This is a genomic window from Nonomuraea sp. SBT364 (assembly GCF_001083785.1).
In the GTDB taxonomy this organism is placed as follows: Bacteria; Actinomycetota; Actinomycetes; order Streptosporangiales; family Streptosporangiaceae; genus Nonomuraea.
On record NZ_LAVL01000004.1, the window covers coordinates 111,313 to 160,834 of the forward strand.

A 49,522-nucleotide genomic window follows, 5' to 3' on the forward strand; every position below is an offset into this window, starting at 1 on the left:
GCTGGGGGGCGAGGGCGTCGATCAGACCGTGGTGGCGAGCCAGGGCAGCCAGCTGGGTCCGTTCTATCTGGGCGCGACCGACCGGTGGGTGATGCTGGTCCCCTCCCGGGAGACCGACGACGGGCAGGTCGTGTGGTGGCATGCGCGATCTGCCACCGTTCCGCGGGTGGGTGTGTGGACGCATCTGGCCGGGACCTACGATTCGGCCGCCAAGACGCTGCGCCTGTACGTCAACGGTGTTCTCGAGGGCACGGTGACCGGCGTGACCACCTTCGACGCGTCCGGTGAGGTGTGGGTGGGCAAGGGCGGGACGCCGTTGCGGGGCTCGGTGGCCGACGTCCGGGTGTGGGACCGGAAGATCACCGACGCGGAGGTGTTCGATCTCGCCGATCCGATGATCACCGGCCGGGCCGGGGAATGGGATTTCGACGAGGTCTATTCGCGCTCCGCGACCGACACCTCGGGCAAGTTTCGCGACATGCCGTTGTTCGGCGGGGCGCACATGCCGCCGGGCGGCGGCCATCCGGGATCGGCGTTGCACCTGAACGGCAAGGACGCCTATGCCGCCGTCGACGGGCCGGCACTGCGTACCGACCAGTCGTTCACCGTGGCGGCGTGGGTGCGGGTCGCGGATCTGAGCCGCGCGCAGACGTTCGTGTCACAGCAGGGTGCCGGAGCCGGGCCCGGGTTCGCGTTGTCGTACGATCCCGCGGACAACGGCAGGTGGGTGTGGTCGGTGCCGGCCTCGCCCGCTGACACCACCAACGTCACCTCCGCGGCGGTGGCGGCGGTGACCCCGGCCGATTACCACCATCTGACGGGGGTGCTGGACGTCCAGACGCGGTCGTTGCGGCTGTACGTGGACAGGAAGTTGCAGACGACCGCGCGGCTGAACGCGGCCTGGCAGCCGTGGCAGGCCGAAGGCGCGCTGCTGGTGGGGCGGGCGCATCAGGGCACCACCCCTGCGGCGTTCGTCGACGGCGCTGTGGACGGCGTCCGCCTGTTCCAGGGCGTGGTGTCCGACGTGTCCCGGATCGGGAGCGTGAACCGGTCGACCTTCACCGACACCTTCAGTGACGGCTCCACCGGCGGGTGGAAGCACTACAACGGCGCCTGGTCGGAGTCCGGGGGTGTCCTGTCGGTGAACTCCGGTGAGGGGCACCGCGCGGTGGTGGACGGCGCGTGGGTGGACTTCGCCGACTTCACCTTCGAAGCTGACGTCCGGATCGCCTCGGCGTCGGGCGAGGCCGGCGTCGTCTTCCGCAACACGGCCGACGACTACGGCTTGGACGCCTACCGGGGCTACTACGCCGGGTTCGACGGGACGTCCATGGTGCTGGGCCGGATGGACACCGCCTGGAAGGTGCTGTCACGGGTGCCCGTAGCCGCGGCGGCGGGGGCGTTCCATCACCTCAAGGTGGTGGCGCACTCGGGGCGGATCCAGGTGTTCTTCGGCGACGCGGCCACCCCGCAGATCGACGTGGTCGACACCGGCTTCCGGTCCGGCGGGATCGGGGTGCGAGCGGTCCGCACCGGAGCGGCGTTCGACAACGTGTCGGTGGTGAGGAACACCGTTCCGAAGGCCGGCACGCTGTCGAGCCGGAAACCGGCTGTCGGGTCCGGTGCGGTCCGGCCCGGTCCCGCGATACGGCCTGTCCCGCCACCGGCGGGCTCTGTTTCCTGACCGCTCCCATCCAGCGTCGCACGCTTCGTGAGCGGGCGGCGGACACCTGACCGACCCGGTCCTCATTTTCACCCCGGCGGGGACGTGCGCCGGGCATGTCAGCACGCAGTTCGGTTCGAGGCAAGGACAGACATGGCACACCATCGACCCCTGCAGTTACGAACTGTCTCTGTGGTCATCGCCCTGGCGACAGGCATCGCGACCGCGATCATCCCATCCCAGGTAGCCGTGGCAGCCGAATCTCCGATGTCGGGTTCCGTACAGAAGGAGACGATCGTGCCGGCTCGGTACGCCGAGTCGGCGAAGGTCAACGCCACGGCGGTGAAATCGTGGCGGGCTCCCGCGCCGGTATGGCCGGCGAAGGGCACCGCCGAACTCGAGGTCCCCGCCGCGGGGGCAAGGTCCGACGGCAAGCGTGGCGCCCGTGCCGGTGACCTGCCGGTCTGGGTGGATTCGGCCGGTGACGGGGCGACGGCGGCAGGCGGCCCTGCCAAGGTCCGGGTTGAGTCGCTCGGCACGGTCGAGACGTCCGCGGCGAAGGGGCTGGCGTTACGGGTGACGCGCGCCGACGGCGTGGCGGCTGCCGCGCCGGCCCGGGTAACCGTCGACTACGGGGCGTTCCGGCACGCCTATGGCGGTGACTGGGCGTCGCGGTTACGGGTGTGGAGCCTGCCGGAGTGCGCGCTCCGCACTCCGGAGGAGGCCGCCTGCCAGGGGACCATGGTGGCGTCGGTCAACGACGTCGGTGCGGGCACCGTGTCGGCGCAGGTCACGCTCGCCGGAGTGGAGGCGCAGGCGTCCGGGGGGTCGTTGCTGGCGGTCGCGGCCGAGCCGTCCGGTCCGGCCGGCGACTACACGGCCACGTCGCTGTCGCCGTCGTCGACCTGGACCGCCGGAAGCAACAGCGGCGGCTTCACGTGGTCGTATCCGATGCGGGTGCCGCCGGGGCTGAGCGGGCCGGAGCCGGCGCTCTCGCTGGAGTACTCGTCGTCCGGCGTCGACGGGCAGACGGTCGCCGTCAACAGCCAGCCGTCCTGGATCGGCGAGGGGTTCGACTGGCATCCGGGATTCATCGAGCGGCGGTACATCGGCTGCGCGCAGGACATGGCTGCCAAGAACAACCAACCGGCCAACAACACGGTCAAGACCGGGGACATGTGCTGGGCAACCGAGAACGCGATGCTGTCGCTGCCGGGACACGCCGGTGAGCTGCTCAAGGACGGCTCCGACGGCGACCGGTGGCATCTGCGCGGCGACGACGGCACGCGGGTCGAGCGCAAGACCGGCGGGGCGAACGGGGACGCCGACGGCGAGTGGTGGCTGGTCACCACGACCGACGGAACCCAGTACTGGTTCGGCGGCCGGTCCGGGTCGCAGTCGACCCTGACGATGCCGGTGTTCGGCAACCATGGCGGGGAGCCCTGCTATCAGGCGTCGTTCGCCGCCTCCTCCTGCACCCAGGCCTACCGCTGGCAGCTGGACCATGTGGTGGACACGCACGGCAACACGATGCGGGTCTCGTATACCAAGGAGACGAACCGCTACGGGCGCAACCTCAAGCCGGCGGACGCGGTGGAGTACGACCGGGCCGGCTATCCGCAGAGCATCGAGTACGGTACGCGCGGTACCACGGACGTGGCACCGATGCGGGTGACGTTCGGCCTGGCGGACCGGTGCCTGGCGGCCTGCACGGTCGACAAGAACTGGCCGGACGTGCCGATGGACCTGAAGTGCACGGCGTCCCCGTGCGGGTACACGCAGGCATCGCCGTCGTTCTGGATGACCAAGCGCCTGGCTTCGGTCACCTCCCAGGTGTGGGACGCTGCTGCGGGCGCGTACGCCGACGCGGAGTCCTGGACGCTGACCCACGCCTTCCCCCCTGTGGAGGACCTGGGCACGCCGGCGATGTGGCTGGAGAAGATCGGGCACAAGGGTCAGGCCGGTCCGGAAGCCGACGTGATCCTGCCGGAGATCAGGTTCGTCCCCACGCTGCTGTCCAACCGGGTCGACACCCGCGACGACCAGTACCCGGCGATGAACCGGAACCGGATCAAGACGATCGCCACCGAGACAGGTGGCCTGATAGACGTGAACTACGCCGACTACGACTGCGCGGCCGGGGCGCGGGAGCCCGACAGGAACAAGCTGTACGACAACCCGCTGCGGTGTTACCCGGTGCGCTGGACTCCGCAGGGTGCCACGGCGCCGATCAACGACTACTTCCACAAGCACGTGGTGAAGTCCGTCGTCACGACCGAGTCCGGTACGGAGCTGACGGCGTCGTCGCCGAAGGTGATCACCAGCTACACCTACAACGGAGCCCCGGCGTGGCACTACACCGATGACAACGGGATGATCAAGCCGGAGTACAAGACCTGGTCGGTGTGGCGTGGCTACAGCTCGGTGACCACCACTGTCGGCGAGGGCAGCGAGCAGATGCGCACCGAGAAGCGGTACTTCCGCGGCATGCACGGTGACACGCTGCCAGATCTGAACGGCGACGCGCAGCTCGACAAGCGGGAGGCGTACCTGCCGGCGGTCACCGCGAACGGTGTCGGGGCGGCCGCCGACGAGGACACCTTCGCCGGCAGGGTGCGGGAGTCCATCGTCTACGACGGCGAGGCCGAGGTGTCGGCCACGGTGAGCGAGTACGCCCAGTCCGCGCCGACGGCGTCGCGCACCATCGGCGGCACCACCGTGCACGCGCGTTTCGTGCACGAGTCGGCCACCCACTCGCGTACCACCCGTGACGGGGCGCGCGCTCCGCGCACCACCACGGCGAGCACGCAGGTGGACGGCTACGGCATGCCCATCCGCGTGGACGACCGAGGCGACACGGACGTCACCGGGGACGAGAAGTGCAAGCTGACCGAGTACGCGCGCAACACCGGCACGTGGCTCGTGGACAGGGTCTCCCGCGTCCAGACGTTCGCCACTGACTGTGCCACCGCGGCCGCCGCCGTCGAGGCCGGCACCCTTCGCGAGGACCAGGTCATCGCCGAGGAGCGCACCTCCTACGACCACCAGGCGTGGCGGGGCGCCCCCGGCAAGGGCGACGTGACGAAGGTGGAGACCATCGCCGAGTTCAAGAGCGGCGCGCCGAGCTTCGTGACGGAGAGCCAGTCGTCCTACGACCAGTACGGCCGCGTCGTCGAGGCCACGGACGTGCGGGGCGGCAAGACCACCACCGACTACAGCCCGGAGACCGGCGGGCCGGCGACCCGCGTCACCGTCACAGGGCCGTTGAACTGGACCACGGTCACGGAGCGGGACCCGGTGTGGGCCCAGCCGATCACCATCACCGACCCCAACGGGCGGGTCACCGACCTGGCCTACGACAGCCTGAACCGGCTCACCGCCGTCTGGCGTCCCGGCTGGGGCAAGGCCACCTACCGGGACACGCCCAGCGTGCGCTTCTCCTACCGCATCGGCGAGAACGCCGCCAACGTGGTGACCACCCAGACGCTCACCCCGACGGGCGGCGGCTATGTCAGCAGCCACACGGTCTACGACGGGCTGATGCGCGAGCGGCAGACCCAGGCGCCCGACGCCGCCGGAGGCGCGGGAGCGGTGGTCACCGACATTTTGTACGACTCGGCCGGCCGGGAGGCCAGGAGGAACAACGCCTATCTCGCGTCGGTCGCGCCCAGGCCCGAACTGATCAAACCTGCGGAGATCACCACACTCATCCCGTCGGTGGAGGTCACCCAGTACGACGGAGCCGGGCGGGTGACGGCTGAGATCCTCAAGCGGGACATGCCGGCGGGCAGCCCCGGAGGCACGGAGATGTGGCGCACCGGGCACGGCTACGGCGGCGACCGCGAGGACCTCACCCCGCCACGGGGCGGCATCGTCACCTCCACCGTGACCGACGCCGCCGGCCGGCCGAAGCACCTGCGCCAGTATCAGGCGGGCAAGGCGGCGGGCGCGGCCGACGGCTTCGACCAGACCGCCTACACCTACAACGCCAAGGGACAGCTGATCGGGCTGGTCGACGCCGAGGGCAACAGGTGGCAGTACGGCTACGACATCCGGGGCAACCGCACGCGGACCACCGACCCCGACACCGGCACCGCCCTGACCGTTCACAACGCGGCGGGCGACCTGGTCTCCAGGACCGACAGCAGGGGCGAGACCACCGCCTACACCTACGACCTGCTGGGCCGCCCGGCCACGGTGCGCGACGGCAGCACCACCGGTGCCGTCCGGATGGAGCGGACCTACGACACCCTGGCCAACGGCGTGTCCGTCAAGGGGCACCCGGTGAGGTCAACCCGCTACGTCGGCGTCGACGCGTACACCAAGCAGATCAACGGCTACACCATCGACTACAAGCCCACGGAGGTGACCCACAAGATCCCCGCATCGGAGACCGGCCTGGCCGGTGACTACACGTACAAGATGACCTACAACCCCGACGGGTCGGCCAAGACGCTGCGCCTGCCCGCGGTCGGCGACGTGGGCCAGGAGGAGCTGAGGTTCGGATACACCGCCCTGGGCAAGCCGACGACGGTCTCCACGACGCTGGGCGGCACCCTCGTGACGGCCACCGGCTACACCAGCTTCGCCGAACTGGGCAAGATCGAGCTGAAGAACGCCGCCGGCCAGGCCGTCCACATGGTGCGTACGTACGAGGAGGGCACCCGGCGGCTGGAACAGATCGCGACCACCCGGCAGACGGCGCCGACCGGTGTGAGCGACCTGCGCTTCGCCTACGACGACGACGGCAACGTCGCCGAGCTCTCGGACGAGATCTCCGGCGACCGGCAGTGCTTCACCACCGACTACCTCAAGCGGGTCGAGGAAGCGTGGACGCCCTCCACCGGCGACTGCACGACGGCGCCCGCCGCGAACGGGCTGGGCGGGCCGGCCAAGTACTGGCACACCTACGAGCACGACGCCGTCGGCAACCGCGTCAGGACGGTCCAGCACGCCACCTCCGCCGGTGACCGCACCACCACGTACACCGTGCCCAGTGGCCACAAGCTCGCCGGCACCTCCACGGTGGACGGGACCGGGACCAAGACGGGGTCGTACGCCTACGACGCCTCGGGCAACGTGATCTCCCGGCCCACCGGCACCGCCGGGGAGCAAATTCTCACCTGGGACCCGGAGGGCAAGCTCGCGCGGAGCGTCGACGCGAGCGGCATCACCTCATACGTCTACGACGCCGAAGGGGAGCGGTTGATCCGAAGGGACCCGACCGGCAAGACGCTGTACCTGCCCGAGCAGGAGTTGCGCTACACCACCGCCACCGGGACCAAGGCGGGGGCGCGGTACTACACGCACGCGGGCCGGCTGGTCGCGACCCGGGCCGCGGGAAAGCTGCACTGGGTGAGCACCGACCAGCACGGCACCCCGAGAGCCAGCGTCGCCGCGTCGACCGGCCAGGCGGTGGCCCGGCGGCTGGACACTCCCTACGGTGAGACCCGTGGCGTCACCGGCACCTGGCCCACCACTCTGGACAAGGGCTTCGTCGGAGGAACCAAGGACAACACCGGGCTGACCCATCTCGGCGCCCGCGAGTACGATCCGGCGCTCGGCCGGTTCGCCTCTGCCGACCCGCTGCTGAACCCCGGCGACACCCAGCAGATCAACGGCTACAACTACGCCAACAACAACCCGGTCACCCTCGCCGACCCCGAGGGGCTCATGCCGGGGCCGATGTGTCCTGACGGCGAATGTTCCAAGCCGAACAGTCCGAACGCGCCTCCCAAACGCGCCTCCAACCCCGCGACGAGCTACAACCCGCCGGTCGTATGGCAGCCGGTCAAGGTCAGGCCGAACGGGTGGCGATGCGCCGACGGCGCGCGGACCTGCGCTCCGGCGAAGGGCAGCGCGAAGGGCGACCTGCGGCCTCTCACCTTCAGCAGCGACCCGCAGCGCGCGGCCGCGCTGACGGATGCCCTGGCCGCCGCCGGCGCGAAACTGGGCATGCCGCTCGACGAAGTCCTCAAATGGCTCGACGAGAACAATGGTTCGATCTCGATCTGCGCGGAACAGAGCGGTGGTGTGATCTACGGCTGGAACCATTTCGCCTGCACGAACATGGATGAGTACGGCTACACCTTCAGCGGCAGCAAGCGAAGGGGCTGGGTCGCCGGTGCGGAGATCACCGGAGCGGCCGTCGGCGTCTACCTGAACACCGATGCCAAGGCGAACCAGGTCCACACGGGAAGGGTGCGGGCCTTCTACAAGGGCTGGTCGCTGCATCTGGGCGGCTCCAGCGTCGGTGTCCTGGGAGTCGAGACGCTCGACGGCAAGCCCGCCGGGACGTCCTATGCCATCGGGCTCGGCTGGGGTTACGGCATGAGCGCCGGTAGCTGGATGACGACCTTCGAGGACCCGGAGGCCACCTGGAACAGCGGATACAACTACTGGGGCCGATAGGCGAAGCGCTCAGGAGCGGGGCACCGTCCCCGCTCCTGGCAGCCTCAGGCCGGGGCGTCTCGTCCGTTCCAGCGGCGGACGAGCGCCAAGCCATAGCCAGTGGCTATGGCCGCAGGTATTGGACGTCTCCGCGAAGCCGCTCCCACAATGCATGGCAGGGGGCGGCGGACAGCCACTCCTTCGGGGGCACCACAACTCTCAAGGGGCGATGACATGGGCAGCCTTATCGGCAGGACGGCATTGGTGACCGGGGCTTCGCGAGGCATCGGACGGTCGATCGCGTTGCGGCTCGCGGCCGATGGTGCGCTTGTCGCGGTGCACTACGGCACCGGCGAGGCCCAGGCGAAAGAGACGGTGACGGCGATTCAGGATGCCGGTGGGCAGGCGTTCGCGGTGCGTGCCGAGCTGGGCGTGGACGGCGACGTGGACACCTTGTTCGCCGAACTCGAAGCGGGTCTGGACGGGCGGTCACTGGACATCCTGGTGAACAACGCCGCGATCATCGATTACCGCGCCACCATCGACCAGGTCACCCAGGACCTCTATGACCGGATCTTCGCGATCAACGTGCGAGCGCCGCTGTTCATCACGCAGCGAGCTCTGCCGATGATGCGTGAAGGCGGGCGCATCATCAACATCTCCTCCGGTGTCACCTGGTTCGCGACCCCCGAGGTGGTGTACGCGATGACGAAGGGCGCGCTCAACGTGCTGGGCCGCTCGCTGGCGAACAGCCTGGGCCCGAGGGGCATCACGGTCAACACGGTGTCTCCGGGTATCACGGAGACGGACATGAACTCATGGCTGCGTGACAGTCCTCAGGCCGCTGAGCAGGTCGCCGGCATGATCGCGCTTCGCCGCCACGGGCAGCCGGCCGACATCGGGGATGCCGTGGCGTTCTTCGCCTCGGATGACGCCCGCTGGATCACCGGCCAGGTCCTGGAGGTCAACGGCGGGCTGTTCCTCGGGCCGGCGGTGCCTTGAGCTTGTCCTCAGCGCGCCGCACATCGAACCCCACACGGTCAACTGCTGCGCTTCGGCGTATCCATGCGAAGCGGTGAGGAGGACGCAGGCGTCACGACCTGGGGGTCGTGGCTGTGGCCTTCGCCCCCGAGGAGAGGTTCGAACTCGCCGTGGAGCGGCCCGCCGGCGGGATCGAGCTGAGCATCGTCGAGCTCGACGGCGCGGCCATCGCGGCCGCTGCTCAGCAGGCGGTCGGTACTGGCCGGATTCCCCCACAGGCTCCTCGGCGCCGTCCTGGGGGTCTTCCCGGGAGGCTTCCGTGCTCGTGGTGGCGGCGCTCACCTCTGTTCCCGCCCACCTTGGCGGCCGCCGTCCCGTGACCGAGCCCCTTTGAGGCCGGCCGTCACGGAAGCCCGGTGATGCCGCAGATTCGTTGGAAGGCGGGCTCGGCCACCGACCAGCGTCGTCGTCTGCCTGGAGGGTCAGCCGATCTTGGGGGTGGCGCGCATGCCGACGTACACGCAGGCGGTGCCGTTGGACAGGGTGGAGAAGACGACGGGCATGTAGTCCTCGCTGAAGGCCGCTCCCGCGCCGGAGGCGGCGAACACGGTCGGGGTCACCGGGGCGAGGGCCATGTCCAGGGGCGGCGACATGTCCTTCATGCCGTCGACGAACTCGTAGAGCATGCGCGGGCCGCCGTCCGCGCCCCGGCTGACCGTGATGACGACGCCTTCGCGCCGGTAGGTGCCCAGGAGCGGGTCGAGGTCGACGGCGGGCGGCTGGGCGGGCGGCCCGAACGGGGCGGGCATCGTGACCCCGGCCAGTTCGGCGAGCAGTTCGCGGAACAGGTCGGCGTACAGCAGGCGGGCGCTGCCGCCGTTGGTCATCAGGACCAGGGCGAGCCCGGCGTGCGGGACGACCCGCAGGTAGGCGTACTGGCCGATGGCGGCGCCGTCGTGGCCGTAGCCGGCGATGCCGTCCCAGTCGTAGAGGGTCCAGCCCAGGCCCCAGCCGTCGGCCGAGACGGTCCACTTGTCGGGCACGTCGGTCTCGCGGTGCTGCATGGCGGCCACGGACGCCGCGGACAGTACGCGGGTGCCGTCGGGGGCCAGGCCGCCGTCCAGGTGCAGACCGGCCACGCGCGCCATGTCACCGGCGGACACGATCACTCTGCCGTACGGCCCTGCGGAGCGCGGCATCAGGTCCCAGGCGGGCGCGGGGGCGGGGTCGATGCCCGGCTCGCCCAGGTGGCTCATCGCGACGGGGAAGCGGAGCGCCTGCTCCGGCAGGGTGACGGAGCGCTCCAGCCCGAGCGGGGTGAACAGCAGGTCCTGGAGCGCCTGGTCCCAGGTCTTGCCGGTGAGCACCTCGATGAGGCGGCCGAGCACGACGTAGCCGAGGCTGCCGTAGGAGACGGCGGTGCCGGGCGGGCAGTCCAGCGGCACGTCCCTGGCGGCCTGGACGTACTTTTCGAGGCAGTCGTCGCCGCGGCCGCTGTCGTGCATGAAGTCGTTGGTCACGCCGCCGGTGTGCGACAGCAGCTGCCGCACCGTGATCGTGGCGGTGGCCATCGGGTCGGGCGTGGCGAACTCCGGCAGCACGTTCGCGACCGGCGTGTCCAGCTCCAGCTTGCCCTCGTCGACCAGCTTCATCACCAGAGTGGCGGTGTAGACCTTGGCGATCGACCCGGACAGGAAAACCGAGTCGGTCGTCACCGGCCACCCGATGCCCCGGTGCAGCACCCCGCTGGCAAGCTCGTACACCTGCCCGTTCACCAGTACTGCCAGCTGGGCGCCCGGGATGTGGTGCGCGGCGCGCAGCTCGTCCAGGCGGTCCTGCCAGCGGGCCAGGTCGAAGCGGCGGCCCTGCGAGTCGCGCAGACCCCAGTCGCCCTGCGCGGTCCAGTTCACTTTTGTGGTGGTCATCAATGTCTCCTCAGTGATGTGTCGATGGCGGGAAGGGGAGGTCAGGAGTGGGTGGCCGGCACGAGTACGCGTTCCGGCGCGTCGGCGGGCGCCGCTGAAGGCGGAGCTGCGGCCTTCTCACGGCGCAGGACGATCAGGGCCAGGACAGCCGCCGCCAGCACGCCGGCGGCGCTGATCACGAACGCGGACGACATCGCCGTGGTGAAGGCCTCGCGGGCGGCCTGCGCCAGCGTCGCGTCCCCGGTGGTGAGCGCGTCGGCGATCGAGCGGCGGGCCGCCTCAGGGGCGTCGGCCGGCATCGCGGCGGTGTAGGTACCGGCAAGGACGCTGCCCAGCATCGCGATGCCGAGGGCGGCGCCCATCTGCTGGATGGTGTCGTTGAGCGCGGAGCCGACGCCTGCCTGCTCCGCGGGCACCGTGCCCATCAACGCGGACACGGCGGCGGGCATCGCCAGACCGCCGCCGGCGCCCAACAGGAGCAGGGCCGCGGCCGGCAGGACGAAGCCGTGCTCGGCGGAGGCCGCCGACAGCAGGCCGAATCCGCAGGCCGACACGGTCAGCCCGGCGACGATCAGGGCCCGGTTGCCGATCCTGGAGCCGAGGGTGGCGCCCAGCGTGTTGAACGACAGCGAGGCGATCGCCATCGGGATGAAGGCCAGACCGGCCTGGGTGGGCGTGTAGCCGAGCACGTACTGCAGGTACTGGGTGAGCACCAGCAGCAGACCGCCGTTGCCGATCTGCACCAGGGTCAGCGAGAAGCTGCCGCCGCTGAAGGTACGGTTGCGAAACAGGCCGAGCGGCACCATCGGATGCGCGGTGCGCAGCTCCCACATCACGAAGCCGGTCAGTGCGAGCACGGCGAGCCCGGCGGTGACGGCGGTGGCCGGGTGGGCGAGCCCGTGCTGCGGTAGTTCGATGATCGTCCAGACCAGGGCGGTCATGCCGACCACCGACAAGATCGCCCCCAGCGGGTCGGGCTTGGTCCACGGGCCCTTGGACTCCGGCATCAGCGTCAGCGCGGCGACGATCGCCAGCACCGCGATCGGCACGTTGATCAGGAAGACCGCGCCCCACCAGAACCACGCGATCAGCACTCCGCCCAGCACCGGGCCGCCGATCAGCCCCACCATCGCGACCGCGCTCCAGGCGGCCATGGCCTTGCGCCGTTCGGCGTCGTCGAACACGGTGATCAGGATGGACAGCGTGCTCGGCATGATCAGCGCACCGCCGACCCCCATGAGGGCACGGGCGGCGATGAGCTGGACCGGGTCACCGGCATAGGCGGCGACCAGGGAGGCGGCCCCGAACACCACCAGCCCGATGACCATGACCCGGCGCCGGCCGTACCGATCCGACAGACCGCCCGCGGTCAGCAGCAGCCCTGCGAACACCAGCACGTAGGACTCCAAGATCCACTGCGTGTCCTGGGCGCCGGCGCCGAGATCGGCTGCCAGCGGCGGGATCGCCACCGTGAGCACCATGTTGTCGACCACCAGCACCAGCGTGCTCAGGCACAGCACCACCAGGATCAGCCAGCGGCGCGGATGACGCCCTTGTGTCGATTCCATCGAAAACCCTTCATAACGATGTACGCCGCGCGCTCGGGTGAGCGCCGGCCGCAAGAATGAATGCCGCCCGCGCAGGCAGGTGGGACGGGCACCGGGCACCGGTCAGGCGCCCGCCGGAGGCTGCCACTCGACGAGCTGGACCACGACGCCGTTGGGATCGGTGAGCCGTAGCACCCACTCGCCCCAGGGCTCCTGCCTCAACGGCTCGGTGATGGTGACGCCCTCGCCGAGGAGCCGCCGCTGCTCCGCGGCGATGCCCCGGACGGCGAAGGACACGGTCACCTCCGCCGGGCCCTCCCGGTGCAGTGACCCGCCGGGGCGCGGCAGCAGGACGATGTCGGCCGCGGCGTCGTCACGGCCGAGCCAGACGATGCCCTCGGCGGCCACGAGTTCCCGGAAACCGAGATGGGTGGTGAAGAACCGGCTGGCGGCCGGGATGTCGGCGACATTCAGCGACACGGTAGTGGCGACGACGTTCATGAGGTCATCGCAAGCGTCCGGCGCCGTAGTACCGCGTCGGGATCAATGATCATGCAGGACCGCCCTTCGGTGATGGGTTCAAGATTGGCCCTGGCCAGGGCGGGGAACAACGGGAGATCCCGTAAGGTCGGTTAACACAGAGGTTTACGAACGGGGCCGGGGTGGAACTGCGCGACATCGAGATCTTTCTGGCCTTGGCCGAGGAGCTCCATTTCGGCCGCACCGCCGAGCGGCTCCACGTGTCCCCCGCCCGCATCAGCCAAGCGATCAGAAAGCAGGAACGCGGGCTCGGCACCACGCTGTTCGAGCGCACCAGCCGGCAGGTGAGCCTCACCCCTGCCGGGCAGCAGCTCCGCGACGACCTGCTTCCCGGCTACCAGCAGATCCAGGAGGCGCTCGCCAAGGCCGCCGCGGTCGGTCGCGGCATCACCGGCACCCTGCGCGTGGGATTCTCCGCCGCCTGGTGCGGCGACCTCATCGTCAAGGCCGCCGACGCGTTCAACGCCCGCCACCCCGGCTGCGAGATCCAGATCCAGGAGCTGCCGCTCAACGACGGATTCGCGCTGCTACGAGGACGTGAACTCGACCTCCAGCTCACCGAACTCCCGGTCGACGAGCCCGACATCACCACCGGGCCCACCATCTTCTCCCTCCCGCGCGCCCTCGTCGTCCCGGCCGGGCACCCCTTCGCCGGACGCCCGTCCATCTCGCTCGAAGACCTCGCGGACGCTCCGCTGATCACGGTCACCGGCCCGCCGCAGTACTGGCTGGACCTCCACCTCCCGAGCCACACCCCCTCAGGCCGGCCCATCCCGCGCGGGCCCGCGACCGTCGCATGGCAGGAAGTCCTCTCCCTGGTCAGCGCGGGCAAAGGCGTCTGCCCCACCTCCGCCCTGGCCGCCGACTACTACTCCAGGCCCGACCTCGCCTTCGTCCCCTTCCACGACGCCCCGCCCTTCGACTACGCCCTCCTGTGGCCGGCCACCGGACAGACCCCCAAGGTGCGCGCATTCGTCCAGACCCTTCTCACAGTCGCCGGCAACCGTGGCCAGTAGCGTCGCCCGGCGGCCATCGCGATGACGGCTGGTCTCGTCGCCGAAGGGGCTTGCATTCGGTACCCAGGTACAGGTTTATCGTCGAGGTATGACCAACGACCTCGCCCTTGACCTGGGATGGGCGCCCTCCGCCTGCACCCTGCCCACCGCCGAGCAACCGTTGCGCGTGGCCGAGTTCGACGCCTTGTTCGCCGAGGCGGTGCAGGGCGTGGCGCGGCCGGATCGTACCCGGCTGCGCCTGGACCTCGTCTTCAGCCCGGGCAACGCCGCCCGGGCCGCCGAACTGGCGGCCCGGGAGAACGGCTGCTGCTCCTTCTTCACCTTCGTCCTCACCATCGCCGACGGCAGCCTGGCGTTGGAGGTGGCGGTGCCGCCCGAGCAGGCCGAGGTGCTGGACGCGCTGCACGTCCGTGCCGGCACCGCGACAGACACCGCGGCCGCGCTTCGAGCCCGGGGAGCCGAGGCGGGGCCGGCCTTCGAGGGCAGTCGCGCGCCCATCGGGGTGGGGCGGCCGGCGTGAGGCAGGACATCGCGTTGCAGGGGCCGAGCCGGCCGTACCTGCGCAGCGGGCAGGTGGCCGAGCAGGCCGGGGTCAACCTGCAGACGTTGCGCTACTACGAGCGGCGCGGCCTGATCGCCGAGCCGGTGCGCAGCCCCGGCGGCCACCGGGCCTACCCGCCGGATACGGTCACATTGCTGACGGTGATCAAGGCGGCGCAGCGGCTCGGGTTCACGCTGGAGGAGGTCGCCGAGCTGCTCGACACCGGGCGGCGCGGCCATCCGACCCCGGATCTGCGTACCCGCGCCCAGGCGAAGATCGCCGAGGTGGATGCGAAGATCGCGGACCTGACCACCATTCGCGCCGCGCTGACCGACGTGGTCTCGGCGGGCTGCGACAGCCTGACGAACTGCACCTGTCCCGACTGCCCACTGCCCTTCGCCGACCTGGCCGAAGGCCGCCGCCCGAAGGAGAAGTGATCACGGAGGCGGCCGCGCTGAACACATCGCGCGCCGGTCCCCTCTTCGCTTCCTCGGGTTCCCGGCGGCCGAGGCGCCTGGGACGCCGGTACGGTACGCCCCGCTTACCCCTTCTCGAAGCGAATGACCTCTTCCAGCGCCAGGCGCATGCCGGCGATCCGATCTCGGCCGAGGTGCTGTGCCCATCGCCGCTCGATGTCCCCGAGGAGCCGAGCGGCGGCGGCCTGGGCCTGCATCCCCCGTTCGGTCAATCGGATGATCTTCGCACGCTGGTCGTCCGGATCGGTCGTCCGCTCGACGTAGCCCTGCCGTTCGAGCTCGGTAACCACCTCGCCGAGCGCCTGCTTGGAGAGCCCTGAACGCTCGGCGAGCACGGTCAGGCGCGAGCCCCCGGCGTCGATGAACCGGAAAACGGCGCCGTGGCTGTAGCGGATCCCCTCGAACCCCTCCTCCTCGAGCCGCCGGTGCAGCTCCGCGAGGGTGACGTCCTTGGCCTGCGTGAACAGGGCGGGAAGTGGGATCCCGCTCATCCTTCGCCGCCCTGTCTTCCGGCGCGCGTCGTCATCCGGGTCCCTCCTTCGAAATTCGTCAGGCGACTTGACAATACCGCGCCGCAAGATAGTACGGTCACCTTACTATCTTTGGCCGCTCCGGCCGATCGAGCGTCAAACCGACAACCCGGAGGAAATGATCGTGAGTAGTTCACCCCCACAACGCTTCCGGCCCGCCGGCATCGACCCCGCCGAGGTCAAGACCCTGGCCAAGCGGGTGAGAGGCCCGGTGCTCACACCCGAGGACGAGGACTACGACACCGAACGGGCCGGGTACCAGCTCGCCCGCCAGCATCGGCCCGACCTCGTGGTCGGCGCGACCGGAGCCGCGGACGTGCGGGCCGCAGTGGACTTCGCGAGAACCCACGCGCTCCCGGTGGCCGTGCAAGGCACCGGGCATGCGTCAGCCGGCATCGCCGGGGTGGGCGGGGTGCTGATCAACACCGCTCGGATGACGGGTGTCCGGGTGGATCCCGAGGCGGGGACGGCCTGGGTGGCAGCCGGAACCCGATGGGACGAAGTGATCCACGAGGCCGCGCCTGCCGGGTTGGCGCCGCTGTCGGGCTCCTATCCGGGCCTCGCCGTGGTGCCCTACACCCTGGCCGGAGGGCTCGGCCTGCTCTCCCGGCGCTACGGCTACGCCGCCGATCACGTACGCAGCATCGACGTCGTCACAGCGGACGGCCGGCTCCGCCATGTCACCGAGGAGTCGTACCCGGACCTGTTCTGGGGACTACGGGGCGGCCGGGACAACTTCGGCGTGGTGACCGGCATCGAGATCGGCCTCGTGCCGATCACCACCATCTACGGTGGATCACTGCAGTTCCCGGGCGAATTGTCCGCCGAAGTGTTCGACACCTATCTGCGCTGGACGGCCACCGTGCCCGACGAGATGAGCTCGTCGATCATGCAGATGTCCTACCCGGACATCCCCGCGTTCCCGGAGTCCTTGCGGGGTCGGCAGGTCGTCCATGTCCGCATCGCCTACGCCGCCGACGTGCTCGACGCCGCCGAGAACCTGGTCGAGCCGCTACGGGCCCTCGGCCCGATGAGCGACACTCTCGGCGAACTGCCCTACACGGAAGCCGGGTCCATCTACGCCGATCCGCCCTTCCCCGGATCCATCGAGGCCGGCACCGCCCTGCTCGGCGAGCTCGACTCCACGGCGGTACGTGCCATCCTCGACCTGGCCCCGCCCCGCACAGCCGTGCCGCACATTTTCGAACTGCGGCACCTCGGCGGCCGGCTTGCCCTCCCCCCGGCCGCGGCCAACGCCGTGGGCAACCGGGAGGCGCGATACCTGTTCAACGTGGTCTCCCGGCTGGAACGGGCCGACATCACCGAAATCCGGCCTGCACACCGACGTATGCTCGAAGCACTCCGCCCGTGGAGCACCGGCGGCCGGCTCCTGAACTTCATGAATGGCGAGGACTCCGCCAAAGAGGTGCGCTCGGCGTACGAGCCCAAGGACTACCAGCGCCTCACCGAAATCAAGGCCGTCTACGATCCGGACAACACTTTCCGGCTCAACCACAACATCCCACCCGCCAACCCCGGGCCCCATTCGTCCTCTTCCGGGGCCGAGGATCGACGCGACAGCCATTAGCTGTTCGACCAGGCCAAGGGCGCCCGGCTCGCTGCTGCCGGGTGGAACGGGCGCGGCGCTTCTCCAGCAATCCTGCGGCAAAAATCCGCACCACATAGGAAGCAGGCAAGGTGGTGGCTGATGTACGAACAGACCCACTTGCGAAGAAGGTCCGGATTCGCCCGCCCCACCGGTCAGTCAGGTGGCCGGCGCAATAGCGGTCAACGCCTCGCGCAGGGCGGTGCTGTCGCCACCGTGGCGCCGGGCACCTGCTCGGCGAAGGTGCCCGGTGTCGCGGCAGAAGTACCGGGCGGCCTGCAGGTGGATCACAATCTCGTGACCGGCCGGCGCCTGGTCGAACAATCGCCGCTCGTAGCAGAACAGGCGGTCGATGTGGACACCGGCCAAGTGGGGAAAGCAGATCCCGAGCAGCTCAGAGACGATCATTCGCCATGATCGGCGTTAGCCTGAGCCGCCTGCCTGAAGAATCACGGAAATCGGGCCAGAGCCCATTTCAGACATCGTTGACAATCCCCCGAACGGGGGAGCCACGTGGCTCCCAGGTGTGAGGCACGTCCCCGGTGGCATCGCCATGATTGAGGACGTGAGATCAACATGGTTCGGAATCGCCGCTCTGGCCCCGTACATCGCGATGAAGACCTACTGGGCCTTCGGCGGGAACGCCGGCCGACCGGCCGGTGACCTGGGGGCGGAGATGCTGGCCAACGGCGCGCCCGAGGCGCTGGTCTGGATGGAACGCCACGGGATCGACTTCACCGTCCTGGGCGCCCTCGTGGGCGTGCTCTTGCTGGTCGCACTGGCCCGCCCGTGGGGCGAACGGCTGCCGCGCTGGCTGCTGCTGGTCCCGGGGTGGGCAGGCTCCTTGATCCTCATCCCGTACGGCACCATCACCTTGATCGCCTCAGCCGTGGGCTTCATGGCCGTCGCGGAAGGCTGGTCGCCCTGGGTCGGTTACGTGGGCGGACTGGCCTTCGCGGGCCTGGGAACGGCCCTCGCATTGGGCACCCGCTCCTATCAGCGCCGTACCCGCTCCGCTCCTGTTCTGGCGTGAGTCCGTCCAGCAGGATTCACCATGGCCGCCCGCCTGGAGATCCGCAGCCACCTGCCAGGATCGTCAGTGGCTGGCGACCAGGATTTTTGATGACCGTTGAGAGAGATCTTGTGGATCGGTCACTGTGTGTTGTCGGGGGCACCTCCACGGACGTGGCGTATGAATCGATGGCGATCCGGAGACAAGGAGTTCCATGTGGCCGATGAAGTCGTATCCGCCGGAGTTCAAGTCGGACGCCGTCGCGTTGTACCTGTCCGATCCGGGACGGACGCTGGCCTCGGTGGCCGAGGATGTGGTGATCAGCCGGGAGACGCTGCGTAACTAGGTGCGTCAGGCACAGGCGGACGGCAGCGCGGGCGCCAAGGTACGGGCCCGGCAAAGAAGCCTGCGCGAGGCCCGCTATCGTCCGACGACGTGCTGGAAGGGGAGAAAAAGCGCTCAAGGCTCGGGTCCGGGAGCTGGAACGCGACAACCTGCGCCGGGCGGCGAAAATATTCGCGGGAGAGACGAACTGGTGAGCCGCTACGCGTTCGTTGACGACCAGCGCGACGCCTTCGGCGTCAAGCGGCTGCGCCGGGGCCGCCGGGTCAATCACAAGCGGGTGGCGCGGGTGATGCGCTGTTCCGGCATCGTCGGGCTGCACCTGCGTAAGAGGATGTTGCTGAACCCCTGCACATCACTGTTGATCACGCGAGCGATGTGACGCCTTGTGAATCGTCTTCAAGCGGAAACGATCGCTGTCGCAGGAGAAGCGGCAAACGCTGTCACTTGTCGAGATCTCCATCAGGTGCATGCTCTAGCGATCAAACGCGCCGGAGAGGGTGTGCTGATCAGCACTCGGACTCGAGCCGACGAGCGCCCCTCCCGCCGGGTAGACGCCATAGCCGCTACCGGCGACGTTTTCATGACCTGACTACGGTGGGGCGGCCTGTACTGATCGACCTGGAGGTTCGGGCGTCTTCAGGGCGAACGCGGTTTCATGGGTCGGTGCAGACAGACAGCTGTGTGAATCGCTCCCGTGAAACACTTCCGCGGTGCGTGACGGCCTCTACAGACGCCGAACCTGCGGGGCACGTACGGATCGGCTACGCCCGCGCCTCCACCGTCCGCCAGTCGCTCGACACGCTCCAGGCCGCGGGCGTCACCCGCGTCTTCGCCGGGTAGATCTCCACCCGCGCCACCATCGGCCCCGAGCTCGGCAAGGCCGTCCCCCGCCCCGCGGAGGCCGCCTCGCATTCGTGTGTCGAAGCGGCCGATCACCACGGAAGCAGCCCATCCGCACGCTGAACTCATCACACAATCGGTCCCTACCCCAGCGAACGCGCCCAAGCGCTCCAGTAAGCCGCCTTGGAGCAAGGCATCCGCGGGAGCTTGGACGCCGCCCGGGCCCCGGGCCGGCGGTCCCGCAGGTTGTGCCTTTCCCCGAGAAGACCAGCATGGTGGTCCGGCTGACGGCCGCCGCCGGAGCGCCCGGCGTGGGCCGGGTGCTGGTGCCCACCGGCAGATCAGCCGTCCTCGCCCAAATGGGTCAGCCGCGAGTGCCGCTGCTGGTGCGGGGTGCAAGCCCTCTCCCACCGGGTGGCCTGCTTGAACAGGTATGACGAAGTGGCCGCAGCGCCTCGCCCCAGGCGATCACTTGATCCAGCATCGTGGCGAGGATGTCCTCACGCTGGGCCGCCGGTCGGAACGTGCTGTAGTTCTCGAAGTCGGTGACCAGCGACAGTCCGACCTGAGCGCGTACATCCGCGACCTGGAGTTCGCCCATCACCAGTCGCAGCGCCTCCACGGCGCGGTTGCCGCCGTCGACGCCGTAGCTGACGAACCCCGCCGCCTTGTTGTTCCATTCGGTGTAGAGAAAATCGATGGCATTCTTCAGCACACCGGATGTCGAGCGGTTGTACTCAGGTGTTACGAACACGTAGGCGTCGAAGGAAGCGATCTTCGCAGCCCATTTCTGGGTGTGCGCCCGGCTGTACTGGCCGGTCGCCGCCGGCATCTCCTCATCCAGATGCGGCAGGTCGAAATCCCTGAGGTCCACCAGCTCGAATTCTGCGTCGGTGCGTCTGGCCGCGACGTTGTGGACCCATTGCGCCACGACCTCCCCATTACGTCCTGGGCGTGTGCTGCCGATGATCACGGCTACTTTGAGCACGAGTCTTCTCTTCTCTTCTGGATGCTCGCTCGGTCGAGGTTCGGTCGAGGTTCGGGGAGCTCGCCTACGACGCCCGTGTCCCGGCTCCGACGTTGTCGATCATCCGTTGCAGCACCTTGAGCGTAGTCACGTAGTCGGCGTCGTCGATGCCCTGGTGGATGCGAGCCCGGATCGCCGGCGCATGCTGCTTGAGATCGGCACGAGCCTCATCCCCCCGCTCGGTGATCCACAGCCGCCCCTCGGCGTCACGGGTGAGCCAGCAACGTTCCACCAGGACTTCCGACTCTGCCTCCAGGTCGTCTTCGGGCCTGATGTAGGAGCTCATGGCCTGCTGGAGTTCGGGGATGGTCATGCCGTGGCCGTCGGGTGAGATGTCGTTCTTCGACAGGTTGCGCAGCAGCCAGAACTGGGGCTGGGTGAAGCCCAGTTCGGCCTGCCGGGCTCGGATGAACGTGATGATGGCCTCGTGGGCCACCCCGGTCCAGTACCCGGCCGGCTGTGCGGCGAGTTCGGCGTCGGTGTCCGGCATTTCCTCGTCCTTTCGTCGTCGTTGGGTACGACGCTAAAAGAACAGGGGACCCGGCCGAATCCGTGGCGTCACGGTAGTCGCCACTGGCGGCGGGCGAGCTCGCTTCGGGAACCGATGCCGAGCTTGGGATAGGCCTTGTAGAGGTGGTATTCGACGGTTCGGTGGCTGAGGAACAGTTGCGCGGCGATGTCGCGGTTGCTGAGTCCCTCGGCGGCGAGCCTGACGATCTGCAACTCCTGCGGTGTCAGGCGGCCGAGCGCGTCTGCCCCGCCGGCGTCGGCCGGTGCGACGTCACCCGAGGCTCGCAGCTCGGCCCGCGCGCGTTCCGCCCACGGTTTGGCCCCCAACCGCTCGAAAATCGCCAAGGCGGAACGCAGCGGCACACGCGCATCCGACCGGCGACGGCTCCGGCGCAGCCATTCCCCGTACAGCAGTTCGGTGCGGGCGCGCTGGAAGGGCCGCCCTCCCCTCTCGTGCAGGCGCACTGCTTGCGTGTACGACCCCTCGGCCTCCTCATCGGGACCGAGCAGGGCCTGGCAACGCAGCGCGACGGCCGTTGCCCACGGCTTGTTTCCTGCTTGGGCCCACGCCAGGAACCGGGCGAACGGATGCTGAGCCCGTTCCGGCACACCGGCACGGACGGCGGCTTCGACCAGCTCGGTAATGGCGAACAGGGCGGCGGCCGTATGAGAGGCGGGCCCGGTGACGGTTTCCTCCAACCTGCGCAAGGCCTGCTCGTACCGGCCCGAACCCAGGTCGAGCAGGCCCAACGCGGAGTTCGCGGATGCCCCCACCTCCGCGACACCGCCGAAGCCCCCGAGACTCGCTCCCGCATCCCTGGCCGACGCATGGCAGCGGTCCTCGTCGCCCTGAACGGCCGCGATCTGGGCCGTGATTGCGGCGAGCCCGCCGATCCGGTGACCTTGACCGGTGTCGCGGGCGAAGGTGAGAGCTTCCGCGACGGTGGCGCCGGCATCGTGGTGCAGGCCGGCCATGACCTGTGCTTGCGCCAGGATCCGCAAGGTCGCGGGCAGGGCGCCCGCCTGCCCGCGTCTACGGCTGCGCGCCACATCAGCGGCGGCCAGTTCCAGCGCTGCCTCATCGTCGCCGAGCAGCAGGGCAAGGTTGCCCGCCAGGAGGCGGACGTAAAGACTGCCGGCAGGCTGAGCGCGTACCGTCGTGACGAAATCATCGAGTACGGGCAGCGCCCGCGCGTAGTGGCCGTCGACGAGGAATCCGAGCACGGCGACCGCCTCCGCGGTCCGCGCGTCGCCGACGCCAGGAGTCAGGCCGGTGGCGAGCGCCGCCACCTGGCGCAGTTCGGCGTACTCGCCGGTGGACCAGGCACTATCGGCCGCGGTGATCAGCAGAGACAGCGCCAACCCTGGATCATCGCCCACGATGGGCTCGGCGTTGTCGATCAGAAGCCGTGCGGCACCCCGTGGGGTGGCACGCTGCGACTCCACGCTCGCCCGGACCATCGCCAGCCCGGCGCGCAGGAACCGGTCCTCGCTCAGCTCGACAGCACGCTCGGCCAGCGCGGCCGCCTGCTCGATCCGGCCCGCCGTGATCGCCGACTGCGCGGCGAGCGTCATCCGCCTGGCCCGCTCGGCCCGGTCAGGGCTGAGCCGGGCGGCCTGTTCATAGGCGGGGACCGCCGCCGCAGGCGCGCCACGCTCCCGCGCGCGTTCGGCGGCCCGCTCCAATTCGGTCGCGACGCTCTCGTCGGGCGCCGCGGCGGCCGCGGCGAGGTGCCACACTCTCCGATCCCCGTCCACGACGTCCGTGAGCGCCTCGTGAACGGCCAGCCGGGTGGTGAGGGGCACCCGCTGGTAGGCCGTCGAGCGGATCAGCGGATGGCGGAAGGTGATCACGTCCCCGGTGACCCGCAGCAGGCCGGCTTCCTCGGCGGCGTCCAGATCCCCGGCGGATCCGCCCAAGATCCGGGCTGCCTGCAGCACCGTACCGAGATCGCCCGTTCCCTCGGCGGCGGCGATCGTCAGCACGAGCCGGGACGTGGGAGGCAAGCGATCGATCTGACCGCCGAACGCGGCGAGGACACGCTCGGTGACCGGCAGCGCGGGCGGCGGCTCCGCCCGCCCGGCTCGCTGCTCGGCGCTGAGCCCGGCCGTCAACTCGATCAACGCGAGAGGATTGCCCGCCGATTCCTCGATGATCCGCTCCCGTATCGCCGGCGACAGCTCAGGCTCCCGCGCGGCGAGAAGATTCGCGGCGACCTCGCGTTCCAACACGTCGAGCGTCAGCTCAGGCAGTCCGGGGGCCTCGAACCCGTCCCTGGCCGAGAACACCATGGAGACGCCCTCTGCCTCGACCCGCCGCGCGACGAACAGCAGGGCCCCGGCCGAGGCCGCGTCGAGCCAGTGGGCATCGTCGATCAAGCACAACACCGGCTGCTCCTCGGCCAGGTGGGACAGCATGGTGAGCACGGCGAGCCCGACGAGGAAATGCTCTCTTCCTCCTGCTCCGGACATGCCCAGCGCGCCACGCAGCGCCGAGCCCTGCACATCCGGCACCTCATCCAGCCGGTTCAGAACAGGGCGCAGCAGCCTCTGCAGAGCGGCGAAAGGCAGCGCCGTCTCGGCCTCCACACCCGTGACCCGAAGCACCCGCAACCCGGCGGCATCGCGCACCACTTGATCGAGCAGGGCGGTCTTTCCGACACCCGCCGCACCACGCAACACCAGAACTCCGCTGCGGCCCGACCGCACCCGCGCCGTCAAGCGCGCGATCTCGGCCCGCTCGGCGTCACGCCCCCACAGCTTTCCCCCAGAGGACGGCCAGACCATCAGCAGGACACCCCGCGGGGGTGGGACACGACATCCGTACGAAGCATCGGCAACACCGGCCCAGGCTACTTGCCCCGATCACGCGCCTCCGCGGCGACCGGCAGCGATCACCTGGGCATGGGAGAGGACGAGCTGCGAAAGGAAGCGGAGCTCCTCGTCACCGACCCGTGGAACTCGCGGCGCATTCCTCCCCACACCACCGGCGGATCGGTCGACGATCGGCATGGGAACGACCTCGACATGGGCGCCTCGTTCGACCACCTCGGCCCGAGTCGGCAGCACTCAATCACGAGGACCATGCCGGGAACCCGGCCGGCCGGATCACCGGCGGATATTGAGGGACGCCATGATGGGGGCCGGATTCCGGGCCGGCGCCGACGAGTGGTGGCACTTCGACTACGGCAACCAGATCTGGCCGCGCACCACAAGAGACCGGTCGCCCTCAGCGGCGAGATCGACGCCGACGCTTCCTGAGCGCTCCCGCACGAGTACCTGGCCGAGCCGCCAAAGCCACTCGTGAACGCCCCCGCCGGGGGACGCGTATGAAGGTACGCAGCCATGCTTCGCCTCGGCTGCTCGCGTGCGGAAACTCGGCGGCCTCCGTCAGGCGGTGACGTCGGTCAGGCGCCACAGCGTGAAGTGGTGGTCCTGTGCCGCGGCATCGGCCCACTCCTCCACGATGACCATCCGCTCGGGGTGGGCCGGGTCGACGTACGGCCGGTAACGCAGGCACCCCTCGTCCGCCGGCGACGGCTCGATCATCGTGGCCAGTTCCTCGCGCAGCCGCTCCTCCTGCCCCGGCGCGGCAACGAAACCGGCCACGATGGTGCGGGTGTTCGACATGACTGCTCACTCCTGCTCTGGGATGTTCATCGGATGTCCGCTTGGCGGACGACGTTCATCCTGCGCGTACCGCGCCGGGCCATCCAGAGCGCTGATCGACCCCGGTCGTCCGGCACTGGGGCTGACAGAACCAGGCACGCCGCGACAAACCTCGGATACTGGACGGCATGGATCCCGCCCAGCCGCCGCGAAGAACTCGCACTGCTGGCCGGCGTGAGCGTCGACTACTACACCCGCTGGAACAAGGCCGCGCCCGCAATGTCTCCCCGGACATCCTCCACGCCGTCGCCCTGCGCCTGGACCACGACGAACGTGTCCACCTGCACAACCACGCCCGGCGCAGCGCCATCCGCAAACGGACCACCCGCCCGCGCCTGCTGTTCACCGACCGGCCGCCGATGCCGGTCGCGTACGCCCGCCACGACCGGCCCGTCGCCCGGATCGCCGGGCTGATGATCGACGACCACCTCACGCGGCGCGTTGTCGGTCCGCCAGCTGGGCCAGTGGTGTGGCCCGTGGGTGCCGGGCCGGCACGCCCGCCCCGCCCATCTCCTGCAGCACCGGCTCGTCCAGGCGCTGCCGACCGGCAGTCGTCCGGCCAGACGGACGATCGACCTGGCCCGCCTGGCCGCCACCCCGTACTCCCGGGACACCACCGTATGAACGCCCGGCTGCGCGGCCGCGCCATGCTGGGCGCCTCGGCGGCCGAGTGGGCGCTGGCTTCACGCCGCTCGGCCCTGATCACGATCCAGTTGCCGGTCGCAGCCATCGGGCAGGGCGCGGTCGTCCGGCGGCGCGGGCCCGGCCCGGTACCGCCACTGCGGCACACCCTGCTGCGGGCTCTGCCGGAGCCGACCGGCGACGTGAGCTTGTTCCTCGTCCCGCCGACCGACCACCGCTACCCGCACAGGGGCTGATTCTTCGTACGATGCCCCGGGCCCCGCAGGGATTCCGGGGCATCGGCGTTCATGGCGCCACCACCAGGTCCCCGGTGATGGGCACCTCGGGCAGGCCGGTGTTGGTGACCACGGCCAGGTCATGTCCGTGGCGGGTCGGCTGCCATTGGCCGCCGGCCAGGGGGACGAGCGCGATGTTCGGCGTGGGGCCGCTCGTCCAGTCCAGCGACCCGGCCATGGTGGTGATGTGCGTACGGCTGAGCGCCCGGGCGACGGCGTGACGGTCGGCCGGGTCAGCGGCATGGGACAGCGCGTGGCAGGCGACCTCGATCAGGGCGTGGGCCAGGCCCAGGGGCTGCAGCCACGCCTTGCCCGTCGCCTGCTCGTACGCGGCGGCCAGGCCGGCGGCGGTGGTGCCGTCCAGGCTGGACCGGTAGGGATGGCGCGGCGTCCAGTAGACCAGGGTGCCCACCCGCGCCTCGGCCAGTTCCGCGCCGCCGGTGACGCCGGCGTGCGGGTAGGCCAGCCACCGCGAGCACGTGATCAGGCGTGGGCGCAGCCGCGATTCGCACGCCTGGCGGTGAAAGAGCGCCAGGTCAGAGGCCGTGGCGGCGCTGGTGATGATCTCGGTGCTGTGACGACGCAGGTGGTCCACGTGGTCGCTCAGGTCGGTGGCGGGCTCCGCGTAGCCGCCGGGGTCGATGAGGGTGTGGCCGCGCTTCCTGGCCACGGGCGCGAATCCGTCACGGTCGTGGCGCAGCAGCCGGCCCTGCACGTCGTCGTTCCACAGGCATCCCACCGTCCGCGCCGGCCCCAGGCGCTCCCATATCTCGGCGAACACGGTGGCGATGTCGTCCAGCCCCCAGGCGAAATGGTAAGCCCAGTCGAACCGCTCGGGCTCCGCTGCGCCGGGCCGGTGGACGTACGCCTGCCAGGGGAAGGTGGTCGACACGCACGGCGCCCCGAGCTCCTCGCAGGCGGCGACCACCGCGGGCAGCACCCGGGTGCCGGCCATGGTGATCACGACGTGCGCCCGCTCGTGGTCCACCAGTTCGCGTACGGCCCGGCGTGCGTGGGCGGGGTCCGACCGGCTGTCTCGGATTGCGACGCGCAGGGCGTAGCGGCGGCTGCCGTTGACTATGTGGGTCAGCTGCGGCGCCAGCCAGGGGATCAGGAACGACAGCGGATCCCCGAGCCGGGCCAGCCGCCCGGTGCGCGGGATCACGGCGCCTATGCACAACTGCGGATCTGAAGCCATCATCGCCTCGGTCAGTGGTCCGACGTGGGAGGGGCTCGGGGGCCTGGGCGGGCAGGCCCCCGGCGGGTGCTCGGTCGTTACCCGTGCACGGTCACGCAGGTGGTGCGGCTCAGGATGGAGACCGTCTCGTTGCCGCAGTTGTTGCTGTGGCCAGAGGCGTTGCGGGCGAAGAGCAGGTTGGACAGGACGCCGCCGCTGGGACCGGCGACGTCACCGCCGCCGGGGTGATGGCGGTCCTCGGTCACACAGGTGCGCTCCTTGAGCAGGGACAGCTTGCCCGTGCCGCAGAGGTTGGCGTGGCCGGAGGAGTTCCGTCCGGAGACGTTGGACAGCAGGCCGCCCGTGCCTCCGTCGCGGTCCCCGGTGTGGGCGCCGGCGGCGCCGATCCCGACCGGCGTGGCCATGACGCCGGCGACAGCCGCCGCCACGACGACGATCTTCCTAAGTGTCTGCATTGTTCCCGTTCTCGATGGGTCGGAGGGTTGGGGCTGTCCAGTCACACTGAGCGACTTGACCTTACAGACAGTAATGGCATCGCCATGATTCGTTATAGGAATTCTTGGAACCGCTGTGGTGCGCAGGCGGTCGGCTTCGCCAGGGTGATCAGGTGATCGATCACTACCGCGGCATTCTCGACAAGGCACTTCACCCACGACGTCACAGCCCTCGACTACTGGCTACGACGAGCCCCCTGAGAACACCGAAGATCGACAGGATTGGCCAACTGCTTGCTCGACGACCTCGGGAGATCTGCAGCCTTCAGCGCTGTTACTTCTCACCGGCATTTCTCTACTGCGACGGTCCTGGGCGTTGTCCGCCCTGACCCGCAAACGACGGCCGTTGACAGGAAAGCGGCAATAAGGCGATGCTGTCAGGCGAAGTGCATCAATACAGGGATGCCTGGCCCTGCAAAGTTGCAATGAATATCCGCAATGTGCGGCTAACCCACTACACAGCGCGCGCGGCGTCGGGCGCCGAAGTCGTCGCATGCCTGGAGCGCATGTAGCGGGTAATCCAGACGAGGCGCTGGTAGCTGGTAGGGCGGCTTGTCGGCCCTCGTGCCGCTTCGGCGTTGCGGGTTCCGCGCAGGCGAGGAGCAGGACGATCCAGACCGCGTTCAGCTACTCCGGAGACGCTCGGCATGCGGCAACTCCCCGGCACGCAGGCGACCGGCCCCGGAATCCAGAAGCCGCCATCGAGTCGTCGTCCCGTCCGGGCCCTCAAGCGTGCCCAGCGCGAGCGCGGCGTCAATGCGACCCCGCACTTCACCCTCCACTTCCGGCTCCGCGGCGAACAGCACGCGCACACGCACCGTGCCGCCCCGGTGGACGGCAGCCGTATGGTGCGGAGCGATCGGGCAGGGCGGCTCATGCTCCCAGTCCCCGCACAGGGCCACCGTGATCGCCGCACCGGGGGCGCGCACATCACCGCGTGCTTCCATGGCGATCATCGCCTCGTGGGCGAATGTCTCACGCACCTTCCCATGGTTGCTCGCGCGAGCCCTGGGATCCAGCCCGCATGCCTGGGTCTTGCCCAGTCGTGCCTCCACGCATGGAGCCACCATGACTTACCGGCCCATCGTCACCGTCGCGGCCGCCTGGCTGGACACGCCCCGGCAGCAAAGCTCGTCTTCGGTCGCGCACCGGCGTTGCGCGTTCGACAAGAGTGTGGACAGGCGCCCCGAGGTGATGCTCCAGGTTCTGCCGAGACTGGGGGCCGCGCGCAGGGCTCACAGGGTACGTAGGTCGATGGCTGCGGCGATGGCAGTCATTCCGGCGTCGTTGGGGTGAAGGTGGTCTCCCGAGTCGTAAGCGGGGAGCAGCGCGCCGAGATTGGCCGGGTCAGCGAGGGTTTTGTCGAGGTCGATCACCGCGTCGAACTCTCCGCTGCGGATCCACGTGTTCACGGTCTCACGCAGAGCAAGGTTGCGATCGCTCCCGAACCAGTTGTGGCCCTTGAATGGGGTGATGGTGGCCCCAACCACACGCACGCCGCGGGCATGGGCCGATGCGATCAGAGATCGATATCCGGTGATGAGGCGCGGCGCGGTGGCCGGTGACGGGGTGCCGCAGCCCACATCCATGCCGCCGATGTCGTTGATCCCGAGAAGCACGATCACCGTCCGGACGCCCGGCTGATGGAGCACGTCGCGGGAGAAGCGCGCGAGCGCGCGATCGCCGCCGAAGCAGGGAGAGTCGGTAAGCAACATATTGCCGTTGATCCCGGCATTCGCCACACCCATTGGGGTGCCGGCCTCGGCGAGGCGTTCGGCGAGCTCGTCGGGGTAGCGGTTGTCGGTGTTCGGGGTGGAGATTGCGCCGTCGGTGATGGAATCGCCGAGCGCCACGATGGTGCCCTTGGCCGGGCCGGGTTTCCCGACGACGTCCACTCCGGTCAAGTAGTACCAGGCGTCGCTGGTCGGGCCGAAGAAGGCGTCGGGCTTCTCATCGTGGAGGTGATCTCCCGCGGCTCGGTAGGTGGTGGTCAGCCCAAGCTGGTGAAAGGTCGCCGCGCCGGAGGGCCGGTCGACGTACAGCGTGACCACCAGGTGCTCCAAGGGGGCCGTCACCAATGTCGTGGCGTCGGAGACCGCCGCTTGTCCGGGTGTGAGGGTGGTGGATCCCAAGCCGCCGAACCGCAGAGAACGCATGGTGCCCCGCCGGGTCGCCGCGCCGTGGTGCTGCTTGGCGATCGTGGCTCCGGCGATGGAGAGCGGGCGCGTGCCGTAGAGATTGGCTAGCCGGATGCGTACCCGGGATCCGCCCGTGCTGATGCGAATGACCTGCCGGATCGATTGACGCGCGAACCCGTCCATCGACCAGTTGTCGCTCTGCCAGTCGTTTCCCGGGGCAGGGCGCTGCGGGGCGGCCGCGCACACGCTGAACCACCGCGTCTTGAGGTTCTGTGGTGACCCCTTCGAGGCAGTGGCTTGCGCCGGCGAGGGCAGTATGGCGAGGGCTGTCAGTGCGGCCAGCAATAGCCGCAGACACAGTGATCGCATCAGGGTGAACTTTCTCTGAGAGGGAAGGATGGGGACCCGGCTAAGCGGCGGAGGTACGCTCTTCGCGGCGTTCTCCGGCATCTGCTTTCGTGTCCTTGCGGAGCAGGAGCAGGGCGAGGCCGCCGGCGGCGGCCAGAACCGCGCTGGCGAGCAGGCCGAATCGGTAACCGGCCACCAGGGCGGTGGTCGCTGCGGGGTTGTTCTGGGCTCCGGTGCGGGCCACGGCCAGGGTGACGAGCGTGGCCACGCCGAGTGCGATGCCGACCTGTTGAGCGGTGTTCAGCAAGCCCGACACCGCTCCGTGATCCTCCGCCGAGGCGCCGTTGCTGCCCACGATGCTGGCCCCGACGAAGGCTGCGGCGAGACCGAGGCCGAACAGCAGGTATCCGGGCAGAAGATCAGCCAGGTACGTGCCGTGCACCGTGATCCCGGCGAGCAGGAGTTCGCCTGCGGCCACCATGGCCAGCCCGGCGACGGCGACGAGCCACGGCGGCACCTTCGCGGTCAGCCTGGAGGCCAGCGTGCTGCCGATGACCGCCATCATGGCGGAGGGCAGGACCGCCAGCCCCGTCTGCAGGGACGAGTAGCCGAGTACGCCTTGCATGTACAGGATCATGAAGAAGCCCTGGCCGCCCATCACGGCGGTCAGGCAGATGATGGCCAGGTTGGCGCCCGCGACCGGGCCGCGTCCGGCGATCCGCAACGGGACCAGCGGGCTCGCCGAGCGGCGTTGGATCAGGACGAAGGCAGTCAGCAGCACCACCGCTGCTGCCAGCACGCCCGCGGTCGCCGGCGCGCTGAAGCCGGTCTGCTGACCGAGGCTGAGGCCGTAGATCAGGAGACCGATCCCAGCGGTGATGGTCACCGCCCCGGGCAAGTCGAGTTTCGCGCGGTCCCACGTCGCCTGCCCGTCACGTGGCAGGATCGCGGTCAGGAGCAGCGCGACCGCGCCGATCGGCACGTTGACCAGGAAGACCGCGCGCCAGCCGAGGGTGTCGGTCAGCACGCCGCCGAGGATGAGGCCGGCTCCGGCTCCTGTGGCGCCGAGCCCGCTCCAGATGCCCAGGGCCCGGTTGCGGCCGGGGCCCTCGGCGTGGATGACCAGCAGCAGGCTCAAAGCGGTGGCGGAGATGAGCGCCGCGCCCAGTCCCTGGAGTGTCCGTGCCGCCAGGAGGAGCTCCACGTGCGCCGCCAGCCCGCATCCTGCCGACGATGCCACGAACAGGGCTGTGCCGCCGATGAACAACCTGCGCCGGCCGAGCAGGTCGCCGAGCCGGCCGGACAGGATGAGGAAGCCGCCGAAGGCGACCGCGTAGAGCGTGATCACATACTGCAGGTCTCCTTCGGGCAGGGAGAACTCGCGACCGATGGAGGGCAGCGCCACGTTGGCGATGGTGGTGTCGAGGATGACCATGAACTGCACGGCGCACAGCAGGGGCAGCACGAGTGCGCCGCGTCGCTCGGCTGAGCCGGCTCGCCAGCCGGAGCCGGTGGTCATGCCGTCAGCCCACCGTCGAGAGGGAGCCGAACGCCATGCAGGTAGTCGGCATCGGCGCAGGCCAGGAAGAGGGCCGCCGCCGCGATGTCGTCCGTCGTGCAGAGCCGGCGGGCGGGAACGCCGGACAGGATCTGCGTGTCGACGTCGAGCTGTGCCAGAACGGGCTGTGACATCGGTGCGTCCGCCACCATGCCGGGGCTGATCATGTTGACGCATACGCCGCCCGGTCCGTACTCGGTCGCCCATGTCCTGGTCAGGCTCTCCAGCGCGGCTTTGGAGGAGTTGTACACCGACGCACCCGGCCAGCTCTTGACGGCGCCCAACGTGCCGATGTTGACGATCCTGCTACGGCGACCGCTCAGGAGGTGGGGCAGGGCCGCCTGGGTCATGAAGTAGGCGGCCTTGTAATTGAGGGTCACCATGCGGTCGAAGTCGTCCTCGCCGACCTCGTCGGTCATGGCGAAACGCGCGACCGCGGCGTTGTTGACCAGGATGTCGAGGCCGCCGAACCTTTCCACGGCCGCCGACACCACGGCCTGGCGCGTCTCCGGCAGCGTCAGGTCGCCGGGTACGAAGGCGGCTTGTCCGCCGTCGTCGATGATCCGTCTCATGACCCGCTCGCCGAGATCCGCGCGCCGGCCCGTCAGGACGACCAGGGCGCCTTCCCGGGCGAACGCGCGTGCGATCGCCTCGCCGATCCCCGATGTGGAGCCGGTGACGACGGCCACTTTGTCGACGAGACGTGAAAGCTGTGCATTCATGGCGATGACCATACGGAGCAGGAGATCATCGCTTCAAAGACTGAAATATGATGACTTGATAAGTTCGTCGTATGAGCTTCGACCTGCGCCACCTCGAAGGCTTCGTCGCCGTCGCCGAGGAGTTGCACTTCGGGCGGGCCGCCGCCCGGTTGCACATCGCCCAGCCCGCCCTCTCCCAGCAGATCCAGCGGCTCGAGGGCTCGCTCGGCGTGGATCTGCTCATCCGCGAGCGGCGCCGTACGCAGCTCAGCGAGGCGGGCCGAGCCTTCCTGATCGAGGCCAGACGCACACTCGCACAAGCGGAGATCGCACGCACGGTCGCCCGCCGGGCCGGGCGCGGCGAGCTCGGCCGCCTGCGTGGGGGCTATGTGCCCACCACGTCGTCGAAGCCGTTCCTGGCCATCCTGGCGGACTTCCAGCGCCGCTATCCGAAGGTGCAGGTCGAGCTCAGGGAGCTGCCGCTCGGGTCACTGGCCGCGCCCCTGCACGACGACGTGGTCGACGTCACCTTCGTGGCGAGGCTCGGAGAGATCACCTGCCTCGGCCCCGACATCGCCGTCCACGAGCTCTCGGCCGAACACTTCATGGCTGCGATACCCGCCGGACACTCTCTGGCGCGCGAGCCGGAGATCGAACTCGGCCGGCTCGCGCAAGAGGACTTCGTCATGCTCGCCCCGGAGCTCTGCACGGAGTGGCACGAGACGATGATCAACACCTGCGAGCTCGCCGGGTTCGCGCCGCGGATCACCCATCACGCCCGCGAGATCTCCACTCAGCTCATGTTCGTCGCGGCAGGGCTGGGAGTGACGCTGGTACCGGCTTCGGCCCAGGCGCTTCGCGGACAAGATGTCGCCTTCGTCCCTCTGGCCGGCCCGAGCCCTCGGATCACGTCCACAGTCCTGTGGCGCGCCCGGAACGACATCCCTGTCCTGCGCCGCTTCCTCGACGTCATGGCATACCAGCCGGACATCGAGCCCTGACGCGAGGAGTGACCAGGTTGTGCTGCCGGGGAACCGGCCGGCTGCCGATCTCCGGCGTACGCACGGCAACGACCGAAGATCTCCCAGCCGCTACGCCGTTTTCTGCCCTCAGCCTCCGGCATGAGCGACCAGGACAACCCTCCGCCGGGACGGTGCGCGACTCCGGCACCTCATCCTGTACATCGCACCCGGCGGCACGCGGCTGCCGGCATGAGTGCCGCCCCGAAGATCACCGCCCTGCGCGGTGGAGGTGCCAGCCTCGCCGCGGCCCCAGACGCCTTTCTCGCCACGGCGCGCGCGGCCAACCCCAACACCCAGCGCGCCTACGCCTCGGCCATCGACCGCACCATCGCCCTGCTCGGCCGCGACCGGCCACTCACGGACGTAGCCGACACCGAGATCGGCGCCGCGCTCACCGAACTGGGGGCGGACGCTCGCCAGCCACCTGGAACCGCAACCGCAACCGCGCCGCCATCACCTCCTGGCCCACCTGGTGCCAGACCACGAAGCACTGGGCGGCGCCGGCGGTCCCGACTGAGGCCGAACGCCGCAAGGAGACTGCCGACGAGACCCGCGCGGTGGCCAGGACTACGATCCTCCGGCTGCTCTCGCGCCGCGACATCCCGCTGAGGGAGAAGACGTTGTGGCGGATGCTCTATGAGACCGCAGCCCGGACGGCGGAGTTTCTGGCACTGAACGTCGAGGACCTCGACCTGGAGCATCGACGGGCGCCCCTTCGCTCCAAGGGCGGCGCGATCGAGTGGGTGTACCGGGAGAGCGGCACCGCCAACCTGCCGCCCCGCCTGCTCCGGCTCCCGGACGGCAGTACCCGTACACACGGCCCGTTGTTCCTGTCCGAACGTCGCCCGGTCCCGGCACGGCCGCCCGCCGCCGCCGACATCTGCCCCGCGAACCAGCCGCGCCCGCATCCTGCTGGAGAAGTACGCCGGGCTCGATCTGCACCGGCTGCGCCACAGTACCGCCACCCATTGATTTGCCGGTGAATAGCAGCACCGTTTGACGGTTCGAGGCCCGATCGGGCCAGGAATGACGGTGAGAAGTAGCAGCGCCCTCTCGCCGGTCCGGTGCCCGGATCGTGGTCAACGTGGCCGATCTCGAGGGCGGCGCATCGCTCACGCTGCCCGGTGGCACCATCGTGAGCACCCGCGGGCCACAGCAGTGGCCTGTCGTTGCTCAGCCATGGGGCCAGCAGGCGAAGTCCGTCAGCCCGTGCCGCATGCGCCCTTCGCGTGGCGCTTGCCCGCCCTCGCGTAGTCAGCTCGGAAGGCGCCACTTGCAGATGCCCTCGATGCATAGCTCGGTGGTCGTCTTGCGGGGGTCCGGCGCCTTGATCGATACCTTGTCGCCCCACCGGCTGTAGCGGGTGTCGACGTGGAGGGTCTTGCCCACCAGTTCGTCGAGGCCGTCGGCGAACGTGAACGTGCTCTGCACCCTGCTGGCCAGTCCTGCGGAGGTCAGCGTGACGCTGTAGGCGAGCCTCGTGTCAGGATCCCCGCCGACGTGGGATGAGTGCTCCGCCCAACGGGAGACGTGCCCGAGCTCCTTGAAGGTGATCGTGCCGGTGACGATGTCCCCGCTCCGCTGCCCGTTCTTCAGCAGGGCGGCCAGGGTCGCGTGCTCGGTCGGGTTGACGAGCTGCTCGTCGTAGCCGAGCAGCTCGGTGTGCCAGAGGTGCAACTGGTGAGAATCCTCCCACCAGGTCTTGCCCTTCTTCAGCCATTTCCCTATGCGGCCGCCGGACCGATAGCTGGTGCCGCCAATGTCATGGTTGAAGCCGATGACGCGTTCGCGCCCGTACTCACCCCCGGTGGTGGTGACGTCCAGGGCCTTGACACCACCCCTGGCAGCGAACTCGAAGAGCCCCTTGCGCCGGCGTTTCACTCGTTCGTCAGCGCCATCCAAAAGGGTGGTTGTCTCGGTGAAGTGCACGCCGCGTCCGGTTGCCAGAACGGCCTTCAGCGCCTGGACGGGGTCCTTGGTCACTGCCTGCGCGGGAGCAGCGCCCGCCAGCAGAGCACCGCAGGCCACCAAAGTTGTGATCATCCTTTGCATGCTCATGATGGTGATCCTGCCGCGATCGGATCACGTCCGGAACACGGGCCAGACGCGACCATCAAAAGATCAGAACATACTGACGACGACCTAGGTCATCCGGCGGCCTTGCCTGCGGCGGCGGCTTCGGTTCGGGAGCGAGTCTGGGCGAGCCGGTAGGATTCGATGCCGGTCTCGAAAATGTGCCGCCGCAGGTAAGCCGGTCGACAATGGCCGCGCAGAGCCGGGGTTCGGTGAATGTCTTGGTCCATCCCGAAACGACTCATTCGAGGCTATTGCGAAACTGTTGGTCCCCTCTCGATCGGTGAGAACTTGAAACAGCGGTTCGGCTCCGTGCCGGTCAAGCTCCATGTAACGCAGCTCGTCGATCGCGAGGAGGTCGACGCGGCCGTAGCGGGCGATGGTCTTGGTCAGCACCTTCTCGTCAGCGGCCTCGACCGGTTCGTTGACCAGGTTGGCCGCCAGGGTGTACTTGACCTTGAACCCAGCCATCGCGGCCTCGGTGGCCAGCGCGATGAGCAGATGCGCTGCCCGTTCCCGAGTCGCCGATCAAACACAGCGGCTGATGCTTACGCACCCAGTCGCAGTCGGCCAACGTGTGGATGACGGCCGGGTCGACGTTGGGATTGGCGTCGAAGTCGAACTCGCGCAGTGACTTCTGCCGCGGGAAGCGCGCCATCTTGATGCGCCGGTCCGCGGCCTTGCGAGCACGGTAATCGCACTCGGCCATCAGCAGCTCGGCCAGGAAACCGAGATAGCTCAGCTGGCCGCGCGGGGCTGCGGCCGCCAGCTCGACGAACTGGCCGCGGATGGTCGGCAGCCGCAACCGCTGGCGGGCCTGGTAGATAGAGGCCTCGGCCGCTTCCTCGGTCAGCCCGCGACGATAGGTGGTCATGGCAGCTCTCCCTCGGAGGCGGGCCGGCCGCCGGCGCGGCGGCGCAGCAACTGGTCATGGACCGCCACCGCCGGTTCATCCAGCCAGGCCATCCGTTCCGGCCGGGGCGGCGGCGGACCCGGCTCGGGGCTGTCGTCCGCCTGGGCGATCTTGTGTCGATGCCGTCAATATGGCCGTCTTCGACGACTCGGTGGTCCTGCTCGCCTTCACCTCCGGGCCGGCGCAGCAGCTGAACGGATTCCGGATCGATGAACCCGAGTTCGTCCGCTGCTCAGTCGGCTACTTCGAAACCTTCCGGAGAGGATCCTGGGCGATTGGGTTGCCACGCGCTGCTTTCGAGCGCATGCTCGGCGTGGAAGTTCGCATCCGCCAGCATGGCGGGGCAAGCCGACCATGCCGAGCCGTTCGGGCACGTCGCCCAGAAGGCTAGGAGAAGGACTCATGCAGGCAGCACCAGATACGGGGAGATTGTCGCGCCGATCTTTACTGGCTGGCGCGGTCGCGCTCTGCCTGCCGGCAGCCGAATGCATGTTGTCGCCTGCCGCGGCTACAGCGGAAAGCTCAAGCTTCCAACTGCAGGATGGCTGGCGATTCTGCGCGGATTGCTTCGTGCTGTATCTGGGCGGCATCTACGCGGATAGTCACTGCCCGCGGAACGGTTACTCGGGTCATCGCGCAGCCGGTTGGACCTTCAAGCTGATGTACAACGAGAACACCCCTCCCGGCGGGGGCGAGGGCCCCAACGTTCAGGGCAATTGGCGACACTGCTACCGATGCGCGACGCTCTACTGGGCACTGAGCACTTCACAGCGCTGCCCGAGCTGGGGAGCGCACGCATGGGGGGACGCGTTCACCCGCCAGCAGTATCTGCTGAGTCACGACCTCGGCCAGCCGTCCGGGAGCCAGAACCAATGGCGGTACTGCGTCAAGTGCTCCGCGCTGTTCTTCAACGGGTACGCCTACAAAGGTGAGTACGGCCTGTGCCCCTATGACGACATCTACGGTCACACCGCTGCGGGATACGATTTCGTGCTCGCTGTCTCAGCGTATACGTGACTCGTCTGGCCGCGTCCTTGATCGACTGTCATGAGCCCGAACGGTGTCGATCTCGCTGTGGATGTTTCGGACCTGGCCCAGGCCCGCGGCGCGCTACAGGAAACCTTCGCGGAACGGCTGCTGGCGGACCCGGCCGCCGTGCGGGCACGGGTGCGTCACACCCTCGAACAGTGCGCCGAGGCCTTCTTCGACGCCGCCTGGACGGGCGTCGCCGTGCAACTGGCCACCGATCTGCGCCTGAAGAACGACCTGCTGAAGCGCCAGGGCATCGGGGCTGCCCTCGCGTCGGTCTCCGGCGCCGTCACCCTGGCTCCGGACGGCGACCGCATCATCGTGGACAAGCTGCAGGACAGGGCGATCGCCGCCCACGGTGCCGGGGTCACCTTCCTCCCCAGCGTCTTCGGCCGCCCGCACCTGGTGGTGATCCACGCGCCCGGGTGGCAGCCGGTGGTGCAGTACCTCCGGCTGGAGGCACTCGCGCATCCGGTACGGCTGCTGCGCACGCTTGCCCGTGGCCCGCACACCACCGGTGAGCTGGCCCACGCCTGGGAACATTCACCCCCGGAGGTTTCCCGCCACCTCGCTGTCCTGCGCCGCGCGGGCCTGCTCACGGCCAGGCGGCACGGTCGCTACGTCCGTCACACCCTCAATCTTCCTGATCTGACGGCGCTGGGCGCCGACCTGCTGACGGCCGTACTGCGCTGAGTAGCTTCCACCTGCTGTAAAAGTGCTCACTCGATGAACACTTTGGCTGGAAGAATCGATCTCATGAGTCGCCGAACGGAAGGCAAGGACATGGTTCGCGGACCCGCCACCATCACGAGGACCGACACCGCCCTGATCATGAACGACGCCGCCGCCTGGAGGGCATGGCTCGCCGAGCACCACGAGACCGCCCGCGACGTCTGGCTGCTGATCGCCAAGAAGAACGGCGACGCGACGACCGTCACCCTCGACGAGGCTTTGGACGAGGCGCTGTGCCACGGCTGGATCGACAGCCACCGGAGGGCGTTCGACGGCGACTACTACCTGCAGCGTTACTCGCCCCGCACCCGCCGGAGCCCGTGGTCCGGGATCAACGTCGCGAAGGCCGAGGCGCTGACGGCCGCCGGACGGATGCGCCCGGCAGGCCGCACCGCGATCGAAGCCGCCAGAGCCGCCGGCCGCTGGCCCGCCTAGCGGGCGCTGTACGGGACGGGCGGCAGGATGGGAGCGCCCGGCCCCTCTCGGAGGCCGGTTGATACCCTTGCCGGCCACCATGTTCGAATCTCTCGGTGACCACTGCGCCCACGTTCTCGCGACCACCCCGTCCGCCTCGGTGTCCGTCGCCGTCGCCCGGGACTCCTCGCCGGTCCACGCCGAGGCGTTCGGCCTGGCGGACCTGGAGGAAGAACGGCCCGCCACCCCCGGCACCGCCTACCTGCTCGCCTCCATCACCAAGCCGATCATGGCCACAGCGGTGTGCCTGGCCGCGCAGGAAGGACTGCTCGGCCTTGACGACCCGGTGGAGAAATACCTGGATGGCGTGCGGCTGTCCCGGCACCGGGATCACGGCGTGCCGACCGTACGCGAGGTGCTCCAGCACCGGGCCGGGCTCGGCAGCCACTTCGACTTCACCTACGCGCCCCTCTCCAGGCCGTCGACGCGGCAGGCCATCGAACGCTACGGCACGCTGTACCGCGAGCCGGGATCCCGGTTCGAGTACTCCAACCTCGGGTACGGCATCGTGGACGCCGTCTTGCAAGCCGTCACCGGGCAGGATCCCGCCGAGTTCGTCAAGGATCACGTCTTCGCCCCCCTGGGCCTGCTGAGCTGCCACATCGGCCCGGAATACCTCGGCCCGGCTCAGGAAGCGGTGCGACACACCGCCGCCGGCGGCCGCTACCCGGTCTACGACACCAGCCACCGTGGCGCCTCACTGGCCTGGGCGACCGCCTCGGACCTGGTGATGTTCGGTTTGTCCCACGCGGGCGCGTCCGGTGTGCTGGGCCCGGCCTCCGTGGCGGCCATGCGGGACGCCCTGCCGGTCGGGTCCGGGCTCGGGTACGGGCTCGGCTGGTTCGTCTCGCGCGTGGGCACGTACACCGTCGTGAGCCACAGCGGCAGCATGGGCGGCGTCGCCACGATGCTGGTGGTGGTGCCGGAGCTGCGACTGGCCGCCTGCGTGCTCACCAACCGCACCGGTGCGGCCGTACGCGACTCGGTGCTCGGCCATCTCATGGGCGAACTGGTGCCCGGGTTCACGAGGGCATCGCTGCCACCCCCCGGCGGCGCGCCGGCCCGCGAGACGGCGATCCCCTCAGGCATCTGGGAAGGGCACGTCGACACCTACACCGGCAGCATTCCGCTCATCCTGCACGTACGAAACGGGCAGGTGGAGGCTTCGCTGGACGGGAACGAGCCGGTGGCGGCCCAGTTGGTCACCGCCACCCCGGAGTGGGACCTGCGCGCCCTCTTCGCCGTGCAACTTCCCACGCCCGACGCACGCGCCAATTCTCCCCTGCTCAGCCTGGACCTCAACCAGCGGGACGGCGTACTGGCCGGTGCCGCCCGGTCGTTGAAGGACGGCGAGCAGGACGGCTGGCTCGGCAACTACCTCAGCCACTGGTGCGAACTGCGCCCCTGAACGTCGCTACGAGGGTGTCTCTGATCCCTCCGGCTTTGCCCCTTTCGTGCATGGGCCGGAGCTGGGATGCCAAGATCTAGTTTCTTGATTTTGCCGGGACAGCCTGGCTTCCAGCGTCGGCCCGCCCCCCGGGGGCGGGCCGACCTCGCCGTCGGACAACGTGTCGGCTATGTCAATCGGTCGTGCCGGCGTGCACGGCGATGATTCGCCAGCCGTGTGTCTCGTCGTAATGCCAAGTACGGGTGTAGCGCATCCTGGCCGCGAACGGCGCACCGGAGACGGTCCCTTCGACGGTGCCGAGAAACCACGTCACCCCGGTGTGCCCATCGGCGAGCACGGTCAAGTCTTCCTCGGTCAACCTCGTCATCACCTGCGTCCGAGTGCGGTGCATCTCCAGGTCGTCCGCCTTGGTCGCTACGTTCGCGCCGAAGGTGAAGATCAGCCGATCATCCAGAAGCCGATCCAGCGCCTCGACATCTCCAGCGAGCTGCGCGGCCTGGAGCCGGCGCTCGGCGTCCCGCAAGTCTTCCATCATGAGGTCCACCCTCCCAGCCAGCGCCGTATCCGCGCCAGGACGTTCACGCTCGGCTGATGTTTGCAGTCCGTGGGTGTCGGGTTCGGAAGGCTTCCCGACAGGCCGTTGCAGTCGTGGGCGGCGGCCCGGAAACCCAGACCGCCGCGAGTACGCGGAGTGGCTCCGAGCGCGTCCGGCAGTGCGGTGTCGGTGATCACCCCCTACGCCGGCCTCGGGGAGCAACCGCGATCTCGGGCCGGGCGAGGACATCGCCGCGGTGTACGACCCGGATCGGACCCGGGGCCATCAGGCGCAAGGTCTTCGGCCTCGCCATCGCGGGCGTCTGTCTCGCCTGACCTTTTGCGCGTCAGTCCGACAGCCAGTGCAACTCGTGCGCCAGGGTTTTGGCGACGGCACGGATGCGGCGGTGCAGCGGCGACTGCTCGCGTGGGAGAACCAGGTGGATCGTCAGGCTGGGCGCGCCCCGCAGCGGTCGCCAGGTGAGACCGGCCGGTGCTGCCGTGACCGCGGCTTCTCCGGCCGGGGCGAGGGTGACCCCGTCGTGCAGGTCGCGCTGAGACATGTCGAAAAAGACTGCGGGCGTGTGGAATCGGGGGTGTGGTCGGGTGTCTCGGAACAGTGCGGACAGCTGATCGTGGATCACGGGGTTGGCCGCACGGTCCGGGAGTCGCAGCGGGTACGCGGCCGCGTCGGCGATCTCGATCTCCGGATATTCGGCCAGCGGATGGTGCTGCGCCAGCTGGACCCCGACGCGCATACGCCGCAGCAGGAACCGGCGCACGCCACGGCCCGGCTGTTCACCGCGGGTGATCCCGGCGTCGATGCGGCCGTCGGCGACCGCGGGGGAGATTTCCGGTGTCGCCATCGGGACCGCGCCGACCTCGAGTCCGCTGTTGCCGCGAATCAGCCTGTCCACGAGGGCCGGTGCCGTCTCGGCCCCGGCGCTGAGGCTGTAGCCGATGCGCAGCGTGCCCAGTACACCGGCCGCCGCGCTCCGGGCGGTGTCCCATGCCCGGTCCAGCGCCGCCAGCGCGGGCGGCGCTGACTCCGCCAGAGCCGCACCGGCCGTGGTCAATGCGACGCTACGCGTGTTGCGGACCAGCAGGACCGTACCGAGTTCCGCCTCCAATCGGCGCATCCGGGCGCTGAGTGCGGGCTGTGCGATACCGATCCGCGCGGCCGCGCGGGTGAAGTTCAGCTCCTGCGCCAGCACCAGGAAGTACCGCAGGCTCACCGTATCCGGCGCCACGTGCCCTCCCTGCCGATTGATAACGATCCGTTCTGAGTCTATCCCGTACCGGTCTTTCCCTCGACCGCACATCAAGCCCTAACCTGCGCATATGACGATTCCCCTGACCGCAGTACCCGTCGCCGGGATCGATCGGTCCGAGTGTCAATTCGAAGTCGGACGTGTCCGGCCCAACACAGGAGGTTTCCATGGCCAAGGGCTACTGGGTCAGTGTCTACCCCGCCATTTCCGACCCTGAGGCGCTGACTGCCTACGACAAGCTGGCCGGTCCGGCTGTCCAGGCTGGGGGCGGGCGCACCCTGTCCCGGATCCCGTCCCGTGGCGGTCGGGTCGTCGCCCACGAGGCCGGAATCACGCAGCGTGTCGTTCTGATCGAGTTCGACAGCTTTGAACAGGCCGTCGCGGCCTACGAGAGCGAGGCATACCAGAAGGCGCTGATGGCCCTCCCCGACGGCGTCGAGCGCGACTTCCGCATCATCGAAGGCATCGACTGACCGGCGGACCCAGCATCGCTGAACATCCGTCACCTGATTCGAAGCCATGCCCCGCGTCCCAGTTCGTCGTCGACGTCCGGGCCGGCTGGACTGCCGCTGACCACGTGGGTGCTGGAGTCGGCGAGAAGGCGAGATCATCGATCACGGCACCCGCAGCAAGAGCGTGGTGAGCGATGTCGGCCCGGTGGAGGTGCGGGTACCGCGCGATGTCGCCGGCACTTTCGAGCCCAGCTGGTGCGCAAGCGGCAGCACCGGCTGTCCGGGATGGTCTTGTCCCTGTCGGCCAGGGGCCTGACCCATGGAGAGCTCTCCGCCCACCTGGCCGAGGTGTACGGCGCCCTGGTGTCCAAGCAGACCATCTCCCCCATCACCGACGAAAGCGTCGACGCCCGCACCGCCGCCTTGGCGCGTGTCTGCATGGCGCCGATGAGTCTGGATCCGACCGGCAAGGGGCGCCACCGGAATACGGCAGAAGCGGGCCGCGGGCCGAGATAGTTGCTGGTCAGCGGCGTTCGCTGGCGCGGATCGATCAGGTGTCAAAGCGTCATTGCTGATTGGCGGCGGTGATGCGGGTGGCATCACCCGGTGCGCATTGTGCGCCGATCCGGCGGTGTCGGCGGCGAGGGCGGCGCTCTGCTGGAGTGACAGCGCGGCGTAGACCGGGACGCTGGCTTGTGGGCAGCAGGTCGATGTCGCGCAGCACGGTGCGGTGGCTACCTCCAGCTCGCGGGCCGGCCTCGGCGCGGCAGCCGGGCTGCGGCAGCAGAGGACCGGCGAGACCGACCGGTCGGGCGCGCATACGAAGATTCCGCGCGGATACACGACACAGGATGGCGTGATTCGTTGGGAGGCTCAACGGAGTGATCCTCGGACACCCTGAGCGGTCACTCATGCGGGGTCCAGGCGCGCAAGCAGTCCCGCGGGGGCCCGAACCTCGGACGGTCGAGTCCTGGCCGTTCGCAATTCGCTTACACGAAGGAGCATCAGATGGCGTCTCTACTCAACCCGTGCCTGGCTTTCGACGGGAACGCACGGCAGGCGATGGAGTTCTACCGGGACGTCTTGGGCGGCGAGCTGGAGCTGGGCACGTACGCCGAGTTCGGCTCGCCGGACGCACCCGCCGGCAAGGTCATGCACTCTACGCTCCGCACCCCGGACGGCTTCACGCTGATGGGCTGGGACGTCCGGGAAACGATGCCCCACACCCCGGGCAACAACGTTGCGGTCTTCCTGGGCGGCGATGACGCCGAACTCCGCGGCTACTTCGAGAGGCTGTCCGCCGGTGGCACCGTGACGCTGCCTTTGGAGAAGCAGCTGTGGGGTGACGAGGCCGGCTCGCTCGTGGACCAGTTCGGCATCACCTGGATGGTCAACATCACCCAGGAGCAGTCCTGATCGACCACGGAGGTAGCCCCGAACCGGTGATGGACGAGCTGGATGCCAGGCTGCACCGGATCGGGCAGCACCACCACTTCCGCGCCAGGTTGGGGTGCCGTTGACCGATGTGTCATAGGCCGCCAAACCTCGAAGATCCCTAGCCTGACCTTCGGTAATGCCGGAGCGTCTGGCGCGGTTGTCCTGGGTGACTCTCGGTGATGTGTGTGCTGGAGCAGCTGATGCGTGCCCTGCACCGGCGTGACATCTTCGCCTCGCCCTCCCACCGCTGGTCCGATCCGCGCGCCCGGCTGCTGGACGGCCGCCAATGGCACGCGGTGCGCGAGGACGTGCTGTCCGGGCTCGGGCTGTAGGCCCCGATCGAGGAACACCTATCCCGGCGCGTCCAGGCGTTGGACGCGGCCTGGCTGCGCCAGCACTACTGATCAAACCGGGCGGACGTCGTGGTGCCCCCGGCCGGGTTGATCGGCTTGGAGCCGGCCATCGCCGAGCGCGGCGTTCGGGGCGGCGGGGCGGATCCTCGCGGCCACCCGAGCGGCGGTGAGGCCCGTCCCGATGACCGCCAGGGTCGCCACCAGCGCTGTGAGTGCGGGGAACAGCCAGAACACGTCCGCGGGGGTGTAGCTGTTGTTCTGCAATGTGGGGACGACGAGGAAGACGAATACGGCTGTGGCCGGTGCGATGAGCTGGGGAAGGAGTCGCAGGGCGAACCTCCAGGAGGGCCGGTTGGCGCGCCGCGCGGCCCATCGCGGCGCGCGCCGCAGGCCGAGGATGCCCAGGGCCAGGGCCAGGGCCGTGAGCGCGCCGAGGACCAGGTCGACCAGGGTCGCCGTCGGGGCGCCGGGGTCGGGCGTGCGTCCCTCGGTGATGTCGATGATGCCGGAGCTGATGGCGTAGGCCTGCTCTGCGGACGGGGTGAAGCTGTTCAGCAGCACCACCACGCCGTAGCCGCTGCTGGGGACCAGGTCCTGCTGGGCGTTGAAGCCGGAGACCACGCCGCTGTGCGAGATCCGCTCGGGCGCGATTCCCGCGACGCTGCGCCGCCAGCCCAGTCCAGCCCGGTTCGCGCCGGGCTGCGGCGTGTAGGACTCTCTGATCAGCTTCGCCGAGAGCAGGCGCCGGCCGTCGGGCCCGAGGCCGCCTCGTTGCTGCGTCGCGAGCCACGCCGCCATGTCGTGGGATGTGCTCACCATGCCGCCGGATCCGCTGTTCATCGCCTCCGCCTCGGGGATGGCGAGCGCTCCGCCGTAGGCGGTGACGTGCCCCTGGGCCAGCTCGCTGACCGGATCGCGGGTGGTGGTGGTGTTGACGGTGTCGTCCATGCCGAGGGGGGCGAAGACCTGATCGGCCAGATAGGCGTTGAAATCCTGGCCGCTGACCTTCTCGACGACGCGCGCGGCCAGCCAGTAGTTGGCGTTGCTGTAGGCGTAGGAGGTGCCGGGCTTCGCGGACAGGCTCCAGCTCCCGATCCTGCCCACGCCTTCCTCCAGCGATCGGGCCGGGCCGACGATGGCGGGGTTGGGCAGCCCCGAGGTGTGAGACAGCAGGTGGCGGACGGTGATGGCGTCGCTGGGCACGGCGCCGGGCAGGTAGCGCTTGACAGGGGCGTCGAGCTCGACCCCGCCCTCGTCCACGAGTCGCAGTACGGCGAAGGCCGTGAATGACTTGGAGACGGACCCGATGCGCAGCCTGGTGTGCTCGGTGAGCCGACCGCCGTCGGAGTCCTCGCCGTACCCCGCCTCGTGGACGATCTCACCGTGCTGGACCACGGCGACGGCCGCCCCCGGCAGGCCGTGGCGGTCAAGGTAACCGGTGACGAAGTTGTCCACCTTCGCGGGATCGAAGCCGCCGGGTGCGGCCGCGGAGGCGGGCTCCGCCAAAGGGCCGAGAACCGGTGCGGTCAGCACCAGCGAAAGTGCGAGTGCGAGGACCAAACGCATGCAGAAAGCTCTCATTCATTGTTGGTTGGGCGACCGGCGCGGCTTGCGGGACCCGCTTTCTCGGCCCTGCCATGCTCTCACCGGCCCAGTGCGCCGCGAATCGGGGACGTTCCTGGTCCTGGCCGGATCTTCCCCCCTAGGGGTTCGGTATTCCGCCGAATCGTCCTGGCGGGTCGCTCAGGGGCCCCGCGGCGAGGGAAACGAGCGGCACGACCGCGAGTTGACGACGGCCCTGGCCCGCTTCGAACAGGAGCAACGGCGCCAGCGCCAATGGATCAAGCGGGTGCCATGCCCACGCCGCGTGGCTGCCGGATCCGTCCCCACTGAGGTGCAGACCAAGTAACGCCGAAAGGGACAGTCTCCTGGTCGCTGCGGGGGTAAGCGCCAGCATTACGGGTCTGTGTTGATCGCCGATTCGCCGCAGGTCAGAGGGCAGATGTACTTATGCATCTGCGATGCGCGGGGTGAGGGGCCTGGCGAATCGATCGGCCTGGCTGCGGCTCGCGATCAGTCGAAGAGCTGGTCGACGGTGACGTTCTTCACCTGCTCGTAGCTGTCGACGATCAGGTACCGGTCACGACCACGTGCACCGGCCACTGCGGACCGAGATGACCTCGAAGCCGAAGTCCTCGACGGTCTCCCGTGGCGCGACCTGGCGGCGTTCGCCGTTGTAGCTGGGCTGGGAGAAGAAGCACCAGGGTTCGGAGGTCTGGTTCGCCGCCCTGACGACGGGCGGGCCGAGGTCGGGCTCGTACATGAAGATCATTCTGAGCTGGCCCTCCGCGGTGAAGGCCCAGACCCCGGGATTCTGGGGCAGGCAGCTGGACGGCGGCCGTGGTGGAGGACACGGCGGAGGCGGGCGAAGCCAGGCCGGCCGTGGCCGTCGCCATGGCCAGCAGCAGTGCCGCGAGGCCCCCGCCCGTGCGTCAGTAAGTGACGTACGAGATCACTGAGAGCCCCGAAAGCGCCGCCATTGATACCGGGACCCGATGCGTCAGGAGAAGGTCGACTCCTTCGGCGCCGGGTCGTCGGTCCAGCCCAGCCGCTTGATCACATACGCCGATGACCCGTCACCCTCCTGGATGGCGAGCAGTTGCCCGCTGTCCCGATCGATGATGATCTGCTGACGGGTGGGCGCTTCACCGTAGGTCAGCGCGACCCCGGTGCGGCCGTCGATGTCGGTGACGTCGTTCTCCACCCGCACACCCGGCAGGCCGGCGAGCACACGGTAGAGCGCGGCCCTGGTGGCAGGGGTGCTCTCGACGTCGAGAAGGAGCCATTTGCTCGCCCCCCACAGCCACGCCTCCGGGGTCTCCTTGGTGTTGGCCCGCAGCATCTCGGCCTTGAGCGCCTCGGGTTCGGTGGGCAGTTCCGTCACGGGCTTGGTCGTCATCTTCAGCGGGGTGAAGTAGGTCGTTCCCGACAGGCAGCCGTCGCACAGGTCGGGCGAGCCCGCGTCCTTCCACGCCTGTGCGTCAGCGGGCGTGAGCGGTTCGGCGGAGGCGGGTCCGCGCTGTGTCCGATACCCGTGTTGCCGGCTCGCCCACAGCACGTCCCTGACCCGCTGCTCGACGGTGTAGGTCGCGGTCTTCATCCGCGCCACCTGCACCATCTCCCGCCGCCACCACGCCCCGGTTCCCGGGGGCCGGGCGGCCAGCCGGTCGGCCGCTGCGGCAAGCACCGCGTCCGCCTCCGGCACCGCGGCCGTCTGGACGTCCGCCCCGCCCAGGAGAGGTACCGCCACGAAGCCCCCGGCTACCACCGCGCTGACCGCCACCGCCGCGAGCATCACCTTGGGCCAGACCGGCCAGTGCCGCCGCCGGTCGACGCCCAGCATCCGGGCGCGGGCGGCCATCACCGTGGCGTGGTCGGCGGGCGGCACCTGGGGCATCACCTCGTCGATGAGCTGGAATTCCTTCATCACACCTCAACTCCCAATGCGTCACGAAGCTTGGTTCTGGCCCGGCTGAGCCGGGAGGCGACCGTGCCGTAGGCGATGCCGAGCGCCGCCGCCACCTCGTCGTAGGTCAACTCGCCGTAGGCGATGAGCAGCACCACGTCGCGTTCACCGCGCGACAGCCCGGCCAGTGCGGCCGAGAGTTGCCGTACGGTCACCCGCGCCGCGACCCGATCCACCACCCGCTGGTCATGGCTGTCCTCGTCGGCAGGCGGCCCCGACCTGGCCAGTGCCCGGTATCGCCGCAGCTCGGCACGTCGGTGCCGGCCGATGAGTTTGGTGGCGACGCCGTACAGCCAAGGCCTGATGCCGCCTTTGGCGGCGTCGAAGCCGTCACGCCGGCGGAAGGCGATCAGGAAGGTCTCGGCGGCGAGGTCCTCGGCGACGTCGAGGTCGAGGCGGCGGCCGATGTAGCTGCGAATCTCCTCGTAGTGGGCATCGAAGACGGCAGAGAATCGCTCGGGATCGGCGACCGCTCCGTCGAGGAACGTGGTCATGCATGGGTCTCTCTCGCCGGGAACATCGGGACACTAGTGACTGCCCGGTCGCCGCCAACCCTTCCATGTGAGTTTCACAGCCGCTCAGCGAGTCCCGCATCGAGATCTCATGCTCACGGTGGCGTCGCACACGAAACCGGACACGCCCAACCCACCCATCGGTCAAAGATCAACGCCATCAGCGACCGACAACCCTGCTACGTCCTGATGCAGAGTGGCGTTCTTCGTGGAGGTGGATCTGGACGTGGAGCCGCGGAAGTTCGTGAACGCGGTGTCCTACGCCGCACCTGGCGATTGCTACCTGCGTCTCGCGGAGGGTTTCCGCAGGTCGTGATCCATGGGGTCGGGTTGCCTGGACGGCTGCGACGCGGGCGGCGTACACCTGGTGCGCCTTGTGCTCAGCCGGGCCGGCGGTCGGAGTGGGGCCGGCCGGCTCCGGGCCAGGCGGTGCCGATGCAGAACCGGGGGCTATCAGGCTCCGTGCTTTTGTTGCAGGGGGGCCTCCCAGGTGGCGGTGATGTCGCGGGCGACATCACGTAGGAGGTCGATGAGCATGTCTGCGAGTGGTGTGAGGCTGGCGTCGGTTTTGGTCACGGCGTAGAGCTGCCGGTAGGGCCTGGGGTGGGCCAGTTCGCGATGGGTGGTGCCAGGCGCATGGGTCAGGGCCAGGCGCGAGACCAGGGCTACTGCGATGCCGGTGCCGACGAGGGCTTGGGCGACGTCGTAGGACTCGGTCTCGAACCGCGTGGTGGGAGTGAAACCGGCCTTGTGGGCGGCGTCGTGGAACTGCTCGCGGGCGGCATGGCCGGCCAGGATGGAAACCCACGATTCGTCGCGCAGTTGTTCCAGGCGAAGTTCGGTGTCCGCGGGCTGCCCGGTGGCCAGTCGATGGTCATCGGGGAGAACCACGACCATCGGGTCCAGCAGGAGCGAGTGGGCTCGTATGTGCGGGGGTGGCGTGAGCGGCGTGCCCCAGGACGCGACGATGGCCACGTCCAGGCGGCCCGCGCTGATCTCGTCCGCTCCGCGTCCGGACACCACGTCTATGACGGAGACGTCGGCGTCCGGATGGCGGTGTCGCAGAGCCGTCAGGGCTGGTGGCAGCAGGTGCAGGGCAGCTGCCTGGAACGTGCCGATCCGCAGACGGAGCGAGAGGTGGCCGAGCAGTGCGGCCAGTTCGGCCCCGGCCCTGTCCGATGCCTCCTCCACAGTTCGGCCGTGGGAGGCGAGCAGCGCACCGGCCGCGGTGAGCGTTGCTCCGCGAGGGCCACGGATGACCAGGGGCACCTGCCAGTCGCGCTCGGCCTTGGCCACCTGCTGGGTGACCGCCGCGGGCGTGAGCTGGAGTGCGCGAGCCGCCGCCGTCAGTGAGCCGTGCCGCTCGATCAATGCGAGCAGCCGCAGCTGTCCCGGATCCACCAGCATTCGCTAATCCTAATGCTGCACCCTTCTCTTTTAACTTCTCTTAGGGCCGCGAGACAGGAAGCCTGGTGGAACACCCATCGGCCGCACTCCCGGAAGGGGTTCTTTCCCATGCCCACGCATGTGCCCGTTTTCATCGCCACCACCTTGCTGCTGGCGATGCTGCCAGGCGCGAGTCAAGCTCTGATGATCCGGCAGGCTCTGGAAGGCGGCCAACGTACGCTCCAAGGCACGCTCGCGGGTAATGCCAGTGGCTTCCTGCTGTGGTCCACGGCCGCCGCGGCCGGACTGTCCGCCGTCCTGCTGGCCAGCCCCACCGCGTACGCGGTGCTCCGGATCGCAGGCGGCATCATGCTGATGATCCTCGGGGCGAAGACGCTGCGGACCGCGCTCACCACCGTCCCCACCCG

47 protein-coding genes and 2 pseudogenes (1 of these 49 cut by a window edge) are annotated in these 49,522 nt (G+C 69.2%); 25 read left to right on the forward strand and 24 right to left on the reverse strand.

From position 1 onward, the window contains the following. The 3 genes from ADY59_RS03730 to ADY59_RS03740 all read left to right on the forward strand — a co-directional run. Positions 1-1,684, forward strand: the 3' end of a protein-coding gene (locus tag ADY59_RS03730; protein ID WP_156325270.1) for a LamG-like jellyroll fold domain-containing protein. The gene continues 3,062 nt to the left of window position 1, outside the view; only the last 1,684 of its 4,746 coding nucleotides appear in the window; its start codon lies beyond the left edge, outside the window; its stop codon occupies positions 1,682-1,684. A 276-nt stretch (positions 1,685-1,960) separates the two neighbouring features. Continuing rightward, complete coding sequence (locus ADY59_RS03735; RefSeq protein ID WP_197093418.1) at positions 1,961-8,074, forward strand: RHS repeat-associated core domain-containing protein; 6,114 nt, start codon at positions 1,961-1,963, stop codon at positions 8,072-8,074. Positions 8,075-8,287: 213 nt separating this feature from the next. Next, the gene (locus ADY59_RS03740; RefSeq protein ID WP_049557569.1) at positions 8,288-9,055 is read left to right on the forward strand and encodes an SDR family NAD(P)-dependent oxidoreductase; all 768 of its coding nucleotides are present in this window, start codon (positions 8,288-8,290) and stop codon (positions 9,053-9,055) included. Positions 9,056-9,516: 461 nt separating this feature from the next. On the opposite strand, the gene ADY59_RS03750 is transcribed toward ADY59_RS03740, so the two are convergent. The 3 genes from ADY59_RS03750 to ADY59_RS03760 form a co-directional block, all read right to left on the reverse strand. Next, positions 9,517-10,959, reverse strand: a complete 1,443-nt coding sequence (locus ADY59_RS03750) for a serine hydrolase domain-containing protein (protein ID WP_082309830.1) — start codon at positions 10,957-10,959, stop codon at positions 9,517-9,519. Positions 10,960-11,000: 41 nt separating this feature from the next. Then, complete coding sequence (locus ADY59_RS03755; protein WP_049557574.1) at positions 11,001-12,527, reverse strand: MFS transporter; 1,527 nt, start codon at positions 12,525-12,527, stop codon at positions 11,001-11,003. A 102-nt stretch (positions 12,528-12,629) separates the two neighbouring features. Continuing rightward, a complete protein-coding gene (locus tag ADY59_RS03760; RefSeq protein WP_049557575.1) occupies positions 12,630-13,007 on the reverse strand; it encodes a VOC family protein in 378 nt (125 codons plus the stop codon). Positions 13,008-13,168: 161 nt separating this feature from the next. Between ADY59_RS03760 and ADY59_RS03765 the strand changes: the two genes are divergently transcribed. The 3 genes from ADY59_RS03765 to ADY59_RS03775 all read left to right on the forward strand — a co-directional run bounded on the left by ADY59_RS03765 (position 13,169) and on the right by ADY59_RS03775 (position 15,040). Then, complete coding sequence (locus tag ADY59_RS03765; protein WP_049557577.1) at positions 13,169-14,062, forward strand: LysR family transcriptional regulator; 894 nt, start codon at positions 13,169-13,171, stop codon at positions 14,060-14,062. Positions 14,063-14,150: 88 nt separating this feature from the next. Continuing rightward, positions 14,151-14,582, forward strand: coding sequence for a hypothetical protein (locus ADY59_RS03770; protein WP_197093419.1), 432 nt, complete (start codon positions 14,151-14,153; stop codon positions 14,580-14,582). Continuing rightward, complete coding sequence (locus tag ADY59_RS03775; protein ID WP_231618527.1) at positions 14,579-15,040, forward strand: MerR family transcriptional regulator; 462 nt, start codon at positions 14,579-14,581, stop codon at positions 15,038-15,040. The genes ADY59_RS03770 and ADY59_RS03775 overlap by 4 nt, the downstream gene beginning before the upstream one ends. Positions 15,041-15,144: 104 nt before the next feature. On the opposite strand, the gene ADY59_RS03780 is transcribed toward ADY59_RS03775, so the two are convergent. Then, a complete protein-coding gene (locus ADY59_RS03780) occupies positions 15,145-15,657 on the reverse strand; it encodes a MarR family winged helix-turn-helix transcriptional regulator (protein WP_156325271.1) in 513 nt (170 codons plus the stop codon). Between the two features lie 76 nt (positions 15,658-15,733). Between ADY59_RS03780 and ADY59_RS03785 the strand changes: the two genes are divergently transcribed. From ADY59_RS03785 to ADY59_RS53210, 6 genes are all read left to right on the forward strand, one after another. Continuing rightward, on the forward strand, positions 15,734-17,197 hold the full coding sequence (locus ADY59_RS03785) for an FAD-binding oxidoreductase (RefSeq protein WP_231618528.1): 1,464 nt from the start codon (positions 15,734-15,736) through the stop codon (positions 17,195-17,197). Between the two features lie 120 nt (positions 17,198-17,317). After that, entirely contained in the window at positions 17,318-17,632 is a 315-nt protein-coding gene (locus ADY59_RS49580; RefSeq protein WP_156325272.1) for a hypothetical protein, read from the forward strand. Positions 17,633-17,780: 148 nt separating this feature from the next. Then, positions 17,781-18,248, forward strand: a complete 468-nt coding sequence (locus tag ADY59_RS03795) for a hypothetical protein (protein WP_156325273.1) — start codon at positions 17,781-17,783, stop codon at positions 18,246-18,248. A 202-nt stretch (positions 18,249-18,450) separates the two neighbouring features. After that, positions 18,451-18,573 (forward strand): transposase, encoded by a 123-nt coding sequence (locus tag ADY59_RS49585; RefSeq protein ID WP_156325274.1) that lies wholly within the window; start codon positions 18,451-18,453, stop codon positions 18,571-18,573. Positions 18,574-18,762: 189 nt separating this feature from the next. Continuing rightward, positions 18,763-18,951: a hypothetical protein gene (locus tag ADY59_RS03805; RefSeq protein WP_049557590.1), complete on the forward strand. Its 189-nt coding sequence runs from the start codon at positions 18,763-18,765 to the stop codon at positions 18,949-18,951. Between the two features lie 335 nt (positions 18,952-19,286). Beyond that, a complete protein-coding gene (locus ADY59_RS53210) occupies positions 19,287-19,412 on the forward strand; it encodes a hypothetical protein (protein ID WP_269433545.1) in 126 nt (41 codons plus the stop codon). 364 nt (positions 19,413-19,776) lie between these two features. Here ADY59_RS53210 and ADY59_RS03810 read toward each other — a convergent pair whose 3' ends face one another. The 3 genes from ADY59_RS03810 to ADY59_RS03820 all read right to left on the reverse strand — a co-directional run bounded on the left by ADY59_RS03810 (position 19,777) and on the right by ADY59_RS03820 (position 23,736). Next, complete coding sequence (locus tag ADY59_RS03810; protein WP_049557592.1) at positions 19,777-20,400, reverse strand: NADPH-dependent FMN reductase; 624 nt, start codon at positions 20,398-20,400, stop codon at positions 19,777-19,779. Positions 20,401-20,464: 64 nt separating this feature from the next. Beyond that, on the reverse strand, positions 20,465-20,929 hold the full coding sequence (locus tag ADY59_RS03815; protein ID WP_049557595.1) for a MarR family winged helix-turn-helix transcriptional regulator: 465 nt from the start codon (positions 20,927-20,929) through the stop codon (positions 20,465-20,467). A 68-nt stretch (positions 20,930-20,997) separates the two neighbouring features. After that, positions 20,998-23,736 (reverse strand): helix-turn-helix transcriptional regulator, encoded by a 2,739-nt coding sequence (locus tag ADY59_RS03820; protein ID WP_063780547.1) that lies wholly within the window; start codon positions 23,734-23,736, stop codon positions 20,998-21,000. Between the two features lie 349 nt (positions 23,737-24,085). Here ADY59_RS03820 and ADY59_RS53870 point away from each other — a divergent pair, with 349 nt between their 5' ends. Further along, complete coding sequence (locus ADY59_RS53870) at positions 24,086-24,256, forward strand: hypothetical protein (protein ID WP_442937672.1); 171 nt, start codon at positions 24,086-24,088, stop codon at positions 24,254-24,256. A gap of 83 nt (positions 24,257-24,339) precedes the next feature. On the opposite strand, the gene ADY59_RS03825 is transcribed toward ADY59_RS53870, so the two are convergent. Then, on the reverse strand, positions 24,340-24,579 hold the full coding sequence (locus ADY59_RS03825; protein WP_049557596.1) for a putative quinol monooxygenase: 240 nt from the start codon (positions 24,577-24,579) through the stop codon (positions 24,340-24,342). A gap of 227 nt (positions 24,580-24,806) precedes the next feature. Then, positions 24,807-25,046, reverse strand: a complete 240-nt coding sequence (locus tag ADY59_RS03830; protein WP_049557599.1) for a hypothetical protein — start codon at positions 25,044-25,046, stop codon at positions 24,807-24,809. A 52-nt stretch (positions 25,047-25,098) separates the two neighbouring features. On the opposite strand from ADY59_RS03830, the gene ADY59_RS03835 reads away from it, so the two are divergent. Beyond that, positions 25,099-25,242: a hypothetical protein gene (locus ADY59_RS03835; RefSeq protein ID WP_156325275.1), complete on the forward strand. Its 144-nt coding sequence runs from the start codon at positions 25,099-25,101 to the stop codon at positions 25,240-25,242. Next, positions 25,239-25,496 (forward strand): hypothetical protein, encoded by a 258-nt coding sequence (locus tag ADY59_RS03840; RefSeq protein WP_049557604.1) that lies wholly within the window; start codon positions 25,239-25,241, stop codon positions 25,494-25,496. The genes ADY59_RS03835 and ADY59_RS03840 overlap by 4 nt, the downstream gene beginning before the upstream one ends. A 49-nt stretch (positions 25,497-25,545) precedes the next feature. Here the strand turns inward: ADY59_RS03840 and ADY59_RS03845 are convergent, their stop codons facing one another. The 6 genes from ADY59_RS03845 to ADY59_RS03870 form a co-directional block, all read right to left on the reverse strand. Then, positions 25,546-26,700, reverse strand: a complete 1,155-nt coding sequence (locus ADY59_RS03845) for an ABC transporter substrate-binding protein (protein WP_197093421.1) — start codon at positions 26,698-26,700, stop codon at positions 25,546-25,548. A 110-nt stretch (positions 26,701-26,810) separates the two neighbouring features. Continuing rightward, positions 26,811-27,188 (reverse strand): hypothetical protein, encoded by a 378-nt coding sequence (locus tag ADY59_RS03850; protein ID WP_049557609.1) that lies wholly within the window; start codon positions 27,186-27,188, stop codon positions 26,811-26,813. Between the two features lie 662 nt (positions 27,189-27,850). Beyond that, complete coding sequence (locus ADY59_RS03855) at positions 27,851-28,210, reverse strand: hypothetical protein (RefSeq protein ID WP_049557612.1); 360 nt, start codon at positions 28,208-28,210, stop codon at positions 27,851-27,853. Between the two features lie 252 nt (positions 28,211-28,462). Next, entirely contained in the window at positions 28,463-29,548 is a 1,086-nt protein-coding gene (locus ADY59_RS03860) for an SGNH/GDSL hydrolase family protein (protein ID WP_231618530.1), read from the reverse strand. Positions 29,549-29,774: 226 nt separating this feature from the next. Continuing rightward, on the reverse strand, positions 29,775-31,232 hold the full coding sequence (locus ADY59_RS03865; RefSeq protein WP_049557614.1) for an MFS transporter: 1,458 nt from the start codon (positions 31,230-31,232) through the stop codon (positions 29,775-29,777). Next, on the reverse strand, positions 31,229-32,005 hold the full coding sequence (locus tag ADY59_RS03870; RefSeq protein WP_082309833.1) for an SDR family NAD(P)-dependent oxidoreductase: 777 nt from the start codon (positions 32,003-32,005) through the stop codon (positions 31,229-31,231). Before ADY59_RS03870 ends, ADY59_RS03865 begins: the two co-directional genes overlap by 4 nt. A 59-nt stretch (positions 32,006-32,064) precedes the next feature. Between ADY59_RS03870 and ADY59_RS03875 the strand changes: the two genes are divergently transcribed. Beyond that, positions 32,065-32,973, forward strand: a complete 909-nt coding sequence (locus tag ADY59_RS03875) for a LysR substrate-binding domain-containing protein (protein WP_049557619.1) — start codon at positions 32,065-32,067, stop codon at positions 32,971-32,973. Between the two features lie 1,275 nt (positions 32,974-34,248). On the opposite strand, the gene ADY59_RS03885 is transcribed toward ADY59_RS03875, so the two are convergent. Both ADY59_RS03885 and ADY59_RS53875 read right to left on the reverse strand, forming a co-directional pair. Next, positions 34,249-35,052: a hypothetical protein gene (locus tag ADY59_RS03885; protein WP_156325276.1), complete on the reverse strand. Its 804-nt coding sequence runs from the start codon at positions 35,050-35,052 to the stop codon at positions 34,249-34,251. A gap of 84 nt (positions 35,053-35,136) precedes the next feature. Further along, positions 35,137-35,941: pseudogene (locus ADY59_RS53875) on the reverse strand (ATP-binding protein). 441 nt (positions 35,942-36,382) lie between these two features. Between ADY59_RS53875 and ADY59_RS03895 the strand changes: the two are divergent. The 4 genes from ADY59_RS03895 (at position 36,383) to ADY59_RS03910 (ending at position 39,623) form a co-directional block, all read left to right on the forward strand. Beyond that, positions 36,383-36,997, forward strand: coding sequence for a hypothetical protein (locus tag ADY59_RS03895; RefSeq protein WP_156325277.1), 615 nt, complete (start codon positions 36,383-36,385; stop codon positions 36,995-36,997). A 57-nt stretch (positions 36,998-37,054) separates the two neighbouring features. Further along, a complete protein-coding gene (locus tag ADY59_RS03900) occupies positions 37,055-37,702 on the forward strand; it encodes an ArsR/SmtB family transcription factor (protein WP_231618531.1) in 648 nt (215 codons plus the stop codon). Positions 37,703-37,765: 63 nt separating this feature from the next. Beyond that, complete coding sequence (locus tag ADY59_RS03905) at positions 37,766-38,176, forward strand: YdeI/OmpD-associated family protein (RefSeq protein WP_231618532.1); 411 nt, start codon at positions 37,766-37,768, stop codon at positions 38,174-38,176. A gap of 79 nt (positions 38,177-38,255) precedes the next feature. Beyond that, positions 38,256-39,623: a serine hydrolase domain-containing protein gene (locus tag ADY59_RS03910; protein WP_063780553.1), complete on the forward strand. Its 1,368-nt coding sequence runs from the start codon at positions 38,256-38,258 to the stop codon at positions 39,621-39,623. Positions 39,624-39,795: 172 nt separating this feature from the next. Here ADY59_RS03910 and ADY59_RS03915 read toward each other — a convergent pair whose 3' ends face one another. After that, positions 39,796-40,158, reverse strand: a complete 363-nt coding sequence (locus ADY59_RS03915) for a nuclear transport factor 2 family protein (protein ID WP_049557715.1) — start codon at positions 40,156-40,158, stop codon at positions 39,796-39,798. A gap of 346 nt (positions 40,159-40,504) precedes the next feature. Then, positions 40,505-41,407 carry a LysR family transcriptional regulator gene (locus ADY59_RS03920; RefSeq protein ID WP_049557634.1) on the reverse strand — a complete coding sequence of 301 codons (903 nt, stop codon included), beginning with the start codon at positions 41,405-41,407 and terminating at the stop codon, positions 40,505-40,507. A 188-nt stretch (positions 41,408-41,595) separates the two neighbouring features. Here ADY59_RS03920 and ADY59_RS03925 point away from each other — a divergent pair, with 188 nt between their 5' ends. The 4 genes and pseudogenes from ADY59_RS03925 to ADY59_RS51035 all read left to right on the forward strand — a co-directional run bounded on the left by ADY59_RS03925 (position 41,596) and on the right by ADY59_RS51035 (position 43,649). Beyond that, positions 41,596-41,901, forward strand: a complete 306-nt coding sequence (locus tag ADY59_RS03925; protein WP_049557636.1) for a DUF1330 domain-containing protein — start codon at positions 41,596-41,598, stop codon at positions 41,899-41,901. 142 nt (positions 41,902-42,043) lie between these two features. Next, positions 42,044-42,297, forward strand: a pseudogene (locus ADY59_RS52300) (transposase); the annotation flags it as partial. 591 nt (positions 42,298-42,888) lie between these two features. Further along, positions 42,889-43,296 carry a VOC family protein gene (locus tag ADY59_RS03935; protein WP_049557639.1) on the forward strand — a complete coding sequence of 136 codons (408 nt, stop codon included), beginning with the start codon at positions 42,889-42,891 and terminating at the stop codon, positions 43,294-43,296. A gap of 206 nt (positions 43,297-43,502) precedes the next feature. Next, the gene (locus ADY59_RS51035; protein ID WP_197093424.1) at positions 43,503-43,649 is read left to right on the forward strand and encodes a hypothetical protein; all 147 of its coding nucleotides are present in this window, start codon (positions 43,503-43,505) and stop codon (positions 43,647-43,649) included. A gap of 72 nt (positions 43,650-43,721) precedes the next feature. Here the strand turns inward: ADY59_RS51035 and ADY59_RS03940 are convergent, their stop codons facing one another. The 5 genes from ADY59_RS03940 to ADY59_RS03960 form a co-directional block, all read right to left on the reverse strand. Then, the gene (locus ADY59_RS03940; protein WP_082309834.1) at positions 43,722-45,236 is read right to left on the reverse strand and encodes a serine hydrolase domain-containing protein; all 1,515 of its coding nucleotides are present in this window, start codon (positions 45,234-45,236) and stop codon (positions 43,722-43,724) included. A 574-nt stretch (positions 45,237-45,810) separates the two neighbouring features. Next, positions 45,811-45,993, reverse strand: coding sequence for a hypothetical protein (locus tag ADY59_RS03945; protein ID WP_156325278.1), 183 nt, complete (start codon positions 45,991-45,993; stop codon positions 45,811-45,813). A 237-nt stretch (positions 45,994-46,230) separates the two neighbouring features. Further along, positions 46,231-47,157, reverse strand: a complete 927-nt coding sequence (locus ADY59_RS03950; protein ID WP_049557644.1) for a CU044_5270 family protein — start codon at positions 47,155-47,157, stop codon at positions 46,231-46,233. After that, positions 47,157-47,690, reverse strand: coding sequence for an RNA polymerase sigma factor (locus ADY59_RS03955; RefSeq protein WP_049557647.1), 534 nt, complete (start codon positions 47,688-47,690; stop codon positions 47,157-47,159). The genes ADY59_RS03950 and ADY59_RS03955 overlap by 1 nt, the downstream gene beginning before the upstream one ends. A gap of 471 nt (positions 47,691-48,161) precedes the next feature. After that, positions 48,162-49,115, reverse strand: coding sequence for a LysR family transcriptional regulator (locus ADY59_RS03960; RefSeq protein ID WP_049557648.1), 954 nt, complete (start codon positions 49,113-49,115; stop codon positions 48,162-48,164). 108 nt (positions 49,116-49,223) lie between these two features. Between ADY59_RS03960 and ADY59_RS03965 the strand changes: the two genes are divergently transcribed. Beyond that, positions 49,224-49,522, forward strand: a 299-nt coding sequence (locus ADY59_RS03965) for a LysE family translocator (protein ID WP_049557650.1), incomplete at its 3' end; no start/stop codon positions are given.

Coding starts and splice junctions, on each gene's coding strand:
- ADY59_RS03740 (WP_049557569.1), top strand. CDS start 8,288: ATGGGCAGCCTTATCGGCAGGACGGCATTGGTGACCGGGGCTTCGCGA.
- ADY59_RS03750 (WP_082309830.1), bottom strand. CDS start 10,959: ATGACCACCACAAAAGTGAACTGGACCGCGCAGGGCGACTGGGGTCTG.
- ADY59_RS03755 (WP_049557574.1), bottom strand. CDS start 12,527: ATGGAATCGACACAAGGGCGTCATCCGCGCCGCTGGCTGATCCTGGTG.
- ADY59_RS03760 (WP_049557575.1), bottom strand. CDS start 13,007: ATGAACGTCGTCGCCACTACCGTGTCGCTGAATGTCGCCGACATCCCG.
- ADY59_RS03770 (WP_197093419.1), top strand. CDS start 14,151: ATGACCAACGACCTCGCCCTTGACCTGGGATGGGCGCCCTCCGCCTGC.
- ADY59_RS49580 (WP_156325272.1), top strand. CDS start 17,318: ATGTACGAACAGACCCACTTGCGAAGAAGGTCCGGATTCGCCCGCCCC.
- ADY59_RS49585 (WP_156325274.1), top strand. CDS start 18,451: ATGAAGTCGTATCCGCCGGAGTTCAAGTCGGACGCCGTCGCGTTGTAC.
- ADY59_RS03815 (WP_049557595.1), bottom strand. CDS start 20,929: ATGCCGGACACCGACGCCGAACTCGCCGCACAGCCGGCCGGGTACTGG.
- ADY59_RS03820 (WP_063780547.1), bottom strand. CDS start 23,736: ATGGTCTGGCCGTCCTCTGGGGGAAAGCTGTGGGGGCGTGACGCCGAG.
- ADY59_RS53870 (WP_442937672.1), top strand. CDS start 24,086: ATGGGGGCCGGATTCCGGGCCGGCGCCGACGAGTGGTGGCACTTCGAC.
- ADY59_RS03825 (WP_049557596.1), bottom strand. CDS start 24,579: ATGTCGAACACCCGCACCATCGTGGCCGGTTTCGTTGCCGCGCCGGGG.
- ADY59_RS03840 (WP_049557604.1), top strand. CDS start 25,239: ATGAACGCCCGGCTGCGCGGCCGCGCCATGCTGGGCGCCTCGGCGGCC.
- ADY59_RS03850 (WP_049557609.1), bottom strand. CDS start 27,188: ATGCAGACACTTAGGAAGATCGTCGTCGTGGCGGCGGCTGTCGCCGGC.
- ADY59_RS03860 (WP_231618530.1), bottom strand. CDS start 29,548: ATGGACGGGTTCGCGCGTCAATCGATCCGGCAGGTCATTCGCATCAGC.
- ADY59_RS03865 (WP_049557614.1), bottom strand. CDS start 31,232: ATGACCACCGGCTCCGGCTGGCGAGCCGGCTCAGCCGAGCGACGCGGC.
- ADY59_RS03870 (WP_082309833.1), bottom strand. CDS start 32,005: ATGGTCATCGCCATGAATGCACAGCTTTCACGTCTCGTCGACAAAGTG.
- ADY59_RS03875 (WP_049557619.1), top strand. CDS start 32,065: ATGAGCTTCGACCTGCGCCACCTCGAAGGCTTCGTCGCCGTCGCCGAG.
- ADY59_RS03885 (WP_156325276.1), bottom strand. CDS start 35,052: ATGAGCATGCAAAGGATGATCACAACTTTGGTGGCCTGCGGTGCTCTG.
- ADY59_RS03895 (WP_156325277.1), top strand. CDS start 36,383: ATGCAGGCAGCACCAGATACGGGGAGATTGTCGCGCCGATCTTTACTG.
- ADY59_RS03905 (WP_231618532.1), top strand. CDS start 37,766: ATGAGTCGCCGAACGGAAGGCAAGGACATGGTTCGCGGACCCGCCACC.
- ADY59_RS03910 (WP_063780553.1), top strand. CDS start 38,256: ATGTTCGAATCTCTCGGTGACCACTGCGCCCACGTTCTCGCGACCACC.
- ADY59_RS03915 (WP_049557715.1), bottom strand. CDS start 40,158: ATGATGGAAGACTTGCGGGACGCCGAGCGCCGGCTCCAGGCCGCGCAG.
- ADY59_RS03925 (WP_049557636.1), top strand. CDS start 41,596: ATGGCCAAGGGCTACTGGGTCAGTGTCTACCCCGCCATTTCCGACCCT.
- ADY59_RS03935 (WP_049557639.1), top strand. CDS start 42,889: ATGGCGTCTCTACTCAACCCGTGCCTGGCTTTCGACGGGAACGCACGG.
- ADY59_RS03940 (WP_082309834.1), bottom strand. CDS start 45,236: ATGCGTTTGGTCCTCGCACTCGCACTTTCGCTGGTGCTGACCGCACCG.
- ADY59_RS03945 (WP_156325278.1), bottom strand. CDS start 45,993: ATGTACGAGCCCGACCTCGGCCCGCCCGTCGTCAGGGCGGCGAACCAG.
- ADY59_RS03950 (WP_049557644.1), bottom strand. CDS start 47,157: ATGAAGGAATTCCAGCTCATCGACGAGGTGATGCCCCAGGTGCCGCCC.
- ADY59_RS03955 (WP_049557647.1), bottom strand. CDS start 47,690: ATGACCACGTTCCTCGACGGAGCGGTCGCCGATCCCGAGCGATTCTCT.
- ADY59_RS03960 (WP_049557648.1), bottom strand. CDS start 49,115: ATGCTGGTGGATCCGGGACAGCTGCGGCTGCTCGCATTGATCGAGCGG.